This is a genomic window from Paraburkholderia strydomiana (assembly GCF_031456815.1).
GTDB classification, from domain to species: domain Bacteria; phylum Pseudomonadota; class Gammaproteobacteria; order Burkholderiales; family Burkholderiaceae; genus Paraburkholderia; species Paraburkholderia caledonica.
The window spans coordinates 459,468-514,738 of record NZ_JAVDVL010000004.1 but is presented as its reverse complement, the minus strand read 5'-3'; the positions used below and the strand labels follow the sequence as shown (position 1 = coordinate 514,738).

Here is a 55,271-nt window from a genome sequence, read left to right as displayed (position 1 = left end):
CGCTGTTCGCGATTCCCGCGCTCGGCGTACTGGTGCTGGTGCTTCTATGGACCGTGATCTTCGCGCGTCTTTCCGTCGAGAAAGAAGCCACTTATCGCGAGGCCATGGCGTCTGCCGCGATTCTCTCGGCAGCGCTCGAACAGCATACGATCAAGGCGATTCACCAGGTCGATCAGATCACGCGGTTCGTCAAATACGAGTTCGAGAAGACACCGGGACGTTTCGATCTTGCCAGCACGGTTGAAAAAGGCGTCGTGCAAAGCGAGACGCTCGTGCAGGTATCGCTGATCGATGAACGCGGGCAGTTGATCGCCAATACGGCCGAGCTGAATCCCAAACGCATCGATCTGTCGGACCGCGAACACTTCAAGGTCCACGAGCACGAAAACGACGACCAGTTGTATATCAGCAAGCCGGTGCTCGGCCGCGTGTCGGGCCACTGGACCTTGCAGATGACGCGGCGCCTGAATCATCCGGACGGCACGTTTGCGGGTGTCGTCGTGGTATCCGAAGACCCGAGCTATTTCACGAGCGACTTCTACAACAACGCGGCGATCGGCCGCGAAGGCGTGATCGCGGTCATCTCCGACAACGGCAGGGTGCTCGCGCGCCGCACCGGCAGCGCCGTGAATGCGAACGGCTCGTTCTCGGCGAGCGGCTCGTATCCGACGTCGGAACACGTCTCGGGCACCTATGTCGATTCGATCGACAACGTCACGCGCATCGTGTCGTACCGGCATATCGACGGTTATCCGCTCGGCGTGCTGGTCGGTCTGTCGCAAGCCGAGGAGTTCGCCGACTACAACCATACGCGCAACGTCTATCTGCTGATGGCGGGGTTCATCTCGCTCGCCATGCTGAGCTTCTTCGCCGTGGCAACCGGCCTGATCGGCAAGCTGCTCGGCCGCGAGCGCGAAATGACGCATCTGGTCGAATACGACCTGCTCACCGGCTTGCGCAATCGCTATGCAACCTTGCGGACGCTGCGCCACGAAGTCGCGCAACCGGCCAACCTGGGCCGCCTCGCGATTCTGTTTATCGACCTCGACAACTTCAAGACGGTCAACGACACGCTCGGTCACAACGCCGGCGACATCGTGCTGCAAATGACGGCCTCGCGGCTCTCCACCGCGGTCGCGGACGACGGCACGCTAAGCCGCATCGGCGGCGACGAGTTCGTCGTTGTCATCAAGGGCGAGGACGTCGAGAAGCGCGCGGTCGCGCTCGCCGAAGCGGCAGCGGAAGCCTTCGCGAAACCGTTCGAAGTGCGCGGCAGTTCGTTCGTGCTGCATGCGAGCATCGGCATCGCGCTTTATTCGGTCGCCAACGAAAGCGAGATCGACCTGCTGAAAAAAGCCGACCTCGCGATGTACAGCGCGAAAGATGCGGGCAAGAACTGCTACCAGTTCTATTCACCGCAACTGTCGCATCGCGCCGACCATCTGATGAAGTGGGAGCAGCAGTTGCGCGTCGCGCTTGCCGAAGGGCAACTGTTTCTTGCCTACCAGCCGAAGATCGATCTCACGCGCCGCTGCATCACCGGCTTCGAGGCGCTGGTGCGCTGGAACCATCCGCAGCACGGTCTGATTCCGGCCAACGAATTTATTCCGGTCGCGGAGTCCACCGGCCTCATCGTGCCGATCGGCGACTTCGTGATCGAGACCGCGTGCAGGCAACTGGCCGTGTGGCAGCAGCAAGGCTACGACACGCTGTCGCTCGCGGTGAACATTTCGGCTGTGCAGTTCTGGCGCGGCGATCTATACGAAACGGTGTCGCACGCGATCGAGGAAAGCGGCATTTCGGCACGCCGCCTGGAACTCGAAATCACGGAAACGGCGATGATGGAATATCCGGAACTCGTCTCCGAAAAGATCTTTGCGCTCAAGCGCCTTGGCGTGCGGATCGCACTCGACGACTTCGGCACTGGCTATTCGTCGCTGTCGTATCTGAACCGTTTTTCCGTGGATACGCTGAAGGTGGACCGCTCGTTCGTTCAGGCTATTCCGGGCGACCGCAGCGTTTGCGTGATGGTCACCGCGATCGTCAATCTGGCGCGCTCGCTTGGGCTGACGGTGGTTGTCGAAGGAACGGAAACGGAAGAGCAGATTGCGTGGCTCGCCGCGCTCGGTCATATCGAGGCACAGGGTTTTCTGTTTTCGCGTCCGGTTCCTGTCGACGCAATTCCGGCGCTGCTCGAACGTTTCGGCGTGTGCGGCATGACGGGCCGGCATCCCGTTCAGGAAACGAATACGAGCGCCAGCACCAGCACGAACGGCTAGGCAGTCGCGCCGACGGCGTCGCTTGCAAGGCTTTGACTTTCGATGCTGCAATCGAGAAGCCCGCCCATACCGCAGTCACACAAAACGGGCTACATTCTCGCTGTATTGCAATCTCGCGCGGGGCCGCCGGACCGGTCGGCCTCGCGCAACACCCACACGATCCACAGGACGGACGCCCGCTCAGCGGGCGCCGTGGCGCCATGCAGACCATAACAAGCCACGATGCGGCAAGACGAGGGGAACGGGAACCGCTATGGACGCTGTTTCGGGTCGTGTTCGGCCTGTCGGCATTGTCATGGGGCGGCCTCGCGCTGATGGCTCAGCTCGAGAATCACTATGTCGAACGTGAAGGGCGGCTCTCGCGGGTCGCGTTCTCCGATCTGATCGCGCTTGCGTGGATGGTCCCGGGGCCGGTGGGCTGCAACGTCGCCGTGCAACTCGGACACGCGCTGCGCGGACGCGCCGGCGCATGGGTCGCGGGCATTGCCAGCGTGCTGCCCTTTTTCATGCTGATGACGCTCTTCGCGATCTTCTATCGCACGCCGATCGTGCGCGCCGCCGCGTCGCAGACCCTGCTGAATCACTTCAGCGTCGTACTCGCCACGTTGATCGGCATCACCTGGTATAAGCAGACACGTGCGCTCGTGCGCGGCAAGCTCGAATGGACGGCGGCGGTCGTCGGCTGTATCGCGCTTTTCTATGCGCACAGCCCTGCCGCTTATGTGCTGATGCTAAGCGCGGCGTTCGGTGCGGGCTGGGTGGTCAGCCCCGTGCGCGACACGCGCTTTGCCGTGTCGTTCGCGCGCGTCGACTGGCAAATCCTCACGATGCTGTGCGTGTTCGTGCTGCTGTTCGCGCTACCGCTGCCGCATCGCTACGATCTCGCGCTGCTATGGCCGCGGCTCGCGGGCGCGGGCATGACGCTGTTCGGCGGCGGCTTCTCCGCATTGCCGGTGCTCAAGACATTGTTCGTCACGCCGACGATCGGCATATCGGACAACGACTTCACGCTGGCGTTTTCGCTGTCGCCGCTATCGCCTGGACCGCTTCTGAATGTCGTGCCGTTCTTCGGCTATCTCGTCGACGGGTGGGCTGGCGCGTTGATCGCCACGCTCGCGTTGTTCGTGCCGTCCGGATGCCTCGTGGTGCTGGCGCAGCAGCACCTGCATCAATTGAAGATGAACCAGCAATTCGAGCACGGCATGCGGATTCTGCGCGCGGTCACCACGGCCTTCCTTGCGGTGGCCGTGCTGCGTATCGCCGGACGCGTGCCGTTGCAACCGGTCTATCTGATTACCGCGCTATTCTCGGCGATGTGTTTCGCGAAGCTGAAGGTGCCCGTGTACGTGGTGTACGGCACCGTCGCGGTCGTATGTGGACTGTGGCTCGCATACGGCGCATTGCTTTAGCCGCGCGCCCGGAGATTCTCCGTCGCTGCGCAGCGACAGCTCAGCGACCGTGCATCGACCGTTCAGCGAGCCGGCAAGCGTCTGTCAAAACCCGCGCGACAGCACGGCGAACCCGACGGTCACCACGCCAAGGACGATATTGATCAGCACCAGACGCCGGATCGTGCCGACTGCCTGTGCGCCGTCAGGCCACTTCTGCGCCTGCACCGCGCGGCGAATGCGCGGAAACACCGCGAAGCGGATGTGTCCGAAAATCAGCATCATGACGATGCCAAGGCCGGCCATTGCATGCAACGGCCACGTGGCGTGGCCGCCGCCGAATTGCATCAGCAGGAAGCCGCCCGTCAGCAGAATAACCAGCACCGAAGCTGCAACCCAATTGAAGAAGCGGCCAAACACCGACTCCCACAACGGCAAACGCAATTGCGGCGAAAGATCGGCAATTGCCGGGCGCAAGCAGAAATGCGCGAAGACCATCCCGCCGATCCATATCGCGACTGCGAGCAGGTGTAGAAACAGCGCGAGTTCGATAGCCTTGTTCATGTTGTATTCCTCTCCGACGACGCCACACCGCTTATGACGAATGATATGAGCAGCGGCTATTGAGCGCGTTCGACCGCACGCCATGCGTGCAGTTCCAGCAGGCCCAAGGCTTTCTCGTCGTTTTTCTTGTTGTTATTGCAGCGCGCCTGTATCTCGACGGAATACCGCACTTCGACACCGTAACGCCGCCCCCGAATTTTCTGCAACCTGCCACGCAGTTACGGCGTGGTAACGGCGTGGCAACTGCGTGGTTGCCGCGAGCCACTGCGGCACACTTCACTGCGCACGGCCAGCGCCTCGCATGCTAGCAGACGCCGGCCGTATTGAAACGTCAATCTTCGTCAAGCGGCCAGCACGGGGCGCATACCTTCGAGCTTCAGCTTGGTTTCAGGCGCGCGCCCTTTGCGCGCCCGCTTGCCGACATGCGACGCCAAAGCGGCGCCGCTCAGCTTTTCTTCGTCCAGACGTCCGCCGCGACGCGCGCCGATCAGCATGACCCCCGCCGCGTTGATCGCGAGCGCCTGAACCAGCGTTTCCTTGTCGTCGAGCGCCATTAGCGTGACGCCGCGACCGCCGCCGGAGAGCGTCTTCATTTCGTCGAGACCGAATACCAGCAGGCGCCCGCTCGACGACAGACACGCGACCTGCGTCGCGTCCGGCAGCATCGGCATGGGCGCGAGCGGCACAGCGCCGGCGTCGATTGTCATGAACGACTTGCCCGCCTTCAGGCGGCTCACCATGTCGCCGACCTTCGCGATGAAGCCAAAGCCGTTGCTCGACGCGAGCAACAATGCCTGGTCAGCCGAAGCCGCGTAGTAATGCATCAGGTGGCTGCCCGATTCGAGTTCGATCAGCGACGTCACCGGCACGCCGTCGCCACGGCCGCCCGGCAGCGACGCCACCGCGACCGAATAGACGCGACCGTTGCTGCCCCACGCGACGAGCGTATCGGGCGTGCGGCACTGGAACGCGGCGTAGAGACCGTCGCCGGCCTTGAACGTGAAGCCAGCCGTGTCCAGCCCGTGCCCCTTCAAAGCACGCACCCAGCCCTTTTGCGAGACCACGACCGTGACAGGTTCATCGACCACGCGCGCTTCGTACGTCGCGCGCTTTTCCTGCTGGATCAGCGTGCGGCGCTCGTCGCCGTACTGCTTCGCGTCGCCTTCGATTTCCTTGATGAGCAGGCGCTTCATCGCCGATTCGCTGCCGAGCAGTTCTTCGAGCTTCGCTTTCTCGTCGCGCAGTTCAGCGAGCTCTTTCTCGATCTTGATCTTCTCGAGACGCGCCAACTGACGCAGCCGGATTTCGAGGATGTCCTCGGCCTGGCGATCGGACAGACCGAACGCGGCCATCAACGCGACCTTCGGTTCGTCGGACTCGCGAATGATGCGGATGACTTCGTCGATATTCAAAAAGACGATCATCCGGCCTTCGAGGATGTGGATCCGGTCGTCCACCTTCGTCAAACGGTGACGCGTGCGGCGCGTGACCGTCGCGAAGCGGAACGCGATCCACTCGTGCAGGATTTCGCTCAAGCCCTTCTGACGCGGCCGGCCGTCGCCGCCGACCATCACGAGATTCAGCGACGCATTCGATTCGAGACTCGTATGCGCGAGCAGCGTGGTGACGAACTCCGTCTGATCGATGCGGCTCGACTTCGGCTCGAACACGAGGCGCACGGGCGCGTCCTTACCGGACTCGTCGCGCACCGCGTCGAGCAAGGCTAGCATGGTCTGCTTGCCTTGCAACTGTTCGGGCGTTAGCGCCTTCTTGCCAAGCTTGATCTTCGGATTGGTCTGTTCCTCGATTTCTTCGAGCACCTTTTGCGCGGCCGTGTTCGGCGGCAATTCGGTGATGACCAGTTGCCACTGGCCGCGTGCGAGGTCTTCGATCTTCCAGCGTGCTCGAACCTTCAGGCTGCCGCGGCCGGTTTCGTAGGCCGCCGAAATTTCCGCTTCGCTCGAAATGATCTGGCCGCCGCCGGGGAAATCCGGACCCGGAATGTGCTGCATCAATTCGGCATGCGCAATCTTCGGGTTGCGGATCATCGCGACCGCGGCGCCTGCGACTTCTCGCAGGTTGTGCGACGGGATCTCGGTGGCGAGGCCCACGGCAATGCCCGAGGCGCCGTTGAGCAGGACGAACGGCAGACGCGCGGGCAAGAGCCTCGGCTCGTCGAACTCGCCGTCGTAGTTCTTCATGAAGTCGACCGTGCCCTGATCGATTTCATCGAGCAGCAGCTTGGCGATCGGCGTCAGACGCGCTTCGGTGTAGCGCATGGCCGCCGCGCCGTCACCGTCGCGAGAACCGAAGTTGCCCTGCCCGTCGATCAGCGGGTAGCGCATCGAAAAGTCTTGCGCGAGACGCACCAGCGCGTCATAGGCCGACTGGTCGCCGTGCGGATGATATTTACCGAGCACGTCGCCAACCACGCGCGCCGACTTGACCGGCTTCGCGTTGTCGGACAGACCCATGTCGTTCATTGCGAACAGGATGCGGCGTTGCACCGGCTTCTGGCCGTCGCATACATCCGGCAGCGCGCGGCCCTTGACCACACTGACCGCGTAGTCGAGGTACGCACGTTCCGCGTAGTTGCCGAGCGTCAGAAAATCGCCTTCCGGCGGCGGTGGCTCGGTGAACAGGTCGAGAGTGTTATCGTCGTCCATCTAGATTCCGTATCGTGTTTGGCGTGAAGTTTCGTGCTTCCGTGCGACATGCGAGCGCTGTAAAACCGCTCAGATATCCGCTTCCACTTCATTGCCCTTTTCTTCCAGCCAGCTGCGCCGCGATGCCGCTTCGCCCTTGCCCATCAACATGGTCATTCGCGCGACCGTGGCGTCGTAGTCGAGCTCGCCGAGCGCGACCGGCGTGAGTCGCCGTGTGTCCGGGTTCATCGTCGTATCCCACAGTTGCTCGGCGCTCATTTCGCCGAGGCCTTTGAAGCGGCTGATCGACCATTGCGTGTCGCGCACGCCGTCTTTGCGCAGCTTGTCGAGAATCGCTTCGAGTTCGCCTTCGTCGAGCGCATAGAGCTTTTGCGCCGGTTTCTTGCCGCGCGCGGGCGCGTCGACTCGAAAGAGCGGCGGGCGCGCGACGCACACATGCCCGCGTTCGATCAACTGCGGGAAATGCTTGAAGAACAGCGTGAGCAGCAACACCTGAATGTGCGAGCCGTCCACGTCTGCGTCCGACAGAATGCAGATCTTTCCGTAGCGCAGGTTCGACAGATCGACCTTGTCGTCCGGACTATGCGGATCGACGCCGATCGCCACCGAAATGTCGTGCACTTCGTTATTCGCAAAGAGGCGGTCGCGCTCGGTCTCCCACGTGTTCAGCACCTTGCCGCGCAGCGGCAGGATCGCCTGATATTCCTTGTCGCGGCCCATTTTCGCGGAGCCTCCGGCCGAATCGCCCTCGACGAGGAACAACTCATTGCGGCCGATTTCCGTCGACTCGCAGTCGGTCAGCTTGCCTGGCAGCACAGCCACGCCGGAGCTCTTGCGCTTCTCGACCTTCTGCCCTGCTCGCGTACGCGCCTGCGCCTGCTTGATGACGAGGTCCGCAAGCTTCTTGCCGTGCTCCACATGCTGGTTCAGCCACAATTCGAGCGCCGGGCGCGCAAACGACGACACGAGCTTCACCGCGTCGCGGCTATTCAGGCGCTCCTTGATCTGCCCTTGGAATTGCGGATCGAGCACCTTTGCCGACAGCACGAACGACACGCGCGCAAACACGTCTTCAGCGAGAAGCTTCACGCCCTTCGGCTGCAGGTTGTGCAATTCGACAAAGCTCTTCACCGCCTGATACAAGCCGTCGCGCAAGCCCGATTCGTGCGTGCCGCCTGCGGGCGTCGGTATCAGGTTGACGTACGACTCGCGCGTGAGCGACCCTTCCTCGCTCCATGCGACGACCCACGCGGCACCCTCGCCTTCGGCAAAGGTTTCTTCGCTCGATCGCGAGTTTTCGGCGTAACGCTCGCCTTCGAAAAGCGGGATGAGCAGGTCACTGCCGTTCATGCCTTCGAGCAGATAGCCGCGCAAACCGTCTTCGTATTTCCAGCTTTGCTGTTCGCCGGTTTTCTCGTTGATAAGCGTGACTTCGACGCCCGGCAACAACACTGCCTTCGAACGCAGCAGCCGTTGCAATTCGCCGAGCGGCAGATTGGGCGAGTCGAAGTACTTCGGGTCCGCCCACGCGGTAACGCGCGTGCCGGACTTCTTTTCGCCCTTCGCTGCGGCGCGCACTTCGAGCGGCTTCGCCACGTCGCCGTGCGCAAAGCTCAGCGCGGCAACCTTGCCGTCGCGCCACACGGTGACGTCGAGGCGCGTGGACAGCGCGTTGGTGACGGACACGCCGACGCCGTGCAAGCCGCCCGAGAACGTGTAGGCGCCGCCGGCGGCTTTATCGAACTTGCCGCCCGCGTGCAGCCGCGTGAACACGATTTCCACGACCGGCACGCCTTCTTCCGGATGCAGGCCGAACGGAATACCGCGGCCGTCGTCTTCGACCGACACCGAATGGTCCGCGTGCAGCGTGACCGTGATTTGCCGGCCGTGGCCGCCGAGGGCTTCGTCCGACGCGTTGTCTATAACTTCCTGAATGATGTGCAGCGGATTCTCGGTGCGGGTGTACATGCCGGGCCGTTGCTTGACCGGCTCGAGACCCTTCAACACCTTGATCGACGCTTCGCTATACGCGGCGTTTGGCTTTTTCGTGGACATGGTTGACTCGGGTGCGTCGGTTCATCGTTGTCCACAGGTCCTGTGGACAGGTCCGTGGACAATGCGTTGAGTTTTCAAAAAAAGCGAAACGAAACAACGTGGTTAGGTGGGGTGCCCGCAGCGCGGGCAAACTGTTTTGCCGCATGGCTTCCGCGCGCATTCCACGCGACGGCCACGCGCTTTTGTGCGCGGGCTCTTATCGACACGCAGGATAACGGCCCGACGCACGACACTATTGCCGCGCATCGTTGCCGCCGGTGCGAACGCCGGGGAAGCCTGTTCGCGGGGTATTTTACTGATTTCAAACCTGGCGGCAATTCACGGCTCAAGCGATCGGCCTTCCGGACAAGGCGGCGCCCATGCAAAAGCAAATGCGCCGACGACGCAACGCGTCAGCGCTCGCCGCTTTATTTGCGGCGCTTTTCCAGTTCGTCCCAGCGCTCGAGCGCGAGCAGCAGTTCTTCGTCGATCGCGGCGTAGCGTTCGGAAAGGCGTTTGCCTTCCTGCGCGTCTGTCGCGAATATCGAGCCGTCTTCAAGCTGCGCACCGATGGCTTTCTGCTCCGCTTCGAGAGCGGCGATTTTCTCCGGCAACGCTTCCAGTTCGCGCTGTTCCTTGAAAGACAACTTGGCCGCGCGTTGGGTGTTGCGGCCAGCGGCACCGTCCTTGGAAGCCGCGCTGTCTTTCGCGCTGTCTTTGGCCGCGTCCTTGCTCGCCTCTTTCTGCGCTTCCTGCGCCATCTGCTGCGAGCGCTGGCTCTGGATCTGCCAGTCTGTGAAGCCGCCCACGTATTCGCGCCACTTGCCCCCGCCTTCCGACGCGATCACCGACGTCGCGACGTTATCGAGAAACGCGCGGTCGTGGCTGACGAGCAGCACCGTGCCGTCGTAGTCGGTGAGCAGCTCTTCCAGCAGTTCGAGCGTGGGAATGTCGAGGTCGTTGGTGGGTTCGTCGAGCACCAGCACGTTGGCCGGCCGCGCAAAGAGCCGCGCGAGCAGCAGACGGTTACGCTCGCCGCCCGACAACGATTTGACCGGCGAACGGGCGCGCTCCGGTGCGAACAGGAAGTCGCCCAGGTAGCTCATGACGTGCTTTTTCTGACCGTTGACTTCCACCCACTCGCTGCCGGGGCTGATCGTATCGGCAAGACTTTTGTCCAGGTCCAGCTGCGCGCGCATCTGGTCGAAATAAGCCACTTGCAGATTGGTGCCGACGCGCACCGTGCCTTCGTCCGGCTGCAATTCGCCGAGGATGATCTTCAGCAGCGTGGTCTTGCCCGCGCCGTTCGGACCGACAAAGCCGATCTTGTCGCCGCGCATGACGGTCGCCGTGAAACTGTCGATCACGGTGCGCGAGCCGTAGCGCTTCGTGACGTCCGTCAGTTCGGCGACGATCTTGCCCGACTTCTCGCCTTGGCCCACGTCGAGCTTGACGTTGCCTTGCACGTTGCGGCGTTCGGCGCGCTGGTTGCGCATTTCGACGAGCCGTGCGATCCGGCCGACGCTGCGCGTGCGGCGCGCCTCGACACCTTTGCGAATCCACACCTCTTCCTGCGCGAGGAGCTTGTCGGCCTTCTCGTTTTCAACGCGTTCGATTTCCAACTGCTGCGCCTTGCGCGTCTGGTAAGCCGAGAAATTGCCCGGATACGAGAGCAGACGCCCGCGATCCAGTTCGACGATGCGCGTGGCGACGCGGTCGAGAAACGCCCGGTCGTGCGTGATGAAGAGGAGCGCCGCCCGCTGCGAGACGAGCAGATCTTCGAGCCAGCGGATGCCGTCGAAATCCAGGTGGTTGGTCGGCTCGTCGAGCAGCAGTACGTCAGGCTGCACGACGAGCGCACGGGCGAGCGCCACGCGCTTTTGCATGCCGCCCGACAGCGAACCGACGCGCGCCTCGCCATTCAGGCCGATCTGCTGCAGCGTGGTGGCAACGCGCGTGCTCCAGTTCCAGGCGTCCGCCGCGTCCAGCGACGATTGCAGCGTGTTCATGCGTGCCATCAGCGCGTCGTGCTGTGCGCCTTCCGGTTCGTCCGCAAGCTGGTTGGCGACCGCGTCGTATTCGTCGAGCAGCGCGCGGGCGTGCGTGAGACCGGCGGCGACTGCATCGAACACCGTGTCGTCCGTATCGAACTCCGGCTCCTGAGGCACGTACACCGTGGTCAGATTCTGCTGGCGCGTGACGAGTCCGTCGTCGGGCTTGGCGAGTTCGGCGACGATTTTCAGCAGCGACGACTTGCCCGCGCCATTGCGGCCGATCAGCCCGACGCGCTCGCCCGATTCGAGAGAGAAGTCCGCGTGATCGAGCAACGCGACGTGACCGAATGCCAGTTGGGCTCCGGTAATGGTGTAAAGCGACATGGAGAATTGGAGAAGACAGCGATGAGTCGGAACTGCTCATTGTACCGGGCGCGCGGGCTGGTGCCTGTAAGCCTGAAGACATAGGACGAATCACCGGGCCGCGCATGCCCGCCCTTGCGCCCTCGCAGGGGCGCACCCATCACTTCACATGCACCGTGATCGTCTTGCTGAGGTCGGGGCCATAAGAACGATGCGCGCCGTCGCCAAATTGCAGCGTCAGCGTGTGATCGCCCGGCGGCAGTGTCAGATCCGTTTCGGTCTGCCCTTTGCCGAAGTGCAGCGATTTGTCGTTGGCGGGAATCACCTCGCCTTTGGGGAGCGGCTTGCCGTCCACCAGCAGATGATGATGGCCGGTGCCGTCCGTCATTGTGCCGGCGGGCGCGATCTTCATGCCCTCGACGCGGAACACCACGTGGACCGGATTGCTGACGCTCGCGCCGTCCGTCGGCTGCACGAACGACACGCTTGCAGCCTGCGCTGCACCCGACGCCGCCAGCAACGCGGCCAGTGCCGCGCCGCTCAACCATCTGCTTCTGAACATGGCTTCTCTCCTGGTTGGAAACATAAACCGCGTGGAAACGCCGAGCCGCTGCGAGTCCGAGGATACACGCTCTACGTGACACGCCCTCGCGCAAGCCCTGCGCGGAACGTCGGTAACTCGGGGCATCGGACGAATTCCTGTAGTATTGCGGGTCGCCGCCATGCCCAAAAAAGGGGCAGACTGGGCGGATCATTGCATTGAAGAGAGATGAGTGCGTCGTGAGCGAAGTAACGGAAGTGACAGAATATAAAAGCTGGGTGTGTCTGATTTGCGGCTGGATCTACAACGAGGAAGAAGGTCTGCCCGAAGAAGGCATCGCCGCGGGCACCCGCTTCGCCGCGATTCCGGACGACTGGCGCTGCCCGCTGTGCGACGTCGGCAAAGCGGAATTCGCGGTGGTCGAATTTTGAGGCTGAGCGGCTTGGCTGTGGTGTGCCAGCCTTGACCGGCCGGACATTGAGATAAGGCGTCGGTAGTTCGCGCGGCCCAGCAGGTCTTGCCTGCTGGGCCGCTTGTTTTTTGGGGCGGGCTCGGGGAGCGAGCCGGGTCTGATACTCTTCTTCGCCGGTGCGGTCGTCAGGCGAAACGTCGGCAATAGTGTCGCGTCGGCGGGCTCCGATCGTGTATTGGCGGGCTTTGAAGGCGGCATTCGTTTCCAACGTTTTTGCTATACTCTTGCCCTCGCTTGCATAGCTGGACATGTGAGCCGCTGCCGCCGAATGTGGGCGCAGCGAGCAAAGATCAGGGGCCCGGTCCGCCCCGCAAAGTTATCCATCTCCCTGTAGTTCAATGGATAGAACAAGTGCCTCCTAAGCGCTAGATGCAGGTTCGATTCCTGCCAGGGGGACCAAGCACCTTCCCAGCATTTCCCAAGTTTGCCCAAAAAGCCCCGTCACGCCTTGCGCTGCGGGGCTTTTTGCTGCCATCATTGCCCACAAGCCCCCAATACAAACCACATTTCTTGGGGGTATCGACGGGGTATCTGAAATATCCCCTAAAACTCGATACCCCCACTCCGGACCATGCCTAAACAGATCGTACCGCTGACTGAGTTGCAAGTCCGACGAGCCAAAGGTTCCGACCGTCCGTACAAGCTTGCCGACGGCAAGGGACTCTATCTCCAGGTCATGCCGAACGGGGCACGCTACTGGCGGATGAAGTACCGATTTGACGGCAAAGAGAAAGTCGCCTCATTCGGCGTCTATCCCGAGGTGACTCTGGCCGAGGCTCGTGACGCCTGTCTCGCCGCGCGCAAGCAGTTAAGCACTGGCATCGATCCGTCCGCCCACAAACACGAGGTCAAGCGCGTGCGTGCTCTCGTGGCGGCATCAACCTTCGAAATCGTTGCACGCGAGTGGTTTGCATCGCAGAAAGGCGGCTGGACCGATGTCTACGCCGGCAAGCTGATCAAGTCGCTGGAGGTGGACGCCTTCCCGAAAATTGGGGCCAAGCCAATCGCGGACATTGAGGCGCCCCACATGCTGGAAATCATCCGCGCGATCGAGGCTCGCGGGGTGCGGGAGACGGCCAAGCGGGTCTTGCAACGATCTCGGGCAGTCTTCCAGTACGGAATCATGACTGGACGCTGCACACGCAATCCGGCCGCCGACATCGACGTCGAAACAGTTTTGAAAAAAGGTCCAGGCGTGCGGCACATGGCGCGAGTCAAACCGGTCGAGATTCCGCAACTTATGCGGGACATTTCTGCCTACCAGGGAGATCTGGTGACCCGGCTGGCTCTCCGCTTTATGGCTCTGACATTCGTGCGCACGACAGAAATGATTAATGCGGAATGGACCGAGATCGATGAACGGGCGGCCGAATGGCGGATTCCGGCGGAGCGGATGAAGATGCGCGACCCACACATCGTGCCGCTTTCCAGACAGGCGCTAGAAGTCCTCGGCGAACTCAGAAAGCTGAATGGCGCAGAAAAGCACGTGTTCTTCAGCATTCAGGGGCGCACTCGCGGCCCGATTTCGAACAACACCATGCTGTTTGCTCTGTACCGCATGGGATACAAGTCACGCATGACCGGCCACGGATTTCGCGGGCTTGCCGCAACCGTCCTGCGCGAGCGCGGCTATAGCCGCGACGTCGTCGACCGGCAGCTTGCGCACGCGGAGCGAAACCAGGTCACAGCAGCCTATGTGCATGCCGAATACCTCCCGGAGCGCCGCAAAATGATGCAGGAATGGGCAGATTTTCTGGCGCGCCCGTAGCAGCGCTACATGACTAACAGTTGAATTTCGCTGTGGTGCGCTTAGCGACAAAACTGGCGCCATCTTTCGGCGCGTGACAGCGCTGGTTGGCGTCTCCCCGTCTCCCAGCAGGAGCCTCCTGACAGCCGCGTCGGCGAGCAGCTTTCAAAAAACCGAGTTCATCGTAAGGAAAGCCTTACACGCCTCCTGTAGACTTGGCCGAAGTAATATTAAAAAAGATATAACAATGGGTCTCTACAACATCGCGCCGTACTTCGCCTTCATGGCTTTCCTATGCTGCCTGTTTGCGCTGCCAGTATTCAGGTTCGTCGACGCCACCGGATCAGCACTCGGGCGGGTTTCAACCATCGACGGATTGCGCGGATTTCTGGCTCTGTCGGTCATGCTGTATCACGGACTGATTGAATATAACTATGTGACGGTCGGAAAGTGGATGGCAGGGGACGCCCTTTTCTATCGGCCGCTCGGCGGTGTTGCCGTGATGCTGTTCTTCATGATCACGGCATTCCTTTTCTGGACTAGGCTATTGAAGCGAGATGGCCGGCCTGACTGGGCGGCGCTCTACATCGGTCGACTTTTCAGGATAGGTCCGCTGTACATCGTCGCCGTTGTGGCGATGGCCATCATTGTCTTCTGGCGATCCGGGTTTGAGCTGCGCGAGCCGCTGGACAACTTCGTGCCGAACATGGGCCGCTGGCTCGCACTTGGCTTGAACGATGACATGCAGCCGATCAATGCATTCCCGTGGACGATTTTCATTTTAATGGGCGTCACCTGGAGCATCAAATACGAATGGTGGTTCTACTTCTCGTTGGTCGTGACTGCGACGTTCGTCAGGTCAGGAATGCACATGGTATTCGCGCTTGTCGGACTGGCCGCGTCATTCGCGATCATCCTCACAACGCAGTCTGATCTGTGGTGCCTGCCTGCAGCGTTCTTCTGCGGGATAGCGACGGCGTCGCTGTTGCATGAGGGATTCGCGCCGCGGCTCAACGTCCACACGATGTCGATTATCGCGCTCGCCGCATTGGCTGCGATGTTTTCGTTCGCTAAGACGCACGCGGGTGTGCTGCAGATAACCCTTACCGGGACTGCATTCTATTTGATCTGCAGCGGCGCCGACCTGTTTGGCCTACTGCGACTTAGGTCAGCACAACGTATGGGGCACATCAGCTATGGCATTTACCTGCTTCAGGGTATCCCGATGACGGTCTTATTCTGGCAGGAGCCGTTCAAGGCGTGGGCAATTATCTCGCCCACACACTATTGGGCCTCGCTCCTGCTCTGCGGAACAGTTCTATGCATCATTGCATCAATGACCTTTGCAATGATCGAGAGGCCGTTTATTCGGCTAGGGAAGTCTCTGAGTAAGCTCCGGCTCCCATGGTCAGAAAATGGGGCTGCTATTGATATTCATAAACAATGATCGCCCCTGCTTGACCGGCCGCGCCCGCCTGAGCTGATTGCGACGCTAACGCGCCAGCGCCGCCGCCGCCCGCCCCATATCCGCTGCCCGTGGTGCCTGATTGAGTGCCGACGGCATTTGGGCCGCCTGCCCCGAATGGAGAATTTGCCCCGGTTCCCGATGCGAAATTCGATGCGGTCGCGATGATTCCATGGGTTGCGTAAGCACCCTTCGAAGAGAAGATGAACGTTCCCGTTCCGCTCGGGGCCGCTGACTGACCAGAAGAAATTGCCACAGCGGGACCAGCAGTCGGTCCACTAGGAGAACCCCCGAGGCCGCCGGGTAGCGACATTAGCGAACCGAATGACGTCGCGCCACCAGCGCCACCAGCGGCACCGGCCGAGCCCGGCGCACCGGCTGAGCCAATGGTCACGGTCTGCGGTGAGAGGCCTGACGCGATATAGATCCGCCCGAAAGCTCCGGCGCTGCCACCGCCACCAATAGATGCCTGCCCTGCTCCGGTCGCCGGCGCACCGCCGCCAGCTCCACCACCCCCAACTCCTTCCACAATCGCGCGATTGGCGCCGGAAGTGGGTGTATAGGTTCCGCTTGCGGTGAACACTTGGATATTCAGCAGGCGTCCAGGTACACCGGTTATGGCACCGCCGACCGATAGCGTCGTAAATGAAGCAGCGCCGCCAGACACACTACCAGCAAGCGATGTGTTGCCGAAATCATCGATAGTGACGATTGTTGCGCTGCCTGCACTGTTGACGATCTGGAATGCGCCGTTGAACGCACGTAGGTACTTGTTAGGCGCGGACGCTCCGTTGCCGCCAAAGAAGATCGCGGCTCCGGAACTCGTGTTGCTCGCAGCGTTGATCAACAGCGAGCTACCTGACGTCGCCGAATTGTTGACGGTCACAACCCCGGTGAACGTGGGCGACGCAGCGGGGGCCGCGCCCGCCACATTCGCAACTGGCACATTGCCCCATCCCGGAGCCGTGCTCGCACCAGTCGAAACAATGGTTTGTCCGCTGGATGATCCTGCAGGGTTAAGCAGTTGGACTGGATTTAGAGTTGCGCCAAATGATACTGCCGACGCCAGTGAGAGCGAGATGAGAGTAAGAAGTCGTTTCATGTTCAGTCCTTGATAACAGCGTCGTCGCCGATTGTCGAAGTCAAAGCCTTGTCGCAATGGCCGGTATTGACCCAGCCGAGAAACTTGCAGAGTAAGCAGCCCCATTTCTTGCCCTTGTTGCGGGCCTTCGCTGCGCGCTCGCTAATCGTTTCGTTCGGGGAGCCAGCAGCTAGCGTGTTGAGCGCCTGGTCGAGCAGGATCAGCCAGTTCATCAGGTAGCGAAGAAGCAGGTTCATTGAGGCGCTCCCGAAGGTGTGGATTGGGCTAGCAACTCGGTTTTACGCGCGCTTGCCTGCGTATCGCCGAACCAGAAATGAACCGCGACGAGCCACGCTGTGCCGAGCGAGCCGACGCAGCTATAGACAATCGCCTTGTTCGCCTCGGGGACGTTCACGAAGAACAACATGACCAATAGCCCGAAGAAGCCAACGGTGATGCTCAGCGTGAGCAGCGGAGGCGTCAGAGATTTCGTGGCAATCTGCATGTCCCGCGCACTGACGGTGTCCTGAACGACCAGGCTTGAAAGTTCTTCGACGTTCTTGAACCCAGCCTGAGCCATCGCGAGCGCGTAATCCTGATCAGCCTTTCTCATTGCCGCCAGTTGCTCGGGCGTCGCGCCGCTGATTGCCGCGGCGATTGCAGTCTGCCGGTCGTCCGTCGATGCATCCGGCTTCGCAGTGATGCCGAACACGCTTTCGAGCGCCATCACAGCGCCGCCCGCGAGCGGACCGCCGAGGGCGGTCGCAATCGTCGGCGCCAACGTCTTGACGACGTTCAATGCGGAATCCCACACGCTCATGACGCACCTCGAATCAGATTGTTTGCGATGCGGTTGGCCCAACCATGGCCGAATGTGGGCCACGCCGAAAGATTGCCGAGATACTGGAGGCGATAAGCAGCGAAGCGCATGATGATCTTCATGGGGTCTGCTGCTCGCACCGCGGCAACGGTGATAGACCCGATCACCCCGTCAGCAGTGACGCCGGCCGCCTGCTGCAACCATTGAGCAGGTTTCCCGCCGTTGTATGCAGCATCGAACACCTGAAAGCCAATGCGAGGATCGAACTGATCGCACTGGTATGCATCCCAGTAGTTCTTTTTCGCAATGGCCTTGGCCGTCTCAATCGGAAGGTCTTTCATATCACCGGCATAACCCCATGCGCGCGCGACACGTTCAGTGACGCCCCAGCGGGTTGCGCCGCCAGGATCGGCAGGGTTGTCAACATAGCCGCCCTCGTTTCCTAGAAGCGCCGAGAAAGCGTCATCAAAAGCACTCATGACCGCTCCTTGAAGAACTTCCGCCAGCCCCATACGAGTTGCGACAGAATAAGAATCATCGTTAGAACCGATACAACATGCGCTGAATTTGGATCAGTCAGCCATAACCACCACGAACTGCCGATGCCAGCTAGACTGGTGGCGCCATTTGCGCTTGCCGCGATGGTTTCCTTATGCATGTATTTCCCCGTTTTATGGCGTGAAGAACTGGTTCAGATACCAGATTGATGAATACCGGAAGAACTTGTAGTAGGAATTTGCGGCCGCCGCCTGATTCACGCTGTTGTGAATAGAGATGCCCAACCCATTGATATAGGTCGTATTGGCGCTCCCAGACTGGACCATGATTTCCTGGCCGTCGAAGCCCCCGACAAGGTCGGTTACGTTCGTTGCGCTTCCGTTGACGATCGTTGCAGCGTCCAGCCCCATGATCAAAGGACCAGTGCCGGCAATGGCGGGGAACACTTGGGGGTGTTTGTTCCGGCGGTACGTCCAGCCAACGTAATTGGTGCCCGGGCCAGATACATGGAAGGCATTGCCATTTACGCCGGCAAGCTGAGAAAAATCGTTACCCGAGAATTCGCAGTTCAGATAGGTAAGGCCATTTCTGAACCCAATGTTCAAGCCATACACCGTATTGGCAGGCGAGTTGAAATCAGTAACCCGATTGCCGTTGATCTTGATGTTTTCGTACAGAGCCGTCGGGATCGACGAAGTTAAAGTTCCGTCCACCCAGATGCCATCTGCTGATCCAACGCCGGAGAGATTGCACGAATCAACAATATTGTCGACAACCGTCGCATTGACCAGATTGCCGCCGATATCAGTGCCGAGCTTGATGCCCTGCTGAGCGGCGTAACGAATATAGTTGTTGCTAACGATGTGGTTTGAGCTAACGTCAATACCAAATAGACCGGCATATATCACGACGTTCGAATCGAAGACGAGCCCTTCATTGACGCGCGTTCCGTCCTGTCCCAGCCCAATACCATCCTGTTTCGCGTTGCGATTGTCGTAGCAGATGTTGTTAGAGATCGTGATGTATTCATCACCTGCGCCCACGCCGATCATGAAGCCGCTTTCTGCTGCATTGCTAACTATATGCGTCGGCGGAATCGAACGGTTCACGTAGTTGCCTTCAATGATGATGTATTGGGAAAAAGTAAAGTTGCTCGTGCTTGCGTTGTATCCAGTCTGAATTCCAGCAGAACCGCAACTGATAATTGAATTTTGATTGATCTGTCCGTTTATCGAGCAATATGCAGTAATAGCACCCCATCCGATGTTTTCCAGCCGGTTTCGGTTGATTCGGAAGTTCGATATAGAGCCGGTAGCCGGGTTAAAAACAATCCCGTTGTAGATGAAATTGCGGATATAGCAGCTTTCCACAAATACCCCGGAAGCCAAAACGGTATTCGAAATAGCACCAAAACCCTGAGACGCATTGTTTGCGATATTGCCGTCCATCCCGAGATCGCGGATGCCGCAATTGTTGCTGTTCAGGATAAAGACGGCATTCGGGTTGTAGCCGTTGAATCCGGTGGCGTTAGCCGGGACCGTGACGGTCGTGGCATACATCGAGTCGCCACGAATCGTAACGTTCGGTGGCACGACAATAGACGACGCAACCAGTGTGGTGCCTGCCGGAATGAAAACGACACCGCCGCCCTTTGACGACGCATACGCGGTAGCCGCGCGGATCGCTGCGGCATCGTCCGTCACGCCATCGCATTTCGCTCCGAATCGCGGGTCTGTCACATCGATGAAGTGATTGATGCGGTTGTAAAGGGCGCTTCCTGCGGCCACTGACGAATCCGCAACCGATCCATCATTCGGCGTACCGATTGCGATGGTCGTACCGATCTTGATGTTCACTTCCTGCACGCCAACGGGGATAGGCGATTTGAACGTCAGGGCCGTTCCGACCAGCGACAAAACCTGGTCGTCTGCCTGATATGCAGCGTCGAAATAGATCCAGGTGTTTGCAATCGCTCCAGGAGCTAACGGGAGCGTCAGACTTGACGTGACACCAGGCGTGAAATCCGTTCCGCTGACGAACTTGGCATCGGTGATATTGCCGATCAGGCCAGAGTTTGAATCCTCCGTCACCTGATCCCAGATCGTGACGCCGGATGCATCCTTGACGATCTGCCGATAAACGCCCGAACCCCAGATCAGCGCCTGACCGCGGCTATCCAGTGTCACGGGATTCGTATTTGCGATGGTCCCGGCCGCATCCTGATACGTCGGCTTGGGGTTCAGCGTGCCGGGGTAGTAGAAGCCGACTGTGCCGCTTGCCAACGGGAGTCCGTTCTGGTCTATGAACTGAGACTTCGCGTTTGGGATGATTTGCATGTGGGCCTCAAACGAAAAAGGCCACCTCTTTGGGTGGCCTATAATGAAAAAGCCCTCGCAGGGAGGGCTCGGGGATTAAATGAACGCGATTAAATGGCTGTTTCAGGCGTTAGCGCTTGTGCTCGTGGGTTGCACGCAGGCATGGATTCCTCTGATGATCTATGCAGCAGTCACTGACGACAAAGAGAGCCAGTGGGTATGGAATTGGATAGCTGACGTGGTGTCGCCTATCGACCGCGTTTTGAGTTCGATCGCATCGCCTCGATAAGCTGATTCGCCTCCCCCTCGAGGCGCTTCGACGCGAGGCCCGCAGCGAGCTTGTTGCCGGCCCATGCACCGGCGCCGGCGCCAGCGGTAGCAGCCGCCCCTCCGCTAATTGCGCCTCCGAGTCCTCCACCTATGGAGGCGCCAATCTTGCCCGCATGTTTTTCGGCAAGACTCGCTTTGCTCAGCCGCTGAGTCTGGAGTCCCGCGCCCTCATACGAGTGGACGCCCGGCATGATCTGGCCGCCGTAATTGAGCGTGTGGAACTTCTCTATTTCGTCGGGCGGGAAGGTCTGCAAAATCTTTTGTCCGACGACCGAGTTCAGCGTCTTGTTCACGCTGTTCTGATTCCACACGCCAGCCTTGCCAGCGCCCTGCTCATAGACTTCACGCGCTAATGCGCCAGACATTTCGTTTTTGGCTGCTTGCGCTGCCTGCTGCAACTCATCCGGAATCGGCGGCGCACCATCTGGCGCACCGGCCACACGCCCTTTCGAGAGATCGTCAAACGTGTTGTAGATGTGCCGCCATTGGTCGATCGGCATATTGTTCAAGCGGCTCGGGATCTGCTCGACAGCTGCGCCCGACTTCACGCCGTTCGCATCGGCGTCACCAAAAATCTGCTTGAAGCCTCGCGCGCCCATGATCGTCTGCTGCGCCTGGTGAATGGCGTCACCCAATTTGTAGGCGTCCGAACCAGCCGCAGATGCGATGTCTTGATCAATTGCACGGTTGATTGCGCCGATTGTCCGTGCGTTGGCTTCGTTCCAATCAGCGTTGTTTGACTTGCGGACCGCGTCCCATGCCGCGACGCTTCCGGGCGACGTGACTTCGCCTGTGATGGGATCGCGAAAGCCCGTGTTTCTGGCCAAGTCCATCAACTGAGTAATGCCAGACACGACGCGGGAATTGCCTCCGCGCTCTGCTTCAGCGATGAATTGCGGATCGCTGAGCAGCGCGTCGACGTGACTCGTCCGAATGGGGTTGTCGCCCGACTCCGCTCGGGCCTGATCGTAGATCTGCTGCTTCGCTTGCTGGAACCACTCGTTGAGACCGCCTTCGCCATGGACCGCATCATTGATAACCTGACCGCGTTGCTCGTTGTTCGTCAGATTCGGGCTCGCGCCGGTCTCATCAATGCGTTGCTGAGCGTAGTTGGATAGAGCCTGCTGTTCGCGCGCGATCTGATTGCGGAGAGCGATCTGTTCCGGCGTGTTGACGCTGATTCGCGCATAGTCCTCGCGCGCGTCGATCATGCTGATCCGATAGTCAACCGCATTACCGGCGCCGCTGCTTGTGAGACGAGCATAAGCAGCATTGATCTTGATCGGGCGCGTGATACTGAAGTCGCCACCGATCCCGACCGTGTATGACTGCGCGCCGGTCGATTGCTTGGCCGTGTCGATCAGGTGATAGACGCTCAGACGATCCACTGACCACTGCCCGAGCATCATGTTCAGCGTCGCAAGCGCATCGGCCGTATCCTCAGCAGAGATAGCCTGACCGATGCCGACAGCGCCTATGTCCTTCAGCGCCAGCGTGATCAGATCGACGGCCGTCGTCACGCTGCCTCCAGAGCCGCGCGAATCTTGTCATTCGACCAGCGCCTGTCGATTTTGACGCCCTTCTCGTCGGCGATCTGGATCAATGCGCTGCGCTCGTCGCTCTGTTCCGGCTCAACCGGTGCCAAGGCAGCCTCTTCATCGGCGCTCTGCACAATGACGCCGTTGACCATCTTGGGATATTCGAGAAACGCATCCGAATCGACATAGACTTTCGGCGGATTGTGTTTCTCGTCCGACCAGCCTTCGCCGAGCGCTTCGAGTTCTTCCCGCGAATGCACAAGGCGCTCTTCCTTGCCTTTGCGCGTCCACTTGGGGAACTCCTGATATTCGTATGGCATGAGCCACTCCAAAAGGATGCAGGGGCCGCATGTCGATCCGAACATGACGGCCCCTTGGTCAATCAGCCGGCGATACGGCAGGCGAGTTCCTGGTAAATCGGACGCCAGCCATACAGCACGTCGATACGGCACGGGAACGTGTCGGTACCGATCGCGTACTGACGCACGATCCGCATGGAGATGCCCTTGTGATTGCGACGGCCTGCGAAGTCCACGCCTTCCGGCATTTGCAGGTCAGCAGTTGCGAGCGTGAAGGCGTTCTTGTGGTACGCCATGTTCACCGTGTACTGCGTGCTCGCAGCCACGTCCCACGTGACGACAGCAGCGTTTGCCGGGCCGGCCGAGACCGTCTGATACTGCTGGTTCGACGCAGCCGTGTTGATCGACGGGAAGATCGTCAGTGCGGCATTGCCCGAGCCATCAGCGGTCGCCGCTGCGGTCACGGTGAACTGACGCAGGACGCGCGTCGATTGACGCGATTGCGGGTTCACAGCGAACACGCCAGCGATCGTGAACGTGTCACCGGCTGCAACCGTGCCGCCAGCGCCCAGACCCGTCACGTTCAGCGTCGTGCCCGTCTGACCAGCGCCCGAAACGGTGCCGTTAGTGCGCGTGCCGGTCGTTGCCTGGCGGATGTTCTGGTCCATGCCGATGTCGAAACCGAGCGCCGGAACGAAGATGCCGCTTTCGTACTGGTCGCTGATCGGGCGCGGCGCGTTGAACAGACCCGCGGCGGCCTTGACCATCGAACCGTTCGCAGCCGGGTCCCACACGACAGTACGCTGACCGTCGCGCGGCGTGGCTTCCTGATCCAGACGCGTGCCGGCAGCCAGCAGCGTTGCGATGTCGTTCGGCGTGGTGCCCGCGGTGCCGACCTGGTTAGCGACCGACGTGTACAGGCCGAGGCCGTCGAAATCGATCTTGTTCGCGATGGTCGCCATTGCCGGCTTCAGGTAACGGTCCGCGAAGTCGTCGATATTCAACGTCAGTTCCTGCGACGAGAACGTGAAGTCAACGTGGAACTGCGTGTCGAGCGTGACCGGCACGACGGTTTCCACCACGTTTTCGACTGCCAGCGCGGGGCCGGTCGTACCGACGAAACGCACCGGCTTGCGCACGTTCACGGTCGAGCCGATCTTTGCGCCCTTGATGGCGAATTCGTCGCTGTATTCCTTGTTCACCCGACCCGAGAAGGCCAGATTGTTTTCAAGGATCATCAGCGACTTGTCGAGAATCTTGCTGGTATTAAGAAGAGTGTTTGCCATTTTTCAGCCTCATTTGGAGCCGTGTTTCTTCCACCACGCGATCTGCTCAGCCGTGGTCGCAAACTCAGGCGGCTCAACGGGCGCAGACCGGCCGCCGATCGGGTTGATCGGTGGAGGGGCGTTGGAAACGGGTGGGGTTTTCGCTTTACCGACCGTCGATTCGAGACGGGCCAGTTCAAGCGCCATGCGCAACGGAGGAAGGGACAGCAGGCGTTCAGCGACTTCAGGGTTCTGGCCCAGGTGATGCAATACCTTGTGGCCGGCATCCATCGCCGTGACGGCTTCGAGAAACTCAGGTGATGCGCCGCCGAGCATCTGGAACGTGCGCAGCGACGAATCCCACTCGTTGCCGAACTCGCCCTTGCCGGCGTCGAACACCTTGTTGCAGGCTTCGTCGAACCGTTCCTGCTGAATGAGGCGCTTCGCTTCGGCCCTGATCTCGTCGGCGGTCATCTGCTTCGGTTGCTGGGCTTCCGCCGGCTGCTGGTACTGCCGCAACTGGGCTTCGAGCGCTTCACGCTGCCGCTTTTCCTCGTGTTTCTCCCGCGTGAGTTGGTCGATGCGCCGTTGAACCCAATCGTTTTTGGGCTTTTCCTGCTGCGGTTGCTCGACTTGCTCTGCGGATTGCCCGGCGCCCGGTTCCGTGCTGACTTCTGATGCGGGCTGTTGCGCCTGTTCCGTGGAGGCCGTAGGCGTGACGTTCTCTACTTCGGTTGAAGCGTTCTCTTCGGTTTGCATGGACGTATCCAAGGATTGAGCCCCGGAAGCCGCCGGGTACGGATAAACAAAAAGGCCCGCTCCATTGCTGGAAACGGGCCTTCTGGAAAGCTGTGTTGCTGGGTCTTAGCGCTGACCGCCGATGATGTATTGCTCGCTCGTCGGCACGATCGGGCTACCAGTCGTATTCACGAACTGGATCGCCAGCGTGTTCGCAGCGGAGACGCGTACATTGCCGATCGACAGGCCGACCTGATGCGATGCCTTGTTCACGTCGATGGAATCGCCGACCGCGAGACCCGGTACCGTGAACGTCTGCTCGGCACTCGTATTTGCCGCCACCGATGCAGGCGTCAGCGTTTGAGCGATGCGATACAAACCGACGATCGGCGTCGTGCTGCCGAGGTCCTGGAGAATTCCGGTGTAACCAGCCATTTAGGCCCCCTGTTGAGGTTGAGCGGGCAAAGAAAAACCCGCACTCGGCGGGTTGGATTGAGGTTGATTCTGCTGAGGCCCATCGGGCGGAGAGGAGGGATTACCCTCTGGCGCGCCGGTCTGCATCATGTCCATCACCACACCCGTCGCCACGTGTGCGACAAGATGCGGATCGAGCGGCTGGCCGAGCGCCTGCAAGCGCTTGGTTTCAGCGTCGTATGCCTTGATGTTCGTGTCCTGCTGCTCGCGGCCACCGCGCGCGTTCTGAAGCTCAGCAGTCAGATGCTCGATCATCTGGCCCATCTGCTGCATCTTCTGCGTGGCGTCGGCATTTCAGGCGTCGGACCTTCGCCGAGAATCTGCGGCGGGATCGTGCGGTGCAGACGTTCTGCAACCTCATCAGCCATCGGGAAGTCCGCGGCCTTGAACAGCAGATCGCCGGCAACCTTCATCAGGTCCTGATCCTGCGACATGATTTGCGTGAGCGCATGGAACGCTTCCTGACGGCGCGTTTCATAGTTCGGGCCGACCTCGACGGTCACGTCGTAACGACCGATTCCAGGGTTGTAGATCAGTTGCGCGGCCTGTTCCGGCGTCATGTCAGTAGCTGCCTGAGCCGGCGCGCCATCAGGCGTACCCACTGCGTGCGGCTGCTCGGGGTTCAACTGCGCGAAGTCCTCGCTGCCGTCCTCGCCCACAATCCGCACCACGCGCTGCGTGTCGTAAATCTTCGGGATCAGATCGACCATGATCCGGCCGGTGTACCGAATGGCGCGCGCAACGTTGTCGATGAAGTGATACGTCGCCTTGTCGCCCTGACGCTGACGCGCGGCAATGGCAACGCCAGCATCGGCATTCGACGGTGCACCGAACTGCTCCTGATACTGGCCCGATGTCATCATCAGTTCCTGCTGAGCCGTCTGCATGGCTTGCAGGTACGCAGAAGCGCCTACAGGAGGCTGCTCGCGCTGCGGACGCTCTATCTGTGAGCCGTCCTCGCGCAGGCTGTTGTAGGGCAGATACGCCTTGTTATCCTTGTTCGCGTTCGCCCATTCGTCTTCATAGCCTTCAATCGCTTCAGCCGGCGCGACATACGGCGTCTTGGTCTGCAACGCGATGTATTCGACGTTGGCCGAGGTCATGTAGTTGTACATGCGCTGGCCGTCTTTCATGTTGCGCGTATGGCCCTTGCGCTCAACCTTGCCGTTGATCGTGATTTCTTCACCAACCACACGAACGATCGGCAGATAGCGGCCCGGCCATTCCTTGCGGTCAATGATCTTGTCGCCAGCGATCTTGCACCACTTGAAATGCGGCTCGGTGATCTCGCGTTTCTTTACGCTGTCGTCGTCGAGCAATGCCTTACGCTCGTTTTCTTCGTCCACATCGGACAGCTTCATCGGCCCTTTGACCGGATGATTGATCAGCGTGTCTTTTTTCTCTGCGCGGTAGAAATACTCACACACGCGCACGTGGTCTTTCTCAAGCCACGGATCGCCGGTCGCATTCATCGGGAACGTGACGCTCGCCGGGTCTGACTCCGGGTACATCGCCTCGTATTCCTCTTTCGGCACGTCCTCGAACACGAAACCGTACTTTGCATCAGCGCCATCGGCCGACTGTATATCCGGGTCGATATAGACGCTCAGCGGATCTTTCACGCGCCGGATGAAGATTTCCTGCTCAAACGATCCGTCGTGCGCATAGTCCGTGATGACGCGCCAATAGCCCAAGCCTGCCTGGACAGCGAACTCAGTCGCCGTGTCGTAGGCAATCTCAGCGTGCGAGTTGTACTCGACGTGCCGCATGATGCCGTCGAGAATCTTGGCGATCTGCACGTCTGCCTTACCGTCGATCGGCAGCGTTTTGATGCTCGGCTTGTTCTGCTTCGCATCGTTGATGATCTGCAAATTGTGCTGACGCACCTTGTTGATCGTCAGGCACGGACGCGCGTCACCGTCACGCGACTGGCGAATACGGTCAGGCCATTGCCAGTTGTTATCCGGGTCGCCGTTCGCAAACTTCATGTCCTCGACGAACAGCTTGCGAAACTCGCTCTCAGCGTCCTCGCAACGGGCGAACCGCTCCTTCGCCTCTTTGACGATCGGGTCCAGCCCGCTCGCTTCAGCGTCGTCGGATTTGCGTTTGCGTGCCATTAGCCCATCCACCCTGTGCCAGAATTTCCGGCATGTCTGATACGAGGTTTAACTTTCGATTCTTTCTTGGGCGCGCGCACGAGACCGGGGAATAGCTCGGTCAGCACCCATATCCAGGCATCAGCGCGGTTTGGCGACTGCTCGCCCATGTATCCGACCGTACTGAATGCGGTCAATTCGTCCTCAAGCGAGCGGAACTCACCAACATGGCGAACCTTGCCCTGCTCATAGAGCGCTGAAAAAGGTTCTGCACGAACAGCCTTGCCGCGGGTCGCTGTGACCTGCTTGTAATGCGTTCTCGGCCGCGCGGTCTGGATCACGTGCTGCACCATTGCGCCGCCGTAATTGGTCTCGCCCACAACGACATCAGCTGCGTGCCGGTCGTATGCGTCGGCGGCGATCTTTCCCCATGTCGCCGGGCCGGCCTTCACCGTGCAGTCCTCAAGCAGATAGGCGTTCCCGTCGATACCAAGACCGCCTACGCATATCCCAATCGCGTCGTTGTCAGTGTTGTCAGCATCGCCTGAGCCGCTCGGGTCCACGCCGACCACCACGCGCACCATGTCAGGCAACGCGCCATCCATGTGCCGCCATTTGTCGATCGTCTCGTCGGCGAATAGCTGATTCGGCGTCGCGTCGGCAAACTCGCCCTTGAGAAAGCGCTTCTGAAGGCGAGCACTCAACGACTTGAGCGTGTCAAGATAGCCTTCAGAAAGGTTTTCAGCGTTGTCCTGCGGGTTGATCTGGAAGTACGCGTAATCCTCTCCGCGCGGCAGAGCCAGGCGCGTATCCGGGTCGCGCTTCTGCACGAACACCTGATAGGCCCAATGCGCCTTGCTCGGCGGATTGCAGTCGTAATACATGCGCGGCTTCATCAGACCGCTTACGCCGCCCTTGATGACCTGCTCGACCTTCTGCGCAAGACGCGTGATTGCGATACCGACCGACCCGAACGGGATCTGCGAGCATTCGTTCAGGTAGATCGTCACGTACTCCTGGCCGAGAATCTTTTCGGTACGCTCTTTGTCGTCCAAGCCGCCGAACCAGATTTGAGCGCCGTTCTCGAACTCCGCATACCAGTCCGTCTTTGACAGCGTGTACTTGACGCCAGGAAACGCTAGCCGCATCACCTTGGGGAAGGTGTCAAGCACAATCGAATTCTTGACGTGGTTGAAACGGAAGCGGACGATCAAATGCCGACTAGCCGGCGCTTTGAGCGCGCGCATGATGACGTTGCGCACCAGCAGGAACGTCTTGCCACTGCGCGAGCCACCAAAGAGCATGATGTGTGTGGCGTCGCCAGCCAGAACATGCTGGGCGGCTTCCTGCTTAGGGTTGAGCTTCACAGACGCTCATCTAAGGGCGTAGTTGCAACCACAATTGCGCCGCCCTCACCAGTCCCCGAGAGCTCGACCTTATCGCCATACTTCTTCGGAGCAAGCTTCGACGCCAGCCACTTTCTAGCATCCACGCGCAGCCGTGAGCGGTTGATCCATTCGCTGTTGGCTGTCTCGTGAGCGTCTGAGCCGTCACGATTCGTCTTCATTACAGTGTCGTGAGTCGCATCGTCGGCGATCGCAAGTATCTCGTCGGCCAGAAAGTCCGCTTGAGCCTCTCGTGCGCGCGCGTATTGGTCGCGGAATTCTTTGCGGCTCTCATCAGCCAGCCATCTGAATACAGTCGAGCGATTCGGCATATCGTCGCTCAGACAGATCGTGCGCAGACTTTCCCCGTCCGACAGACGTTCGCAGATCATGTCCGCAATCTTCTGCGTGAACGATGTTGGGCGGCCAGCCATAGCAGTTACAGCACCGCTTTCACATGCGCCACGATCGCCTCGAACTCATCGAGCGCGACACGTTCGGCATTGACGAGCTTCGCGCGGAAGCCGGCGATCTTCGCTTCGAGCATCATCAGATGCGTTTCGCGCGGCAGTTCAGTTTCCTGTTGCGGCGCATCCGAAGCGGCAGTAGACGTAGCGGCTTCCACAGCAGGAGCAGGCTCGCTCGGCGAGATAACGGGCTCCCCCACCGGAGCAATCTCCGGCGCTGCCATCGTAGGCGTCTCGTTGACCAGCACATTGCCAGTCACAGGATCGGTGCTGCTCGGTGCGGCGCTCAATGCTTCTGCTGCTTGTGCAATCGGATCGCTCATCATTCACTCCAAAGTTTAAGGGTGCTACGACATGCGCCCTGCGAGTTCCGGCAAGCCGGCGGAGGTCGGGCTTCACAACATTCATAGCTGCCGCGGTTAGCGCACTCACGGCTTGCGTCAACCGAATTGCGGTAGCGTACGCCTACAACCTGGGCTAAAGCGGCCAGAGAAATCGCCGATATACGTAGTTGAGTGCGTAAATCGGGAGAAGTCGTGAGCGATATCGATACAACGAATGGAAACGTCGGCCAGCCGGCCGAAACGGCGAAAAAAGGGTTTCTAGCTGGATGGCAAAGCACCGTAACGGCTATCACGCTAGGCCTTGGGCTTGCCGGCGCAGCCTGCAAGATCGGTTACACGATGGGCGCCGCTGCTGGCGGCGAAAAATACCAAAGCCAGATCAATGACCTCCGAGATAAGCTTTCGATCGCGACCACGTCTGCGGCTTTGAGTGCTGGAACACTGAAAAACTCTCAAGAGCAAATTAAGCAGTGGCAGGACGCATACAAGGCGTTGACCACCTCGGGCGAACAACTTGCCGTCGAAAACACATCACTGAAGGAACAGATCAAACAACTGGAGCCATGCGGGTTTTTCGAGAGACAAATCGACTCGTTGGAAGCGTCAATCTCTGCCACAGGCAATCCGTACCGCCAAGAAGCGTTGGCTCAACGTCGAGACAAGATCCAAGAGCAGCTCTCCACTTGTAGACATTAACGCCAAACGCTCTGCCCGTCGGCGCGTAATGGCTCGCTTCGCGGAATCCACAAAGCGTTGAAGCGTACTCGACTTACCATGTAATATTCCGTAGCCGGAAGAGCCGGCTTGAATAACGTGAGCCCAAATGAAACGAAACGACCAACTCGCCGCACAGATTTTGAAACACCTATCTGATAGCGATCGCGGAAGCGAGGGACTTAGCGTGATCTGTCAAGCGTTAGGGGGCACTGACAGCGATATGCATACGGCAATTACCCACCATGTGGCAATCCTGCAAGACCGAGGGCTTGTCAGCAACCTTGGCAATTTTATTCGGCTAACTTGGCAAGGCCATACAGTTGTAGAAGGCGAATCGCATTTCGATACTTCGGCCAAGTAAAAGCAAAAGCCCGCTCTGCTTTTGCTCGGCGGGCTTTAAAGACAGTTGTCGAGACTGCCTATCAGTTACAGATTTTAATGCAGACTGTTCAATCGACGCACGAACTATTTTGCTCAACGTTTTTTGAACACAGTGCGCTCATCGATTGGTGAGCCTTCTTTAGCGCTTTGCTCATCCGTATTGCGTCTTCAGCGAACTTTCGCGCCCGGTTGTACACCGTCCCGCGCGCGCATTTCAGCTCTGCGGCTACCTGCTTGATCTTTGCGTCGTACCAGTAGACGCCCAGGAAGCAGGCCGCCTCATCTTCCCGGCCCTCCTCTTCGAGAAGGCCATGCAGCGCAGAGTTAAAATATGGCATTTCCGGATCGAGCCGCGCGTCCGTCTCGCGCACAGCAGATCTGCGCGGTTGCAGCCTGGCCAGAATATTGAGCTTGCCAGCCGGCACATACAGCCGGCGTGTCTGACTCCACCATAGCCAGCGGTCGCAATAGGCGTCAATCTGATGCTCGGTCATCGAAATTCCTCTCAAGTTTTTCCAGAAACGGTCCGTTAAAGCAGTTTTTGAGGGACGCCATTTCATGCCAATCCTGATCGCAGCATCTCTTGGCCTCGTCATGGGGTGCATCATCTATTTCACTATTGACACGGATCACGCACTGAACTGGGCGCTGATCGCAACCGCCGTCGTACTCGTCATGCCAAGCGCGAGGGATTTCTGGCTTCTCGCAAAGCTGCACATCGGCAACGATTTCGGGGTCTTCATCGACCTGCAAGCCGCACAGATGACTGAGGGCGACGTCTGGGCTCGGATCGGCGGAAATACTTTGGCGTACATCGTCGCCACGATCAGCAGCCTGGTTGTGCTCAAGCGCTCGCAAAATCAGTAACTCAGAAACTGTTGACCCCAATTCCGCGCATGCGGCTTCTTGCGGCATTGTGCGAGTGGCATCATCCATCAGACTCAAGAGTCCCGAACTGGTCGGACTAAACCACACGCCGCAGGACGAAACAGAATTACTCTAAGAGTTTTTCCTGGTTATCTGTTCGCCCACGGCCTGTATTCTCTGCCTCAACTTTTTTCTTCGGCGGCCGTTAGCCTGATCATGGACAAGATCACCGCTCAGAAACTCATGGCGTCGGCCGATGCTACGGCTGACGCGATCATCACCGCTCGTCACGGGTATTTCGACATCCTCGATCCCGAGTTGGGTGCCGAGTACGACCGCATCGTGTACGGCATCCTCGCCGAAGAGATTCCTGACATGATCCTGGCGGATTTCATGGCGTTGCTCTGGTAGCAAGATCACACCATATCGCGCGCTCATTTCAGACACTCAGGCTGCCGTCGTTGCGGCCGTATGGCTTTTCATGACCTCAAATACCATCGCCCAGGCCAAGGCATTTTTCGACTCGGCGAGCATTGCAGCTGAAACCACTGTTATCGCGCGATACGGGCATTTCGACGTCTTCAAGGAAAAGCACTGCGCCGCCTACGATGCCGCGCTATTCCCGTTGCTGGCCGAGTACTTCGGCGAAATGAGCTTGACCGAGATCCTGGACATCGTCACCACGCTCTGCGGATGATCTGGTTCATGATGTCGCAGAGTTCCTTCGCACTGGGCGCCTCGGGAAGGGCCGTTCTCGCCGATGGAAACGGCTTCCCTGTTGTGACGTATGTCCAGGGTCGCGGACCGAGTGAGTTCCGCTGACCGCTCATTGCCCGCGGTCCGCGCTTTACATAGCCTTCCTCGATCAGCAGTTTCAGACATTTGCACGCGCAACCGTTCGTAACTCCAGTCGCTGCCGATATCTGTGTCTGGGTCAGCGGTTTCACTCCAAGCATCGTGCAGATCGTACGAGTGCTTGAGTTCTCGCGGTAAATTTCCTTTAGCGTGGGCATCGCCCCTCCTTCGCGGGCAAAATGTGGCCGAACCCGGCCCTCAGTAGTACTTATCAGCTCTTTCTCTTCAACCCCTACACCACACCCCCTCTCCCTTCCTTTTCTGGTGGGCAGACCTAGCCCATCCCTGGTCCGCCTTCACATGCTTCCTCATCCGGAGCCGCATGACCCGCCAGCCGTTCGGTCTCGGGCGCTAGCTTCGCCACCCTTATCGGTATTTCAGACCTATCCCCCAGTACCGAGTCTTCCCGCGCCGCTGGTGTTAAACCGTGTCCGCCCAGCGCGGTGCCTTGCTGCATCAGATGACGAGTCGTGCCCCCTTCATGATCTGCATGCGGACCTTCGCCGGGCCGCGATCACCCCATTCCTGCAGCGCATCGGCCCAATCTGTGCCCGTGATTCCCTCGGGATAGGCAATGCCACAACCAAGCGCCTCGGCGGCTTTCCTGCCGTTCTCCACGCCCTTGTTAATGCCCCTGTCGCGCTGCGTTTCCCAGTCGTTATCTGCGCAGACCACGGCCATCCCGCGGACCTTTGTGTCCTGGGCCACGGAGATAAGGTTCTGTGCGTCGAAACACACAACGACAGACGCATTGGTGACCGTCTGAAAGACAGCCAGGCCGGTGGCAAAGCCTTCTACAAAGCAGGTGACCGTGCTTCGCGTGCGCGACATGACAAAAGACGCGCCACGCGTCGAACACCCCTTCCGGTAGAGCTTCTGGCCGTCGATCGTGATGTTCTGCAAGCTCACCAACGAGCCGCCGCGATACATCGGGATCACCAGGTCATCTCCCTCCAGGCGGACGCCTTTACAACCCCTCAGAGACAACCCCTTGCGTTCTATGTATGCGTGCCACTCAGTGAGGATCGGGAGAGATTCCCAGTGCTCGCGCATGCGGCGCACAGCCTGAGCGCGCGCCGCCGCTTCCTGCTGCCGAAGCCGTTTGATGCGTTCGTCCATCGCGCGGCGATCACGTGGCGCCATCGGCGTGTCATCACGCCATTCGACAGCCTCGACGTCAGTAGCGAAGTTGATGAAATAGCCTCGCCGGCCGTCGATCCACAGGTTGTATGCGCCGTTTTTCTTCCGCGGCTTGTCCTCGGTCGGGCAGCGGTGCCACTTTCCGTCGCCGACCACATGGCGCGGAATCAGGCCGTGAGCCATCATTGCCTGATCGAAGGTCATGCGGCCTTCCTCTTCTCAGCGCGCCATTTGATCCAGTAACGCTTCTCCGCGTTGACAAGACGTCTCGCTACCTCAGGCGTCGGCAAAACCGGGATGGTCGCGAAGAAATCAGCCTTTGCCATCGTCCCGGTCAGTTCCTTGTACATGGCGTAGGCTTTCCGTCTGGCTCGCTCCTCGTCGTCCGACTTGAGCCGTGCGAACTGGCAAACCATAGGCCACACGTCGGTAAGAAGCTGCCGCTGATTACCGCTAGCGAGAAGTTCCTGAAGCGTCCCCTCTACGTGCTGGACTGTCTTGCGTATGGGATATTCGTGACCGCAACTCGGGCAAGCTGGACGCGCCTTGTGGAGCGTCGCGCAGTGGGGACACTTGACCATCGCGTCTTCGGCCTTGGGCGTCTTCTTCTCCGCCTTAGGCTTCTTCTTGCCGTCATCAAGCTCGATCGCTCCGGTTTCGAAGAACTCGTTCATCTCGTCCCAAAACCGTTCGCAATTTCCCGAATGGTCGAGCACGATGCACTCTGTCTTGCCGGTACCTGGACTGGTCCGCAGACCTCGGCCGAGCAGCTGGATATGGTCAGCAAGCGATTTGCGCAGCGGCCGGCACATAATCACGCAGCCGACGTCGGGGACGTCAAAACCTTTTGTTGCTTTAGAGACGGTTATCAGCCCGCGGATAAAAGAGTCCGCCTTGCTGAATTCAGAGACGATCTCGTCGCATTCTGAGTCGGTTTCCCTGCTCGTATAGACGACACACTGGATGCCGGCAGCGGTGAACTGGCGATGAATCTCGCGCGCGTGATCTACGGTGATCGCGCTGCAAATGAATTTCTGGTTGTTGCCATGCTTCAGGTACTCAGCAACGCAATCGCCGACGACTTCCAGTGCCCGCTTGGCGGCCTCTTTCTGCTCCCACTCGCCCACGTTGACCTTGACGCCATCCATGTTCGGCTTCGACGGCGAGAAGATGCGGAACGGAACCAGTGCGCCCTGCTCGATCAGACGATTTGTGGTTTCGACGTTGATTAGCGTGTCGTAGATCTGCCCGAGACCCTTGGTGAAAGGCGTGGCCGTTAGACCAAGCCCGCGGGCGTCGCCGGCAGCGAGGCGGTCTTTAGTCGGGGCATGCACCGTGTGGCACTCATCGACGATGATGAACTTCGGCTTGGGATCGTCAGGCCAGCCGCGGCGCATCACGGTCTGGATAGAGAGGATCTGTGCCCGCTCATAGGGCCGATAGCGCCAGTGATTCTGCTTGACGATGCCATGCGATACGCCGAACTGGTCGAACGTGCGCGACGTCTGGTCGACGAGGTTTTCTCGATCAACGACGAAGTGCGAATGCTTGCCGTTATTAGAGGCGAGGTAGGCAACGCATGCGGATATCCGCGTCTTCCCTGCGGCTGTCGGAGCGCACAGGAGGACATTGCGGGCGCCATTGCGATACGCATCGCTCACGCGCAACACCGCTTCGATTTGGTACTGACGCAGACCAAAATGTTCGAATGCTGCCAATTCTTCAGCCGTTGCCTCCCTCATAGCTGTTTCTCCGTCAGCTTGCGAACAGCAGAAAGAACGTCTCGATCGTTTTTCACGCCGAGGATCTTCCGCAGCTCCGCGTATTGACGACCGAACCAGTTCAACTGCTTCTCCCGCACAGCCCCGCGCTCGCGCTCAACGCTCAGCGCGCTTTCAGCGTTCAGCAGCAGCTGCATCTGCTTCATCATTTCCGCGCCCTGGTCCGTGGATGTCAGAGCGTCATTGCTGCGCTGCAATCGGTCGATCTGCGCGTAAAGGTCGTCCACATGAGCGTGGAATTCGGCATCGTCCGTGGAATCCACAGTCTGTGAGGACTCCTGACCGTGCTCGACACGAGGAAAATCGTTTTCGGTGCCTGCCTCGGACGGATCTCGATCTTTGCCCTCCACCTGTTTCAAGGCTTGGGGCAGGCTGATTTCGCCGTGGGCGACACGCTTCACCAGTTCGGGATCCGCCTTTGCCACCTTGTCGGCCATCTTTTGTGTGCGGATGCTCGCTCCGGACTTGGCCGCTCGATCAGCTACCGTGGATGTGGAACGGTCCGTCAAGGTTGCCGGACTATTTAAGCCCCGGCCGTCAGGGTAGTGCAACGTTGCACCTGCAACCTTGACCTCGTACTGGTTGCTTCCTTGAACCTGCGCTTCCAGCCAATTCGTAGCCGCAGCGACGATCGCCGCATGCTGGCCCGGCGTGAGGTGCCGGCGGTGAAGATTGACCGAGAGGACGTACGACAGGAGGTCGTAGTCACCGAGATCCATATCGGCGATCACCGGCTCAATACCGAGTTCGACGCACGCACGGTACCGGTTGCCGCCGTCAAGAATCATCCCGTCGTGGAGAACGACCGGCTGAAGCTGACCGTTCGCCGCAATGTCTGCCTTTAACGCTTCAAACTCGGCGCCTTCAAGACGCGGGAACAGCGTGCAGAGCGGGTGGAGTTCGAGGCTCATCAGGCATCCTCCAGACGCAGCAGGCGGATCAACGGAGACACCGCAGAGAACGGTACGAACCCGCGGTTGAACGCGGCCATGACGGCTCGCTTAAGCAGAGTACGCATGCGTTACTCCGCGCGGTAGCCGAGAGGATCAGCGATCCACTTGTGGACTTCTTCGTTTTTCCATACGGTGCAGCGCGATCCAAGCTGAATACGGCGTGGCGCGCGGCCTTCAAGACTGAGCTTGCGCCAACTTTCGCGGCCCAGCGGAAGAAACGGCTTTAATTGGTGCCAGCGGGAGAAGCCGTTGAGGGGAAGGAAATGTGGACGCTCTCCATCATCCTGTTTTTTGCCATCCATACTGTTCACTCCGCGGTGAATGTTGGTATGGATGGATACTATTGGCGTACGAAGCCCACGGATACGACGCCTAGTGTCTACGCGGACACGTTATGGCACATAACGTTAACGGATACATACATAGCGTATACGTCAGGTATCTTGGCGTTGTTCTTGGTTCTTGGTCTTTTTTGCATTCAGCTCTTTTAACAGCCATTCGTAGACAGTGATCTGCGCACGTTGCTCAGTCAAGGGTCTACCGAGCGTCTTCAGCATTTCGTTCGCCTTCGGAGCCAATTCAAACGAAGCTGCGCGTGGTGAAGGCCAGTTCCCTGCCGCATACTGCCCGATCACCCATTTACGAGCTGCGCTATATTTTTCATCACGTGCTTTGGCTCCCGCTTTACCGTTTGCGCTCCTTTGATCCTCAATCAATTGTTCGCACATACCCCATCCGTTGTTGAAATTACCTCCTGCTATCGCATCCACGACAAGGGCTAGATCGACTTCGAGAGTTCCTAGATGCGAAGTCTGGCCGCCGCCATTTCCCGCCATTGGATTCAACTTATAGAGAGCGAACGCCCCCAACATCAAGGCGGGCCAATGGCGGTCGTGCAAGTCACGCACATATGCCGGACTCTTAGACCAATCTATATGTTCCTGGTCAACTTTGAACGACCAGTTCAGGAGAACGTTGACCGGGCCTTCGCGTTTGATATACCCGTCACCGGTGCAGTAACTTCGAGTGTATTCGTTGTCGGCTATGACCTTTTGTTCGATAGAATTGCGGAACCAGTTGGCGCCCTGTTCGCCAGCACACCTCAGTTCTTCCAGCATAAATCCGACCAACTCGTTCAGGTCCGTAATCTCCGGGTCGCCCGTTTCGGGGTGTTTGCACAACGAATACGCCTGTCGAGCAAGTTCATTAAGAAGAGGCGAAACATCTCTTCGGAAGTTTAAATACTGATGAGCATCGGCTCGTTGGAGGTTCGAGAGATAGTCCATTTTCCGCTCCCATATTGCGGCCCCATATTGCTTGGAACCGCGCCAACAGGGTAAGGGAACCCTGCTTTCGACCCGTCGGGCTAGGCGCGGTGAAAATATTATGCCAATCCGCCGTAAGCGAAAATCACCGGAGGCGAGACGTTATCACCCTGACCGTCATAAGCAGGTGATGCGCCATTTCGTCGAACATAGCCTGAACTTCTTCGCGCGAACTTGGCAAGTCGATGTGCCCCGGAGGTTGCGGCGGCCGATAGTGGTCCAATTGATGGACCTCGGCGCGCGGCAGCGCAGATGCAGTCCGGCGCTTCTTTGCCCTCTTCGCGATGGGAAGGACGTGGACATTGTCATCCATGACCGTTCTCCAAAAGTGAGCGGCAAGCATACAAGGCGTCCCGTGCGGTTTCAATCTGGCCGCGGAGCATCGGGAGAAGATTGTCTAGGAGCGTCTGAAGAGGCTCGAAATCGCCTTGGTTCTGCGCGGCACCCTTTGCCCATTGCAGCGCATTTACCAGCAGCAAAGCCTGTTCGGATGCCATCGTCCCTTCGAAAGGGTTTGGCGTAGAAGGTACCTGTTGCAAAGGCGAGACCGAAATATTGATGGGCTTATTCATGACGCAAACCCTCGGCAGCATCCGCGAGATCCCTCAGGCTCACTGCCAGTTGCTCTGTCTCGTCGCGTACATCCACAAGCGTGCAACGCGTGGGAAGCGCGCCGGCTGCATCGTCCGGCAACGCTTCAACCATGAAGGCGACCACGTTGAAGATCTTCCATGCCAAGCGGAATTTCTGCGCCAATAGGTTGGCGAGGCGTTCGCGCGTAGAGTCACCGCTCGGGGAAGCGAGGAATTCGCCAACGCCTGCCTCGAACTGCCCCATCATCGAATCCACCAGTACGCCGAATTCGTCCTCGGACTGCCCACAGGCGGTCGGGACGTTGGCGTTCATCCAGCCTGTCCAGAGGCTCGGCAACACCTCTGCCACGGCGGCGCTGTCGAGAAGGATTGTACGACCGGCAGCGTGCGCGCGCCGCATTGCTTCGTCTCGCGGGATTGAGGCGAGATTGACCAACGGTGGATCGTTTTTCTCTAAACGATCTGATTCTAAAGAGAACATGACTTGGACTCCTACTTTACATAGAAGCCCGCTTCTCATCGCCAAATGAGGGTGGGCGGGCACATGACGAGGTTGGCGAACCGGCAAGTAGGAAACCGGCATGCGCGCGAGCGCATCCCCATCAAGGCCCACCCATAAACTGGGTACGCGATGATACTACGGACGAAAAAATACCGCCTTGTGGCGGTTCGTCCGCCCACTTAACTCAGGTCGCCAAACCCGATCGCTGTTGTTTCAGCGACGACTCAAGCATAGTCAACGAGCGCTCAAACGTCAAGCCGGGTTTCACTACAAAAATATTAGGCTTACCTAAACAATTTGTAGAACTACAGTAGCGTTCCTATTAAAACGATTCCTCGCCGATTCGCCTACAAATGGATCCGTGAGACATACAAGTCTCACCGCCACCTAGCAAACAGTAAAGTACACTAAACCTTTTTGGTTTAGTTCACTAAACTTCGTCCCGCCAAGGGCACCCGCCACGTCATCCCTGCCGCCGCAAATTGATTCTCTCGATGACATGCGTGTCTATCGACATTCGATTTCATCACGCTCCGCTCGCCAAAAAATATCCTGTTGCAGCCCGGCAATCCAGCCGTGGAATTTTTGGGACATCGGAGATTTGGATGAACAGCAGAAAGAAGCAGTTCCAGGGCAAGCGCGGCCGAATGCTTGAACTCATTAGGGAGTATCCGGGAATCACGTCCGGCGAACTGGCAGAAAAAGTCGGAGTGGAGGATTCGAGCTCGGTTTCTAGTGCAATGTGGACGGCGATTCGCCGTGGTCATGTCATGGTTGAAAGAGTGATCCGAAACGGCAAATCAACGAATGCACACTATCACCCTGATCAGGTTCCGCCAGACGCCGTCGAACGGGTCCAGCAAAAGCTGGTCAACGCCAGCCAGGTCATCCCAATATCGACGACCAACAGCGTACGGAGCAGCGTGTTCGACGTTCCGGGTGCGAAGCAACGACGGAAGAAACAGGCACCCAGGAAGGCACCATCTCGCGCGCCAGCGGCCGCGCCTTCACTGTCAGCGACTGCGCCGGCTATGGCATTATCAGCTTCGCCCTCTTCGCAAGCCGCTCCGCGAACTTTCGCATGCGCAATCACCAACGATGGAAGTCTCGTGCTGATGCGCTCTGGCGAGATTCAGTTTTCGCTGACAGATGTCGAGGCCGCGACGCTACAAAGCTATTTGTTGAAGCGAGCGGCGGCCAGCATGCTTGCCAGCATGGTCTGATGCGGATGCCGGCGGCACGGCGCCGGCGATGTCTTCTCGATCTACGCATAGTCGTGCAAGATTGCGGCGCACCGAACGCTTGCGGTCGGCAACCCATCGCTGCACAATCCGGCAGTCAAAGGGAACACTAATGAAAATCAAAATAGCCTTGGCAGCGCTGACCATGCTTGCCGCATGCACCACCATATCCGACGTCACGCCGGCCGGGGATGGCCGCTACACCTCACAACGCAAGTCCGCGGCGGCATGACGCCATGGGGCGAAATCAAAGCGGCGAGCCTCAAGCGCGCTGACGAGTACTGCAGCCATCAAGGCAAGCAGATGCACCAAGTCGATATGCAGACGCACGGCGTCCGCGGGTGGACGCCGCAGGAAGCGGAATTAGTATTTTCCTGCATTGCTTCCTGAGGTCAGGCTGCCGGAAAACCGCCTTGCAGCCGGGGCTTTTAATGTCAAGGCTTGGTTCCCCCGGGCACGAAAGCGCTAGCCATCGCCGCAGCTCCCTGACAGGTCTTCATTACTCGGTCAAAGCTGGAGCCGTCAGAATATGGGTTCCGCTGCATATCTAGCGCGGCCTTCATGGCCTCGCTTTCGCACCGTTGTTCTGCTGGCAGAATCACGCCGAACAAGGTCCCGGCGTAAAAGAGCGTGGCCATCTGATACACCACATAAGTTGCAGCAACCGCACCGCCAATCGCCTTCCACATGTCACTCTCCGAGTTAGAGACATCGACGGGGTTAACGGCCTCACCGTGCCAAACTTGACGGTAGCCAGGGAAGAAATTCGGGACGTAAATGAACAGAGCCCCGACCTCCGCAAGCGGCCTGGAAGATGAAGCGCGCACCGAACCGCTCGGTTGCATCACGCTACGTTTTTAGCGAAAGACACGAATGCGTAAGTCGGAATCCGGGTAGCGACCGTCGCCTGAGTCGAAGCGCTGATGGGAGCCGGGTCAGGCCCGGCGCATGCGCGATATACTGTACATTCATACAGTGTCTTGACCATGCCTCATTTCGACCCCTACGGCAATCCGCGCCCCTGCGTCGGTTGCGAGCACTTTGCCGAGTTCCGCTCAGGCGGCTCGATCGTTCTTTGTATGTACGGCGATCGCGCCCAGGTCAACGCGCAGCCGCAGCAGGGCTGTGTGCACTGGGTCCGCGCGATCGGCGCTGACGACGAACATAAGACGAAGCGATGGGCATAGCACATGCTGAAGGAGAGCATGCCCCGACACAGTGCCCTCGATACTTCGGCAGGCTACGGAAATCCGAAATGCGCCTGCCGCTATCCGATGGCGACATTCTTATGGTTCTCCAGTCAAATACCCGATCCGAACTCCTCTGCTATTTGGTTGTGGCACAACTGATCGCACGCGCTCGTACGGCCAACTGGTTGCGGACCGACCATTTTGTAGAGTCCCTGAACATCTGGTTGAATGCCAATGGCGCACAAGTCGATTGGCTCGAGCGGATGCACTTCAAGTCTGTATCGGAAATCCTGGCGTCGGACTTCGGCAACCTGCCGCACTTTGCCAATGAACCGACGCTTGCGGAACTGTTCACCGACGGCTGGCGACTCGACTACCAGTCGCCGGTTGTCCGCAGTATCTATGCGGCTTGCGAACGGGAATTAAAGGCGCATAACTGATCCGCTCAACGCTGCCGAACTACAAAACCAATGACGGCTCCAAACACTAGCGAAACTGGGCGTCCTGGAACGTAACCGTCGACAATCGCAGAAGGTCGTCCAAGACCGTCAGAACGAATGACGATCTGGTCTTGTCCGCAACTTCCCGAAGAGTCTCTCCCGCGAGGACTCCTGCTCGGTAGAGCGTCACGAGTTCGTCCCATTCGACTTCATCGATTGAGGGTCGGCTAGGCAGAGCGGCGCTGCCACTTGATCCGACAAGTCCAACTGCTTTTTCCGCCAGCTCTGCAATTGCACGCGTTTTCGCCAGTTGGAACACAAAGCTCGCACCGCCGGCCGACATATGCTGCTGTACGTAGGTCCGTCGACTGATGGAGTCCGATATGCCGTTAGTCGAAAAAATGAAGAACTCCCCGAAATACTGCGGAAATGTTCCATCCCGATATTCCCCTGCGGATACTGCCACGAAGACTTCGCCCAACGTCGGGAAATACGGCGATGTGAGACGAAACAGCTTGGCAAATTCGTTGTTATTCATGTGGTCTCCTTGGTTGGAGACCACAATATACAGACGAAACTGAAGCTATTGTTCGATCGCGTCGATTCGATCTGCGACACGCTCTAGTGATCCCTCATCCGATACCGAGCGCATGAAAAAGCCCGCTCATGGCGGGCTTTGCAATTCACTACTCGGCGGTGCTAACTAGAGCGTCTAGGTACTCATTCCTTGATGCCTTGCTGGTGCGATTTTGGCACTCGGAAGGACGGCACCGTCGGCGTTGGAACCTGAAGACGCGCCGCCAAGTCTTGAACAGTCTGGCGGTAATAAGGCCAAAGGTGATAAGGCATGTTGTGCGCAGCGAATTCGTCAATCGCTTCTTGCGGAAGTTCTTCAGGTTGACACCCGGCAATAGCGTACTCAACCGCGAAATCGACGCTAATGTCGCAAACGACATCATCCTCGTTGAGTTCCTGGTCGTTCTCTGGAACGCCATCCTTCCCGGTACGCACAATTCGCGTACGAGTATTCGCGACGAACTTTAGGAAGTTCATCGTTTTTTGCTCCCCATCCCCTGGAAACGCAACCTCGCCCAAAGAAATTTCGGAGGCAGTCCAATTGATGCGAGTAAAGCTATCGAACGCCTGACGGTGGTCGAACCATGGTGCTACGGTCGCCTCAATCCGGGTTGGGAAAGCTGTCTGCACGTGAAGATGGGGCAAAACCTTTTCGAGCAGTTGTCGATTCATGCTGCTTTGCGCGTGTCAAAGGTCGGAGCGGAAGTGAACGTTTCGTTGGCGCCATGAATCAGCGTCAGACGGCGACTCTTAACGACGACGCCATCGCGCGGGACGAATCCATCCATATCGGCCGTGACACTAAGGATCGACCTCGGTGCAGCAGAGGCCTTTGGTTGCAATTCAATCTTCAGGCGCATATCGAGCGCGTGTGCCGCCTCGGACAATGTCTCGACCGTGACATTATGGCGTCCGCTGAGCACCCGATTGACGTATGGAGCTTTCCTACCCATGCGCTCTGCGAGCGTCTTTTGCGTGACGCCGAGCCTTTTCATTTGGTCGAGCAGAGCCCTTGCCACGTCGAGCAATGCGCTCTCGGTCCAGTAGGCCGGCGACTCCTTCGCACGTTCGAACGCCTCTTTGTACCGATTACTGATCTTCATGAGAGTCCTCTTCCACAATTTCGAGTTCGCCGCGTTCTTTCGCTTCGAAGTAGCGACGATAGGTATCTTGGGCCTGATTAACCAGCTTTCTAGGAGTCGTGCCCTTTTTCCCTCCGGCTTTATAGAAGCTTTGGGTTATGACCACCATCTTGCCTTCATCATAAAACCACAGGAGGCGCAACGTCCCGGTCACATCAAATTGCCAGATTTTCGGCTCTTCCGTACTAACGTGGTGGCTTCGATTGTCTGGCAGGGATGCAGGCCCGTACTCGGCCGCCTTCTGAAGAAAAGCGAAGCACTTGTCCAAGTCCCCCTGCTTGACGGCCGCAAGCACGCCATCGCCGCGCTCATCAAGCTGCTCAAACACTGACCACGTAGACTGGATAACGGCAGCTACACGCAAGATATTAACTTAAAAGTTATTCTTCAAGTGGAAAGGCTGACTTTTCTGTGCGTCATCGCTCCTACGCCGCACTCAGACGGGCCAGACCGATGGTCCGACCCCGATTACCGGCCGTTACGGCCACAGTTGCCAGAGGACAAGGCGCTATTTTTACACGCAATCATCATGACAATGGTATCTCGAAGCACAATATGCCGGAGGAGGCGCTGGGAGAGCGACCGCTGCCGTCCCAGCAGACCGTCGCCTATCGCAACTCCGATCTAATGAACGTGGATCCGAAAACACAAGGTGACGCGTTCTAGCAACAGCAGAATCGCACCCGTACATCCTCAGGAGACAGCTTTTTGGGGTACGGTTGGGGGCATAAAATCTTGAAAAACCCAGCAAACGCCCCTCCGAGCTTGACGTATGAATTCTGCCAGGGGGACCACCCGCCTCACAGCCTCGCACGGCGTTTCACATCTCTCACGCCGCCCCACGCAACGCCTCAGTTGCGCACAGGCTCTGCCGTCGCACGAGTCCGCCCGATCAGGCGCTTGCCCATTCTGTTCATCGGTCCTTCGAGCCATTGGTACGAAGCGAGCCCGACGGCGACCGACGCCAGCACCACGACTACACAGACCAGATCCCCAGGCATACGATGCTGCCGGTCGAATATCTGCAGCAGCTTGACGCAGACCGGCACCGAAAAAACGTGCGTCAGATACAGCGAATAAGAAGAGTCGCCAACGAGTTCCAGCCACGCGTTCCAGCGCAGCTTGTTCTCCAGCGACAACCCGGCCACAACTACGGCGAACGCCGGCAACCCAAAGACCAGAAAGCGGTTCGTGTCGCTAAGGGCCGGCGCGAACACTTTGCCGGCGGCCAGGATCGACACGACGGTCGCTGCCGCCACTGCTATCGGCACCGCGCGTCCCGTCGCATAAACCCAGCCGACGAGAGTGCCAAATACAAACTCCATCACGATCGGGTTTGTATAAAACGAAAATGCGACTCCGCCTGTGTGAACGAAATGCAGCGCGGACATAACCGCCAGGAACGCCGCGACAGCCAGTAGCCGATAACGCGTTAAACACATCGAAACGGCGAACACGCCGTAAAACCACATCTCGTAGTTGAGCGTCCACCCGACGCCGACCACCGGCGCCGTCACGTGGATCCAGTTCAGCCAGGGGAAAAACAGATAGGAGGCCACCGCATGCCCGACATTCAGCGACGCATTTCCGAATGCGCCCGGCACGACGAGAAGCAAGACAATGAAAAGCGACGTGAGCGCCCAATAAAGAGGAACAACGCGGGTAATGCGGGCAACGATAAATGCCCTTGCGGAAGCCACGCCGGGCGGCTTGCCATGCGTAACCAGCACCATGACAAAGCCGGAAATGACGAAAAAGACATCGACGCCGATTTCGCCAAAACGCGAAATCTGGTGAAAGAAATGCGTCGCCCAGCCGTATGTGGCCACATTCCCTTCGGCATGAAATGCGACCACGCCCAACGCGGCCAACGCGCGCAAAGTCTGAATGGACCTGAACTGCCGTATGCCGCCCACACGGTCTGCAATACGGTCCGCCATGCGTTCTGCCATACGCTCCGCTGTACATTATCAAAACGACGCGCGGTCCGGCGCGGACCGCCGTCGTACCAACGAACGTCTACACCCGCTTCGGACTATCCAGTCCCCGAACAACAGCCGGACGCGCGACGAACGCGGCCAGGACGCGCCTCACGTTCGGAAAATCCTTTATGCCGACGAGCTCGCCCGCTTCGTAGAAACCGATCAGATTGCGCACCCACGGGAACGTCGCGATGTCCGCGATCGAATACTGATCGCCGAGAATCCACTCGCGCCCTTCGAGACGCTGCTCCAGCACGCCGAGCAGCCTTTTCGATTCGGCGACGTAGCGATCGCGCGGACGCTTGTCTTCGTATTCCTTGCCTGCGAATTTATGGAAGAAGCCAAGCTGGCCGAACATCGGGCCGATGCCGCCCATCTGAAACATGACCCACTGAATCGCCTCGTAGCGGCCGGCGGCGTCCTTTGGAATCAGCTGGCCGGTTTTGTCCGCGAGATAAATCAGGATCGCGCCGGATTCGAAGAGCGGCAACGGGTTGCCGTCAGGTCCGTTGGGATCGATGATCGCGGGAATCTTATTGTTGGGATTGACCGACAGAAATTCCGGTGTCATCTGATCGTTCGTGTCGAAGCGCACCAGATGCGGCTCGTAAGGCAAGCCGGTTTCTTCAAGCATGATCGACACTTTGACGCCGTTCGGCGTAGGCAGCGAATACAGCTGAAGGCGGTCCGGATGCTCAGCAGGCCATTTCTTCGTGATCGGGAAAGCGGACAGATCTGTCATGTGATGGTGTAAACCCTGTGCGGAATGGCGGAAATCGCATTGAGCGGCAGAGATCGACGGGGCGACCGGCCTCGGCTGTGTCAATGCGGAGCGCCAAATATAAACCGAGTCGGCGCAACGGGTGCGGGACGCCGGCAAGTCCGCGATTCACGTTGCGCTCACCACAAGTCCTTCGTCGCGCCGCCCGCGCTCAGGTCATAGCCTTCGCGCCACAGCGCGGCACCCACCGTCAACAGCAAAGCCCTGCGTTCGACGTCGAGTTGTTCCCACATCGACGCGAGCCAGGCTGCAAAGCTTGCGCAAGTCTCGTCCAGATCGACGGGCGCTTTGCCCTCCAGATACTGCCGTTCGAACATCGAAAGCACTTTTTCCGGTGTCATTGTCGCGGCCTCCATGTTGGATGCAGCCAGTCTAAAGGCCCGACAGCCCGCAGCGCACGTTCGGCGCGCCAAAGCCGGGTTACTCCCAGGCCCGGCCGACGATGCAGCCGGAAACCGGACACGCCGACGGCAGCCCGGCGCGCCTCGTGCCGGCGACCCCAAATGACGCCGCCAATGAGAAAAAGGCGCCGAAGCGCCTTTTCCCTACGACCGCATCAAGCCAGATTACGGGGTGTTGCGCTTGGCTTGGTCCTTCGCGTCTTCCTTTGCGTCGCCGTAGCTCTTCTGCACCTTGCCCGCGCCCTGCTGGAGATCGCCCTTCAGTTCCTTGGCGGGATTATCCGTCGCCTTACCCACGGCTTCGTTGATCTTTCCCTTGACCTGTTCGCCCACACCTTTTACCTGGTCCTTGTTCATGTTCGGCTCCACTTATTTGAATGCCGACGCGAAATTGCGCCAGTAACCTGATCGAGCAACGGCCATGCCTGAGGGCCGTCGCTGACCGCGTCGCAAAATGCGGCGCCGCGCGACGGGCTCTCCATCAAGCCCCCGGAAATTTTTTCATCAAAAGGCTAAAGTTTCCCTCCAGCCTGCCGTAATAGGTGCCATGGAGGAGCCATGGACCGCAAACCCATCACCCTGTCGGCATCATCGAAAGCCGGTTTGATCGACGGCGACATCACCCATATCGCGCGCGCGATGCGGTTGTCGTTGCAAGGCGACCTGGCTGGCCCTATTCTGCCCCCGACCTACTGGCGCGAGCGTCTTTACAAGTTGCTCGACACGGGCAGCCTGACGCACCCGCAGCTGTGCGCGGTGGACAGTCTTCTGTTGCAGCTCGACCAGTTCGAGGCCGAGCCGCCTCTGGCATGGGACGAACTCGCGCCCGCCACCGCTGCACTATTTCCACCTACGCACGAAACCGGCGCCGGACATCTCGCCTAGCGCGGCGGTCGCCCGCTGTTGTTGCTTCGCAGTTCCGCTGGTGCGGAACGAAGCGAAGAGCGGGCGCGAGATATTGGTGTCGCTATAAAAAAAGGCCGCGACCTATGCCGCGGCCTCAACACGTCGCAACGCAGGGACCTCGCGTCACGCTGCAAGCGTACACATCCAACTGTGACAAGCGCATTTCGCCGCTCAAGGCTCCGGCGCGGCATATCGCGCCCCAAAATTCCTGGACAGGCGGTGACCGAACGGTCAAAATGTCCGCCAAAATTCCCAGCGAGAACAAGCGACATGACAATGGCCACCAGGCACGACCTGCTCCTACAAGCGCTGCAGGTCTACAGTCAGGCCGAAATCGCGGCGCGCTGCGGAAAAGACGTCCGAACCATTCGACGCTGGAAAACGGACCAGAGCTGTCCCCGCATCGCCGAAGCCGCTTTGCGTGAAATGCTGCATACGAGCGCGCGAAATACGCACCCGGAAAGCCGGGCGGATTTCCAGTTCATCGATCTCTTTGCGGGAATCGGCGGAATTCGGCGCGGCTTCGAGGCGCACGGCGGTCAGTGCGTGTTCACGAGCGAATGGAACGAGTTTTCCAAAAAGACGTACCAGCAGAATCACCAGGACGCCAGCCACGTACACCAGTTCGTCGGCGACATCGTGTCCTACGCGGAAGACTCGGTGCCGTCGCATGACCTGCTGCTGGCCGGCTTTCCTTGCCAGCCTTTCAGCATCGCAGGCGTAAGCAAGAAAAATTCGCTCGGCCGTCCGCACGGTTTCGAGTGCACGACGCAAGGCACGCTTTTCTACGATGTCGCGCGCATCATCGACGCTAAACGCCCGGCCGCGTTCGTGCTGGAAAACGTCAAGAACCTGCTCTCGCACGATAAAGGCAACACGTTCAGAACGATTCTCGACGTGCTGCGCGACGAGCTGAAATATGACGTCCACTACAAAGTTATAGACGGGCAACACTTCACGCCGCAGCATCGTGAGCGGATCGTCATCGTAGGTTTTCGCGAGCCAACCGGGTTTTCTTTCGACGATCTGCGCGTGCCGGCAACGGGGCCGCGTCTAGCGTCGATTCTGCACAAGACGGACGGCACCGAGCCGGTGTTGCCGCACGACGGCGAGCGTTTCTTCGACCACGTCCGCCGCAAGGTGCAGCCGAAGTACACGCTGACGCCGAATCTGTGGGCTTACCTGCAGGCTTACGCGGAGAAACATCGCGCGGCCGGAAACGGCTTCGGCTTCGGCCTCGTCACGCCGGGCAGCGTCACACGCACGCTGTCCGCGCGTTATCACAAGGACGGCTCTGAGATTCTTCTCGCGCAAGGCAACGGGGAGCGGCCCCGCCGTTTGACGCCGCGCGAATGCGCCCGTTTGATGGGCTTTCCCGACGACTTCGTGATTCCCGTGAGCGATACGCAGGCATATCGCCAGTTCGGTAACAGCGTCGTAGTTCCAGTCATGCAGGAAGTGGCGCGCATCATGAGCCCGCATTTGAAAGAGCTTCTCGCGCGCGAGCGCGAACATTCGCGGGAAACGTTGACTGCGTTTGCTTAGTTGCGTTGCTTGTTGCGTCGTGTAATCACCAGCAGTAAAGCGGGCCTGTCGATCCAATACGCAACAGATTGGACAGGCCCACCCATCGACGTTGCGATCACCCGGCCAGTTCTGTGGCCGCCTCATGAATCAATGCGGCGACCTCCACCGGTCGCGAAGCAAGCGACGCATGGCTTGCGGGCAGCGTGACCACCTTTCTTGCATTCATCCGGGCGGACATCATTCTCTGGTTGTCGGGGTGGATCATTCTGTCTTCACTCGATATCTGGTACCAGGAAGGTTTGTTGGCCCACGCAGGAGAACTGATTCGGTCTCCGAACGTCCCGCCGAGCGGTGCTTTCTGCGTCACAGCCATGACGAGCCCCTCGTCGGAAGTAAGGTCCTGACAAAAGCTCTCATGGAACTTCCCGGCTTTAAGCCATAGATAGCCATCGCTGTCAGGTTCGAGATGCGGCGCAGCCTCGGGAACATGCTGCTCCGTAATGCCACCGGGGCTCTCCCCCTCGTCCGGCGCAAACGCCGCGATATACACGAGGCCAACGACGTCCGCGTGATTTCCTGCCTGTGTGATGACGGCGCCTCCATACGAATGTCCCACCAGCAAGACCGGTGCGTTCTGTTGAGCGATCATCTTGCGGGTACGCTCGACGTCATCGGCCAGCGACGTCAGCGGCAATTCCACAGCGCGGATCGACTGGTGACCCTTGCGCGCCAATTCGATGATGACCTTGCTCCAATGCGCAGCGCCGCCCCAAAAACCATGCACCAGCAAGATCACAGGCTGATTGCTCATTTGCGTGACTCCATTCGAGTGATTTGATTTTTCGCCGGCCACGGCAGGTCCGATCGACGCTTCGACACTCGTGACCGTGCTCCGATCGCCGCGGAAAGAGCGCGATCGATTGGATCATAGGTCCAGGAAATCACAACACCGAAAAAGTTTATGTGGTGGTTACCCGCATACCGCGGATAGCGCAATCGTGTCCAAATGCGCTTTCAGGATCTCGATGAAATGCCGCGCGAGCAACGAAGGCGCGGTGTGCGCAGGCATTGCCATGCTCACGGCTACATCGATTGCCGGCGTCAGCGGCTTGACCAGCAATTGACCTGCGAATGTACTCGCCACATAAGGATTGACGATTCCGACGCCATTGCCCGCACTCACGAGAGCACAGATCGTAATGGACGACGTAGTCTGAATGGCGAATTCAGCGGGCATGTCATTCGCATTCAGTACTGCCTTAATTGCGACTGTCAGATCGTCCATTTCGCCGAGCGCGAGCAGGCTCTCGTCGCGCAAAGCTTGCACATGAATAGTCGACTCCGCTTGCAGACGATGGCCCAGCGGCAATACGCACACAGCAGGCACCGTCTTCGCGATCTCTGTCTGGAAATCGAGCTCGTCGAGCTTGCCCGTCGTCAATATCAGGTCAACCAGATCCTGACGCAGTAGATCCGTGAGCTGCGGTGTATTAGCCGTCTGCACGTTCAGATACGTCTGTGGGAAGCGGGCTCGAAGCTCACGAATGACCTGCGGTAACAGACCGATACCGAGCGTCGGAGTACACCCGATTCGCAGCGCTCCTGTGCCGGACTTGCGCAGAATGGCGACCACCGACTCGATGTTCTCCAGACCGTTGAAATGGAGTTGCACGGCTTTGTATAGCAACTGCCCTTCGCCTGTCGGCCGCAATCTTCCATGGTGCATCTCGAACAGCTTCAGACCGGAAAAGCTCTGCAATTCCGCAAGCCGGCGACTAATTGAAGGCTGCGTGGTATTGAGTACCGCGGCAGCGCCCGTTGTCGTGCCCATTTGCATTACCGCACGAAATGCCTGGATCTGCTGGAAGTTCAGTGGCCGGGTCAAGGGGACGTCCCTTCGATATGAGCATAGGAGCGCAGTATTCGAACGAAGACTGCCGCGCGAGTATATCAACGGCGAATACCCATGCGCGAAAAATGAATTACCCCCTATTGATGTGCGGCGATATGCTTCAGTCACCTCATGCATCGGCACTTCATGCCTGTGCTACCTTCACTAACCGATTCGTCCGCTCATGATTGCGTCCTCCGCTTGCATCGTCAACCGCTTGCCCGAAAGCGGGCGAATCGTGAACCTCAAGTGTCCTGTGCGGCGGCTTGGCAGTGGCGAGCGCCATCATTTCTTTGGCTACTACAACAAGAGCGCATGGGACCGAACGGGCCGCTACGTGCTGGGCAACCAGGTCGCCATGATGGATGCGCCTCTTACGCCACAACTCATGGCGAAAGTCGGCTACTTCGACATTGAGGATCGCGAAACTTTTCACGCGATCGATACGACAACCGCCTGGAACTGGCAAATGGGCTGCCAGTTGCAATGGCTCGACGGCGAGGCCGGGCGCAAGGTGATTTACAACACTCGTACCGGCGATCTGTCGGCGCGCTATCCGGGTTTTGGCGCAGCCATTTTCGACATCGACACTGCCACGAAAACAACGCTCCCCATGCCGGTCTATGTGTGCGCACCCAATAGCCGCTATGCCCTTTGCGTCGACTACCGGCGTCTATACGTCACGCATGAAACTATTGGCTACAGCGAACGCGGCGGTCCATTTCCCATGCAACTCGCGCCGGCCGACGACGGCATCCATCGCCTCGATCTTGCAACGGGCGAAACCGCATTGATCGTCAGCTATGACGATCTGCGCAGTTTCCACAACGTTCCGTCGATGCAGAACGCCATTCACTGGGTAAGCCACATCGAGATCAATGCTGCGTCCTCGCGCGTGCTCTTTCTGCACCGCTGGACCGAACGCACCGCCGACGAAACCTGCTTCCTCCATAGGCTGATCACGATGAATCCAGACGGCTCGGGCATGCGGTTGCTCGATTGTTCGGACCATCCGCTACCACAACTGGCAGAACATTTCGATTCGTCCGCAGTCGGCACTTTCGACTACGAGAAGTCCGAATACCAGATATCGCACCCGCTTTGGCAAGACGATTCACACGTCATCGTATGGGGCCCGCACGCCGGCAGCATTCACTATCACCTGTATGAAGACAGCGATAACGGCAGCGTGGAAATAATCGGTCGCGACCTGCTCACTGAGAACGGCCATATGAGCTTTTCCCCAGTCGACACGCGCTGGCTGTTATCCGACACATACCCTGACTCGCGGACGAACACACGCATTCTGTTTCTCTACGACATGCATGAAGATGTGCGCTACGACATCGGGGAGTTCTATGCGTCGCCGGACCTTAAAAAGGAGAACCGTTGCGATCTGCATCCGCGCTGGAATCGAAATGGCCGCGCCGTGTGCATCGATTCTGTACACGAGGATGCGCGTCGAATGTATGTGATCGATGTCGCGCAGATCACCGGCACGCGCTGAAACCACACTGACATCCATTGTCGCGTGATTCCGGCGCGGCCCGGGGAGTCCACGAGAAATGCAAGTTCTGGAGACCACGATGAAACAACCGTTTTCTGCCCGAGCCGCGAACGGCCGCTGCGGCGCGATCGCCGCCGTCGCCCTTTTGACCTTCAGCGCACTCGATGACGCGAGAGCGGCAGAACCCGAACTCACGGGAACGCTCCTGAAAATAAGCAAAGAACATGTGGTGACCATCGGCTACCGCGATGCGTCGGTTCCGTTTTCGTACTACGACGCTGACCAGAAGCCGATCGGCTACTCGATCGACGTCGCGAATCTGATCATCGAGCGCATCAAGATGGTCGTGAAGTCACCGGACCTCAAAGTCCGCACCATTCCGATCACCTCGCAGAACCGCATCTCGCTGCTTCAGAACGGCACGATCGATTTCGAATGCACGAGTACGACAAACAACGTGGAGCGCGCGCAACAGGTGTCGTTTTCGAACAGCTTTTTCGTAATCGGCACGCGCCTCCTGGTCAACAGGAAGTCGGGCATCAAGGACTTCGACGATCTGAAAGAGAAAACCGTCGTGGTCGGCGCAGGCACTACCTCGGAGAAGATCCTGCGCAAGATGAATGTAGAGAAATCGATGAGCATGGACGTCATCAGCGCAAAAGATCACACCGAATCGTTTCTCATGCTCTCCACTGGCCGCGCTAAAGCCATGATGATGGACGACGCGTTGCTGGCCGGCGAACGAGCGAAAGCGCACAATCCCAGCGATTATGAAATCGTGGGCACGCCTCGAACCTATGAGGCCTACGGCTGCATGTTGCGCAAGAACGATGCACCGATGAAAGCCGTGATGGACGCCGCAATTATCGAGGCCCAAAAGTCCGGTGTTGCGGCGAAGATGTATCAGCGCTGGTTCCAGCAGCCCATTCCTCCGAAAAGAATCAACCTGGATTTCCCGCTGTCTCCGCGCATGCAGGCGCTCTTCGCGAATCCCGACGACAAGCCGACGTCCTGAGCCGCATCGACCCGATATGACGACACGTTAACCGCGCGGCGACATGCGCAGGCGAGAGGTATTTCATGGATTACAGATGGCACTGGGGCGTGCTGCTGCAGCCCGTTGCTACCGGCGAACCGGCCACATATCTCGGCTGGTTGGTGTCCGGTCTCGTGAACACCGTTGAATTGACACTGCTCGCGTTTTCACTCGCACTTGTGACGGGCACCGTATTCGGCGTAATGCGCACATTGCCCAACCGCGCGGCAAAGGCGGTGAGTGCCGCGTACGTTTCTATCTTCCGCGGCGTACCGTTGATCGTGCAGTTCTTTATCTGGTTCTTCGTCGTGCCGGAACTACTGCCCGCCGCTATCGGAGACTGGCTTAAGAGTCTGCCGTCTCATCCGCAGTTTCTGATCGCATCGGTGGTATCGCTCGGGGTGTACACGGGTTCGCGAATCTGCGAGCAAGTGCGCGCCGGGATCCTGGCGCGTCCCGTTGGACAGATCCATGCCGCATTCGCACTTGGTCTCACGCGAACACAAGCGTATCGGTATGTGCTTCTGCCCGTCACGTTTCGCACGATATGGGGCCCGCTGACATCGGAGTTCCTCATCATCTCCAAGAACTCGGCGGTCGCCTCTACCATCGGTCTGCTTGAACTGTCCGGCCAGGCGCGGCAACTTGTCGACTACACGGCACAGCCGTATGAGTCGTTCATTTGCGTAACGCTCGTCTATATCGGACTGAACTTCGCGATTCTGTGCTGCATGCGCTGGATTCGTCGCCGGACTGCATTGCCTGGGCTGATTGGGGGCTGACATGTTCGAGATGGACTGGCAAACGCTCATCGATTCGAGAGCCGTGCTGCTCTCAGGCATGCGAATCACTTTGCAGATTACCGTGGTGGCGATTCTGTTCGGTCTCGCCTGGGGTACGGTATTGGCCGCGTTCAGTTTGTCGTCGCACTATGTGCTACGCGTTTTCACGCAAGCTTATGTGTCGTTGTTCCGATCCATTCCGCTTGTCATGCTGCTGCTGTGGTTTTTTCTGATCGTGCCGCAATTCCTGAAGGCTTTGTTCAATCTACCGTCGACGGTGGACCTGCGGCTCGTTTCCGCCCTGACTGCCTATTCGTTGCTCGAAGCCGCGTTCTTTTGCGAAATCATTCGTGCGGGGATCGCGAGCCTGCCGCGCGGACAGCTACAGGCTGGGTACGCACTCGGCATGACACCGTTCCAGACGCTGCGCTATGTGATCTTTCCGCAGGCTTTTCGTGCAATGGTGCCGCTTGCGCTCACCCAATGCATCGTGATTTTTCAGGACACGTCGCTCGTCTACGTGATTGCTCTTGGAGACTTCTTTCGGCGAGTGACTGCGATCGGCGAACGCGACGGAACGCTTGTACCCATGCTGATCGTTGCTGGTGTGGCCTACTGGTCGGTTACCACGCTCCTCATCGCGATCACTAATGGCGTTCGGACGAGGCTGGCGAAATGATTGCACTGAGAGAAGTCTTTCGCACTCGCCGGCATCCCGCGTTGAGTCATCGACCTGTCTCCATGCGCGGCACATGACCACGGCCACGAGTCACGACACGCAATTGCGTATGTTCGTCGCAGTTGCGAAGCACCAGTCGCTGCGCGCCGCGGCGGAAACTGTGGGGATTACACAGCCGGCCTTGAGCCGCCATATCCAGGCGCTCGAATCGAAACTGGGCCGCCTTCTGTTCAGGCGGCATGGACGCGGAATGCAGCTCACCTCAGATGGTGAAGCACTATTCCGCACGGTCGAACCTCTCTTCGACGCCTTGGACGAATCTATTTCGCATGCCGCGCAAGGACCTGGCTGGGGACTCTCTCTGCGCATTGCCACTGTACAGACGTTGATCGGACATTTCGTGCCGAGCCTCACCAAGGAGCTACTGCAACTTTATCCGCAGACGCGCCTCTCGCTGCAATGCGATAGTTCGAGCCACATCGTCGAGATGGTTATACGCGGCATGGCCGACCTGGGGCTCACCTATTCGACGGAGGTCAGCGCTACGGACCTCGAAAGCGTCGATCTTCATCACGAACGCCTCGCTCTCTATCACAGCGCACGCGCCGATCTGAGCCGCGAAACCATGTCGCGCTTGTCGGAGTTGAAACTGATACTGCCGCCCCGGCACTTCGGCGTTCGACGCTACGTGGAGCGCGTGCTGGGTTGTGCGATACAGCCATCAATAGAATGCGACTCGCTCGAACTCTCATTGCGTATGGCGTCTATCGGCGATGCCATTGCACTACTCCCCGAGCATGTACCAAACGATTTGCTTGCAAGCTGCGAATTGAAACGCATCATTCTCGAGGATATTCCACCGCGCCGGCTCGTCGCCTTCTGGCGAGTGCAAAACAGGAGATCTGTCGTACTG

Annotated in this window: 59 protein-coding genes and 1 tRNA gene (2 of these 60 cut by a window edge); 20 read left to right on the top strand and 40 right to left on the bottom strand. The window is 58.8% G+C overall.

The genetic code is table 11. From position 1 onward, the window contains the following. Positions 1–2,279, top strand: partial view of a bifunctional diguanylate cyclase/phosphodiesterase gene (locus tag J2W46_RS14790; protein ID WP_020065298.1) — the 3' portion only. It extends 73 nt beyond the left edge of the window; 2,279 of the gene's 2,352 nt are visible here — the last part of the coding sequence; the start codon falls outside the window, past its left edge; the stop codon is at positions 2,277–2,279. Between the two features lie 200 nt (positions 2,280–2,479). Next, the gene (locus tag J2W46_RS14785) at positions 2,480–3,688 is read left to right on the top strand and encodes a chromate transporter (RefSeq protein WP_087751297.1); all 1,209 of its coding nucleotides are present in this window, start codon (positions 2,480–2,482) and stop codon (positions 3,686–3,688) included. 84 nt (positions 3,689–3,772) lie between these two features. On the opposite strand, the gene J2W46_RS14780 is transcribed toward J2W46_RS14785, so the two are convergent. From J2W46_RS14780 to J2W46_RS14760, 5 genes are all read right to left on the bottom strand, one after another. Beyond that, positions 3,773–4,231, bottom strand: coding sequence for a CopD family protein (locus tag J2W46_RS14780; protein WP_020065296.1), 459 nt, complete (start codon positions 4,229–4,231; stop codon positions 3,773–3,775). A 341-nt stretch (positions 4,232–4,572) separates the two neighbouring features. After that, positions 4,573–6,897 carry a DNA topoisomerase IV subunit A gene (gene parC / locus J2W46_RS14775; protein WP_131319777.1) on the bottom strand — a complete coding sequence of 775 codons (2,325 nt, stop codon included), beginning with the start codon at positions 6,895–6,897 and terminating at the stop codon, positions 4,573–4,575. A gap of 69 nt (positions 6,898–6,966) precedes the next feature. Next, complete coding sequence (locus tag J2W46_RS14770; RefSeq protein ID WP_020065293.1) at positions 6,967–8,952, bottom strand: DNA topoisomerase IV subunit B; 1,986 nt, start codon at positions 8,950–8,952, stop codon at positions 6,967–6,969. A 407-nt stretch (positions 8,953–9,359) separates the two neighbouring features. Further along, positions 9,360–11,309 (bottom strand): ATP-binding cassette domain-containing protein, encoded by a 1,950-nt coding sequence (locus J2W46_RS14765; protein ID WP_204520433.1) that lies wholly within the window; start codon positions 11,307–11,309, stop codon positions 9,360–9,362. 139 nt (positions 11,310–11,448) lie between these two features. Then, entirely contained in the window at positions 11,449–11,850 is a 402-nt protein-coding gene (locus J2W46_RS14760) for a DUF4399 domain-containing protein (RefSeq protein ID WP_088172904.1), read from the bottom strand. 218 nt (positions 11,851–12,068) lie between these two features. Here J2W46_RS14760 and J2W46_RS14755 point away from each other — a divergent pair, with 218 nt between their 5' ends. The 4 genes from J2W46_RS14755 (at position 12,069) to J2W46_RS14740 (ending at position 15,495) form a co-directional block, all read left to right on the top strand. Further along, positions 12,069–12,260: a rubredoxin gene (locus tag J2W46_RS14755; RefSeq protein WP_020065290.1), complete on the top strand. Its 192-nt coding sequence runs from the start codon at positions 12,069–12,071 to the stop codon at positions 12,258–12,260. Between the two features lie 365 nt (positions 12,261–12,625). Next, positions 12,626–12,700, top strand: a tRNA-Arg gene (locus J2W46_RS14750). A gap of 172 nt (positions 12,701–12,872) precedes the next feature. Then, entirely contained in the window at positions 12,873–14,069 is a 1,197-nt protein-coding gene (locus J2W46_RS14745) for a tyrosine-type recombinase/integrase (RefSeq protein WP_310354612.1), read from the top strand. Positions 14,070–14,295: 226 nt separating this feature from the next. Then, positions 14,296–15,495, top strand: a complete 1,200-nt coding sequence (locus J2W46_RS14740; RefSeq protein ID WP_310354611.1) for an acyltransferase family protein — start codon at positions 14,296–14,298, stop codon at positions 15,493–15,495. Here J2W46_RS14740 and J2W46_RS14735 read toward each other — a convergent pair. The 15 genes from J2W46_RS14735 to J2W46_RS14665 all read right to left on the bottom strand — a co-directional run bounded on the left by J2W46_RS14735 (position 15,473) and on the right by J2W46_RS14665 (position 29,142). After that, the gene (locus tag J2W46_RS14735) at positions 15,473–16,615 is read right to left on the bottom strand and encodes a hypothetical protein (RefSeq protein ID WP_310354609.1); all 1,143 of its coding nucleotides are present in this window, start codon (positions 16,613–16,615) and stop codon (positions 15,473–15,475) included. The two genes, J2W46_RS14740 and J2W46_RS14735, sit on opposite strands and share 23 nt — an antisense overlap. Positions 16,616–16,617: 2 nt before the next feature. Continuing rightward, complete coding sequence (locus J2W46_RS14730; RefSeq protein ID WP_310354608.1) at positions 16,618–16,851, bottom strand: hypothetical protein; 234 nt, start codon at positions 16,849–16,851, stop codon at positions 16,618–16,620. Continuing rightward, positions 16,848–17,414, bottom strand: a complete 567-nt coding sequence (locus J2W46_RS14725) for a hypothetical protein (protein ID WP_310354606.1) — start codon at positions 17,412–17,414, stop codon at positions 16,848–16,850. Before J2W46_RS14725 ends, J2W46_RS14730 begins: the two co-directional genes overlap by 4 nt. After that, positions 17,411–17,893 carry a glycoside hydrolase family 108 protein gene (locus J2W46_RS14720; protein ID WP_310354604.1) on the bottom strand — a complete coding sequence of 161 codons (483 nt, stop codon included), beginning with the start codon at positions 17,891–17,893 and terminating at the stop codon, positions 17,411–17,413. Before J2W46_RS14720 ends, J2W46_RS14725 begins: the two co-directional genes overlap by 4 nt. A gap of 192 nt (positions 17,894–18,085) precedes the next feature. Then, positions 18,086–20,248 (bottom strand): glycosyl hydrolase family 28-related protein, encoded by a 2,163-nt coding sequence (locus tag J2W46_RS14715; RefSeq protein WP_310354602.1) that lies wholly within the window; start codon positions 20,246–20,248, stop codon positions 18,086–18,088. Positions 20,249–20,475: 227 nt separating this feature from the next. After that, complete coding sequence (locus tag J2W46_RS14710; RefSeq protein WP_310354599.1) at positions 20,476–22,077, bottom strand: hypothetical protein; 1,602 nt, start codon at positions 22,075–22,077, stop codon at positions 20,476–20,478. After that, positions 22,074–22,415 (bottom strand): hypothetical protein, encoded by a 342-nt coding sequence (locus J2W46_RS14705; RefSeq protein WP_310354597.1) that lies wholly within the window; start codon positions 22,413–22,415, stop codon positions 22,074–22,076. The genes J2W46_RS14710 and J2W46_RS14705 overlap by 4 nt, the downstream gene beginning before the upstream one ends. Before the next feature lie 62 nt (positions 22,416–22,477). Continuing rightward, complete coding sequence (locus J2W46_RS14700; RefSeq protein ID WP_310354596.1) at positions 22,478–23,680, bottom strand: P22 phage major capsid protein family protein; 1,203 nt, start codon at positions 23,678–23,680, stop codon at positions 22,478–22,480. A 9-nt stretch (positions 23,681–23,689) separates the two neighbouring features. Further along, complete coding sequence (locus tag J2W46_RS14695; protein WP_310354594.1) at positions 23,690–24,418, bottom strand: hypothetical protein; 729 nt, start codon at positions 24,416–24,418, stop codon at positions 23,690–23,692. Positions 24,419–24,523: 105 nt separating this feature from the next. Further along, a complete protein-coding gene (locus J2W46_RS14690; protein ID WP_310354593.1) occupies positions 24,524–24,832 on the bottom strand; it encodes a hypothetical protein in 309 nt (102 codons plus the stop codon). Continuing rightward, entirely contained in the window at positions 24,833–25,135 is a 303-nt protein-coding gene (locus J2W46_RS14685; protein WP_310354591.1) for a hypothetical protein, read from the bottom strand. After that, positions 25,123–26,988, bottom strand: coding sequence for a portal protein (locus tag J2W46_RS14680; protein ID WP_310354590.1), 1,866 nt, complete (start codon positions 26,986–26,988; stop codon positions 25,123–25,125). The genes J2W46_RS14685 and J2W46_RS14680 overlap by 13 nt, the downstream gene beginning before the upstream one ends. Then, complete coding sequence (locus tag J2W46_RS14675; protein ID WP_310354588.1) at positions 26,988–28,334, bottom strand: phage terminase large subunit; 1,347 nt, start codon at positions 28,332–28,334, stop codon at positions 26,988–26,990. Before J2W46_RS14675 ends, J2W46_RS14680 begins: the two co-directional genes overlap by 1 nt. After that, entirely contained in the window at positions 28,331–28,786 is a 456-nt protein-coding gene (locus J2W46_RS14670) for a terminase small subunit-like protein (protein WP_374726831.1), read from the bottom strand. Before J2W46_RS14670 ends, J2W46_RS14675 begins: the two co-directional genes overlap by 4 nt. A 5-nt stretch (positions 28,787–28,791) precedes the next feature. Then, a complete protein-coding gene (locus tag J2W46_RS14665; protein ID WP_310354585.1) occupies positions 28,792–29,142 on the bottom strand; it encodes a hypothetical protein in 351 nt (116 codons plus the stop codon). A 213-nt stretch (positions 29,143–29,355) separates the two neighbouring features. Between J2W46_RS14665 and J2W46_RS14660 the strand changes: the two genes are divergently transcribed. After that, positions 29,356–29,859 carry a hypothetical protein gene (locus J2W46_RS14660; protein WP_310354583.1) on the top strand — a complete coding sequence of 168 codons (504 nt, stop codon included), beginning with the start codon at positions 29,356–29,358 and terminating at the stop codon, positions 29,857–29,859. Between the two features lie 127 nt (positions 29,860–29,986). Continuing rightward, entirely contained in the window at positions 29,987–30,241 is a 255-nt protein-coding gene (locus J2W46_RS14655; RefSeq protein WP_310354581.1) for a hypothetical protein, read from the top strand. Positions 30,242–30,329: 88 nt separating this feature from the next. Here J2W46_RS14655 and J2W46_RS14650 read toward each other — a convergent pair whose 3' ends face one another. After that, positions 30,330–30,821, bottom strand: coding sequence for a hypothetical protein (locus tag J2W46_RS14650; RefSeq protein ID WP_310354579.1), 492 nt, complete (start codon positions 30,819–30,821; stop codon positions 30,330–30,332). On the opposite strand from J2W46_RS14650, the gene J2W46_RS14645 reads away from it, so the two are divergent. The 3 genes from J2W46_RS14645 (at position 30,820) to J2W46_RS14635 (ending at position 31,825) form a co-directional block, all read left to right on the top strand. After that, positions 30,820–31,128 carry a hypothetical protein gene (locus J2W46_RS14645; protein ID WP_310354578.1) on the top strand — a complete coding sequence of 103 codons (309 nt, stop codon included), beginning with the start codon at positions 30,820–30,822 and terminating at the stop codon, positions 31,126–31,128. The genes J2W46_RS14650 and J2W46_RS14645 overlap by 2 nt on opposite strands. Positions 31,129–31,344: 216 nt before the next feature. After that, positions 31,345–31,539 (top strand): hypothetical protein, encoded by a 195-nt coding sequence (locus J2W46_RS14640; protein ID WP_310354577.1) that lies wholly within the window; start codon positions 31,345–31,347, stop codon positions 31,537–31,539. Between the two features lie 70 nt (positions 31,540–31,609). Continuing rightward, the gene (locus tag J2W46_RS14635; protein ID WP_310354575.1) at positions 31,610–31,825 is read left to right on the top strand and encodes a hypothetical protein; all 216 of its coding nucleotides are present in this window, start codon (positions 31,610–31,612) and stop codon (positions 31,823–31,825) included. Positions 31,826–32,439: 614 nt separating this feature from the next. On the opposite strand, the gene J2W46_RS14630 is transcribed toward J2W46_RS14635, so the two are convergent. From J2W46_RS14630 to J2W46_RS14595, 8 genes are all read right to left on the bottom strand, one after another. Further along, a complete protein-coding gene (locus tag J2W46_RS14630; protein WP_310354573.1) occupies positions 32,440–33,327 on the bottom strand; it encodes a toprim domain-containing protein in 888 nt (295 codons plus the stop codon). Next, positions 33,324–34,865, bottom strand: coding sequence for a DEAD/DEAH box helicase (locus J2W46_RS14625; RefSeq protein ID WP_310354571.1), 1,542 nt, complete (start codon positions 34,863–34,865; stop codon positions 33,324–33,326). The genes J2W46_RS14630 and J2W46_RS14625 overlap by 4 nt, the downstream gene beginning before the upstream one ends. Continuing rightward, on the bottom strand, positions 34,862–35,815 hold the full coding sequence (locus J2W46_RS14620) for a ParB/RepB/Spo0J family partition protein (RefSeq protein ID WP_310354569.1): 954 nt from the start codon (positions 35,813–35,815) through the stop codon (positions 34,862–34,864). The genes J2W46_RS14625 and J2W46_RS14620 overlap by 4 nt, the downstream gene beginning before the upstream one ends. A gap of 110 nt (positions 35,816–35,925) precedes the next feature. Then, entirely contained in the window at positions 35,926–36,159 is a 234-nt protein-coding gene (locus tag J2W46_RS14615) for a helix-turn-helix transcriptional regulator (RefSeq protein ID WP_310354567.1), read from the bottom strand. 132 nt (positions 36,160–36,291) lie between these two features. Then, the gene (locus J2W46_RS14610; protein ID WP_310354565.1) at positions 36,292–37,143 is read right to left on the bottom strand and encodes a hypothetical protein; all 852 of its coding nucleotides are present in this window, start codon (positions 37,141–37,143) and stop codon (positions 36,292–36,294) included. 124 nt (positions 37,144–37,267) lie between these two features. Beyond that, complete coding sequence (locus tag J2W46_RS14605) at positions 37,268–37,495, bottom strand: hypothetical protein (protein WP_310354563.1); 228 nt, start codon at positions 37,493–37,495, stop codon at positions 37,268–37,270. Next, positions 37,488–37,754 (bottom strand): hypothetical protein, encoded by a 267-nt coding sequence (locus J2W46_RS14600; RefSeq protein ID WP_310354561.1) that lies wholly within the window; start codon positions 37,752–37,754, stop codon positions 37,488–37,490. The genes J2W46_RS14605 and J2W46_RS14600 overlap by 8 nt, the downstream gene beginning before the upstream one ends. Continuing rightward, positions 37,747–38,256 carry a hypothetical protein gene (locus tag J2W46_RS14595; RefSeq protein WP_310354560.1) on the bottom strand — a complete coding sequence of 170 codons (510 nt, stop codon included), beginning with the start codon at positions 38,254–38,256 and terminating at the stop codon, positions 37,747–37,749. Before J2W46_RS14595 ends, J2W46_RS14600 begins: the two co-directional genes overlap by 8 nt. Positions 38,257–38,780: 524 nt before the next feature. Between J2W46_RS14595 and J2W46_RS14590 the strand changes: the two genes are divergently transcribed. Continuing rightward, positions 38,781–39,500, top strand: a complete 720-nt coding sequence (locus tag J2W46_RS14590) for a hypothetical protein (RefSeq protein WP_310354559.1) — start codon at positions 38,781–38,783, stop codon at positions 39,498–39,500. Positions 39,501–39,952: 452 nt separating this feature from the next. On the opposite strand, the gene J2W46_RS14585 is transcribed toward J2W46_RS14590, so the two are convergent. After that, entirely contained in the window at positions 39,953–40,207 is a 255-nt protein-coding gene (locus J2W46_RS14585) for a hypothetical protein (protein ID WP_153067615.1), read from the bottom strand. A 566-nt stretch (positions 40,208–40,773) separates the two neighbouring features. Between J2W46_RS14585 and J2W46_RS14580 the strand changes: the two genes are divergently transcribed. Continuing rightward, on the top strand, positions 40,774–41,148 hold the full coding sequence (locus tag J2W46_RS14580) for a hypothetical protein (protein WP_310354557.1): 375 nt from the start codon (positions 40,774–40,776) through the stop codon (positions 41,146–41,148). A 46-nt stretch (positions 41,149–41,194) separates the two neighbouring features. On the opposite strand, the gene J2W46_RS14575 is transcribed toward J2W46_RS14580, so the two are convergent. From J2W46_RS14575 to J2W46_RS14540, 8 genes are all read right to left on the bottom strand, one after another. After that, the gene (locus J2W46_RS14575; protein ID WP_310354555.1) at positions 41,195–41,686 is read right to left on the bottom strand and encodes a hypothetical protein; all 492 of its coding nucleotides are present in this window, start codon (positions 41,684–41,686) and stop codon (positions 41,195–41,197) included. Positions 41,687–41,868: 182 nt separating this feature from the next. Next, the gene (locus J2W46_RS14570; RefSeq protein ID WP_310354554.1) at positions 41,869–42,396 is read right to left on the bottom strand and encodes a hypothetical protein; all 528 of its coding nucleotides are present in this window, start codon (positions 42,394–42,396) and stop codon (positions 41,869–41,871) included. Then, complete coding sequence (locus tag J2W46_RS14565; protein WP_310354552.1) at positions 42,393–42,827, bottom strand: helix-turn-helix domain-containing protein; 435 nt, start codon at positions 42,825–42,827, stop codon at positions 42,393–42,395. Before J2W46_RS14565 ends, J2W46_RS14570 begins: the two co-directional genes overlap by 4 nt. Continuing rightward, positions 42,814–43,194, bottom strand: a complete 381-nt coding sequence (locus tag J2W46_RS14560) for a type II toxin-antitoxin system RelE/ParE family toxin (protein ID WP_310354551.1) — start codon at positions 43,192–43,194, stop codon at positions 42,814–42,816. The genes J2W46_RS14565 and J2W46_RS14560 overlap by 14 nt, the downstream gene beginning before the upstream one ends. A 523-nt stretch (positions 43,195–43,717) precedes the next feature. After that, entirely contained in the window at positions 43,718–44,806 is a 1,089-nt protein-coding gene (locus tag J2W46_RS14555; protein ID WP_310354549.1) for an acyltransferase family protein, read from the bottom strand. A 79-nt stretch (positions 44,807–44,885) separates the two neighbouring features. Further along, entirely contained in the window at positions 44,886–45,590 is a 705-nt protein-coding gene (locus tag J2W46_RS14550; protein WP_310354548.1) for a glutathione S-transferase N-terminal domain-containing protein, read from the bottom strand. A 158-nt stretch (positions 45,591–45,748) separates the two neighbouring features. Continuing rightward, on the bottom strand, positions 45,749–45,970 hold the full coding sequence (locus J2W46_RS14545) for a hypothetical protein (RefSeq protein WP_027775606.1): 222 nt from the start codon (positions 45,968–45,970) through the stop codon (positions 45,749–45,751). 225 nt (positions 45,971–46,195) lie between these two features. Then, positions 46,196–46,387 carry a CsbD family protein gene (locus J2W46_RS14540; RefSeq protein ID WP_020065286.1) on the bottom strand — a complete coding sequence of 64 codons (192 nt, stop codon included), beginning with the start codon at positions 46,385–46,387 and terminating at the stop codon, positions 46,196–46,198. A gap of 201 nt (positions 46,388–46,588) precedes the next feature. On the opposite strand from J2W46_RS14540, the gene J2W46_RS14535 reads away from it, so the two are divergent. Together J2W46_RS14535 and dcm are read left to right on the top strand one after the other, a co-directional pair. Next, positions 46,589–46,915 (top strand): hypothetical protein, encoded by a 327-nt coding sequence (locus J2W46_RS14535; RefSeq protein ID WP_020065285.1) that lies wholly within the window; start codon positions 46,589–46,591, stop codon positions 46,913–46,915. A 291-nt stretch (positions 46,916–47,206) separates the two neighbouring features. Continuing rightward, entirely contained in the window at positions 47,207–48,481 is a 1,275-nt protein-coding gene (gene dcm, locus J2W46_RS14530; RefSeq protein WP_310354545.1) for a DNA (cytosine-5-)-methyltransferase, read from the top strand. Between the two features lie 97 nt (positions 48,482–48,578). Here the strand turns inward: dcm and J2W46_RS14525 are convergent, their stop codons facing one another. Together J2W46_RS14525 and J2W46_RS14520 are read right to left on the bottom strand one after the other, a co-directional pair. After that, complete coding sequence (locus tag J2W46_RS14525) at positions 48,579–49,274, bottom strand: alpha/beta hydrolase (protein WP_310354543.1); 696 nt, start codon at positions 49,272–49,274, stop codon at positions 48,579–48,581. 159 nt (positions 49,275–49,433) lie between these two features. Next, complete coding sequence (locus tag J2W46_RS14520) at positions 49,434–50,348, bottom strand: LysR substrate-binding domain-containing protein (RefSeq protein ID WP_131319758.1); 915 nt, start codon at positions 50,346–50,348, stop codon at positions 49,434–49,436. A gap of 190 nt (positions 50,349–50,538) precedes the next feature. On the opposite strand from J2W46_RS14520, the gene J2W46_RS14515 reads away from it, so the two are divergent. The 5 genes from J2W46_RS14515 to J2W46_RS14495 form a co-directional block, all read left to right on the top strand. Further along, positions 50,539–51,861 carry a hypothetical protein gene (locus J2W46_RS14515; protein WP_310354541.1) on the top strand — a complete coding sequence of 441 codons (1,323 nt, stop codon included), beginning with the start codon at positions 50,539–50,541 and terminating at the stop codon, positions 51,859–51,861. Between the two features lie 79 nt (positions 51,862–51,940). Continuing rightward, positions 51,941–52,876 (top strand): glutamate/aspartate ABC transporter substrate-binding protein, encoded by a 936-nt coding sequence (locus tag J2W46_RS14510; protein ID WP_310354540.1) that lies wholly within the window; start codon positions 51,941–51,943, stop codon positions 52,874–52,876. A 65-nt stretch (positions 52,877–52,941) separates the two neighbouring features. After that, entirely contained in the window at positions 52,942–53,679 is a 738-nt protein-coding gene (locus tag J2W46_RS14505) for an amino acid ABC transporter permease (protein WP_310354538.1), read from the top strand. 1 nt (position 53,680) lies between these two features. After that, positions 53,681–54,358 (top strand): ABC transporter permease subunit, encoded by a 678-nt coding sequence (locus tag J2W46_RS14500; RefSeq protein WP_088172912.1) that lies wholly within the window; start codon positions 53,681–53,683, stop codon positions 54,356–54,358. 73 nt (positions 54,359–54,431) lie between these two features. Beyond that, positions 54,432–55,271, top strand: the 5' portion of a protein-coding gene (locus tag J2W46_RS14495) for a LysR family transcriptional regulator (RefSeq protein WP_204520427.1). It continues 48 nt past the right edge of the window; only the first 840 of its 888 coding nucleotides appear in the window; its start codon is at positions 54,432–54,434; the stop codon falls past the right edge of the window.

What these genes read in the sequence shown, in the direction of transcription:
- J2W46_RS14745 (WP_310354612.1), top strand. Translation starts at nt 12,873, where the DNA reads ATGCCTAAACAGATCGTACCGCTGACTGAGTTGCAAGTCCGACGAGCC.
- J2W46_RS14665 (WP_310354585.1), bottom strand. Translation starts at nt 29,142, where the DNA reads ATGAGCGATCCGATTGCACAAGCAGCAGAAGCATTGAGCGCCGCACCG.
- J2W46_RS14690 (WP_310354593.1), bottom strand. Translation starts at nt 24,832, where the DNA reads ATGGCTGGTTACACCGGAATTCTCCAGGACCTCGGCAGCACGACGCCG.
- J2W46_RS14545 (WP_027775606.1), bottom strand. Translation starts at nt 45,970, where the DNA reads ATGACACCGGAAAAAGTGCTTTCGATGTTCGAACGGCAGTATCTGGAG.
- J2W46_RS14760 (WP_088172904.1), bottom strand. Translation starts at nt 11,850, where the DNA reads ATGTTCAGAAGCAGATGGTTGAGCGGCGCGGCACTGGCCGCGTTGCTG.
- J2W46_RS14535 (WP_020065285.1), top strand. Translation starts at nt 46,589, where the DNA reads ATGGACCGCAAACCCATCACCCTGTCGGCATCATCGAAAGCCGGTTTG.
- J2W46_RS14595 (WP_310354560.1), bottom strand. Translation starts at nt 38,256, where the DNA reads ATGTTCTCTTTAGAATCAGATCGTTTAGAGAAAAACGATCCACCGTTG.
- J2W46_RS14525 (WP_310354543.1), bottom strand. Translation starts at nt 49,274, where the DNA reads ATGAGCAATCAGCCTGTGATCTTGCTGGTGCATGGTTTTTGGGGCGGC.
- J2W46_RS14575 (WP_310354555.1), bottom strand. Translation starts at nt 41,686, where the DNA reads ATGAATAACAACGAATTTGCCAAGCTGTTTCGTCTCACATCGCCGTAT.
- J2W46_RS14780 (WP_020065296.1), bottom strand. Translation starts at nt 4,231, where the DNA reads ATGAACAAGGCTATCGAACTCGCGCTGTTTCTACACCTGCTCGCAGTC.
- J2W46_RS14515 (WP_310354541.1), top strand. Translation starts at nt 50,539, where the DNA reads ATGATTGCGTCCTCCGCTTGCATCGTCAACCGCTTGCCCGAAAGCGGG.
- J2W46_RS14540 (WP_020065286.1), bottom strand. Translation starts at nt 46,387, where the DNA reads ATGAACAAGGACCAGGTAAAAGGTGTGGGCGAACAGGTCAAGGGAAAG.
- J2W46_RS14650 (WP_310354579.1), bottom strand. Translation starts at nt 30,821, where the DNA reads ATGAAATGGCGTCCCTCAAAAACTGCTTTAACGGACCGTTTCTGGAAA.
- J2W46_RS14785 (WP_087751297.1), top strand. Translation starts at nt 2,480, where the DNA reads ATGCAGACCATAACAAGCCACGATGCGGCAAGACGAGGGGAACGGGAA.
- J2W46_RS14670 (WP_374726831.1), bottom strand. Translation starts at nt 28,786, where the DNA reads ATGGCTGGCCGCCCAACATCGTTCACGCAGAAGATTGCGGACATGATC.
- J2W46_RS14645 (WP_310354578.1), top strand. Translation starts at nt 30,820, where the DNA reads ATGCCAATCCTGATCGCAGCATCTCTTGGCCTCGTCATGGGGTGCATC.
- J2W46_RS14700 (WP_310354596.1), bottom strand. Translation starts at nt 23,680, where the DNA reads ATGGCAAACACTCTTCTTAATACCAGCAAGATTCTCGACAAGTCGCTG.
- J2W46_RS14625 (WP_310354571.1), bottom strand. Translation starts at nt 34,865, where the DNA reads ATGAGGGAGGCAACGGCTGAAGAATTGGCAGCATTCGAACATTTTGGT.
- J2W46_RS14565 (WP_310354552.1), bottom strand. Translation starts at nt 42,827, where the DNA reads ATGAAGATCAGTAATCGGTACAAAGAGGCGTTCGAACGTGCGAAGGAG.
- J2W46_RS14510 (WP_310354540.1), top strand. Translation starts at nt 51,941, where the DNA reads ATGAAACAACCGTTTTCTGCCCGAGCCGCGAACGGCCGCTGCGGCGCG.
- J2W46_RS14640 (WP_310354577.1), top strand. Translation starts at nt 31,345, where the DNA reads ATGGACAAGATCACCGCTCAGAAACTCATGGCGTCGGCCGATGCTACG.
- J2W46_RS14570 (WP_310354554.1), bottom strand. Translation starts at nt 42,396, where the DNA reads ATGAATCGACAACTGCTCGAAAAGGTTTTGCCCCATCTTCACGTGCAG.
- J2W46_RS14505 (WP_310354538.1), top strand. Translation starts at nt 52,942, where the DNA reads ATGGATTACAGATGGCACTGGGGCGTGCTGCTGCAGCCCGTTGCTACC.
- J2W46_RS14705 (WP_310354597.1), bottom strand. Translation starts at nt 22,415, where the DNA reads ATGCCATACGAATATCAGGAGTTCCCCAAGTGGACGCGCAAAGGCAAG.
- J2W46_RS14725 (WP_310354606.1), bottom strand. Translation starts at nt 17,414, where the DNA reads ATGAGCGTGTGGGATTCCGCATTGAACGTCGTCAAGACGTTGGCGCCG.
- J2W46_RS14715 (WP_310354602.1), bottom strand. Translation starts at nt 20,248, where the DNA reads ATGCAAATCATCCCAAACGCGAAGTCTCAGTTCATAGACCAGAACGGA.
- J2W46_RS14740 (WP_310354611.1), top strand. Translation starts at nt 14,296, where the DNA reads ATGGGTCTCTACAACATCGCGCCGTACTTCGCCTTCATGGCTTTCCTA.
- J2W46_RS14610 (WP_310354565.1), bottom strand. Translation starts at nt 37,143, where the DNA reads ATGGACTATCTCTCGAACCTCCAACGAGCCGATGCTCATCAGTATTTA.
- J2W46_RS14720 (WP_310354604.1), bottom strand. Translation starts at nt 17,893, where the DNA reads ATGAGTGCTTTTGATGACGCTTTCTCGGCGCTTCTAGGAAACGAGGGC.
- J2W46_RS14655 (WP_310354581.1), top strand. Translation starts at nt 29,987, where the DNA reads ATGAAACGAAACGACCAACTCGCCGCACAGATTTTGAAACACCTATCT.
- J2W46_RS14585 (WP_153067615.1), bottom strand. Translation starts at nt 40,207, where the DNA reads ATGTGGAAGGCGATTGGCGGTGCGGTTGCTGCAACTTATGTGGTGTAT.
- J2W46_RS14605 (WP_310354563.1), bottom strand. Translation starts at nt 37,495, where the DNA reads ATGGATGACAATGTCCACGTCCTTCCCATCGCGAAGAGGGCAAAGAAG.
- J2W46_RS14555 (WP_310354549.1), bottom strand. Translation starts at nt 44,806, where the DNA reads ATGGCGGACCGTATTGCAGACCGTGTGGGCGGCATACGGCAGTTCAGG.
- J2W46_RS14630 (WP_310354573.1), bottom strand. Translation starts at nt 33,327, where the DNA reads ATGACCTTCGATCAGGCAATGATGGCTCACGGCCTGATTCCGCGCCAT.
- J2W46_RS14615 (WP_310354567.1), bottom strand. Translation starts at nt 36,159, where the DNA reads ATGGATGGCAAAAAACAGGATGATGGAGAGCGTCCACATTTCCTTCCC.
- J2W46_RS14730 (WP_310354608.1), bottom strand. Translation starts at nt 16,851, where the DNA reads ATGAACCTGCTTCTTCGCTACCTGATGAACTGGCTGATCCTGCTCGAC.
- dcm (WP_310354545.1), top strand. Translation starts at nt 47,207, where the DNA reads ATGACAATGGCCACCAGGCACGACCTGCTCCTACAAGCGCTGCAGGTC.
- J2W46_RS14680 (WP_310354590.1), bottom strand. Translation starts at nt 26,988, where the DNA reads ATGGCACGCAAACGCAAATCCGACGACGCTGAAGCGAGCGGGCTGGAC.
- J2W46_RS14685 (WP_310354591.1), bottom strand. Translation starts at nt 25,135, where the DNA reads ATGGGCCAGATGATCGAGCATCTGACTGCTGAGCTTCAGAACGCGCGC.
- J2W46_RS14635 (WP_310354575.1), top strand. Translation starts at nt 31,610, where the DNA reads ATGACCTCAAATACCATCGCCCAGGCCAAGGCATTTTTCGACTCGGCG.
- J2W46_RS14735 (WP_310354609.1), bottom strand. Translation starts at nt 16,615, where the DNA reads ATGAAACGACTTCTTACTCTCATCTCGCTCTCACTGGCGTCGGCAGTA.
- parC (WP_131319777.1), bottom strand. Translation starts at nt 6,897, where the DNA reads ATGGACGACGATAACACTCTCGACCTGTTCACCGAGCCACCGCCGCCG.
- J2W46_RS14580 (WP_310354557.1), top strand. Translation starts at nt 40,774, where the DNA reads ATGCGCCTGCCGCTATCCGATGGCGACATTCTTATGGTTCTCCAGTCA.
- J2W46_RS14770 (WP_020065293.1), bottom strand. Translation starts at nt 8,952, where the DNA reads ATGTCCACGAAAAAGCCAAACGCCGCGTATAGCGAAGCGTCGATCAAG.
- J2W46_RS14500 (WP_088172912.1), top strand. Translation starts at nt 53,681, where the DNA reads ATGTTCGAGATGGACTGGCAAACGCTCATCGATTCGAGAGCCGTGCTG.
- J2W46_RS14600 (WP_310354561.1), bottom strand. Translation starts at nt 37,754, where the DNA reads ATGAATAAGCCCATCAATATTTCGGTCTCGCCTTTGCAACAGGTACCT.
- J2W46_RS14550 (WP_310354548.1), bottom strand. Translation starts at nt 45,590, where the DNA reads ATGACAGATCTGTCCGCTTTCCCGATCACGAAGAAATGGCCTGCTGAG.
- J2W46_RS14765 (WP_204520433.1), bottom strand. Translation starts at nt 11,309, where the DNA reads ATGTCGCTTTACACCATTACCGGAGCCCAACTGGCATTCGGTCACGTC.
- J2W46_RS14695 (WP_310354594.1), bottom strand. Translation starts at nt 24,418, where the DNA reads ATGCAAACCGAAGAGAACGCTTCAACCGAAGTAGAGAACGTCACGCCT.
- J2W46_RS14620 (WP_310354569.1), bottom strand. Translation starts at nt 35,815, where the DNA reads ATGAGCCTCGAACTCCACCCGCTCTGCACGCTGTTCCCGCGTCTTGAA.